The 57,671-nt window shown below is 52.1% G+C and carries 39 protein-coding genes and 1 tRNA gene (1 of these 40 running past the window's edge); 7 read left to right on the top strand and 33 right to left on the bottom strand.

Annotated features, from left to right (window positions below; genetic code table 11):
• From RDM26_RS02850 to RDM26_RS02760, 19 genes are all read right to left on the bottom strand, one after another.
• Nucleotides 1-4,475: the 5' portion of a beta-galactosidase gene (locus RDM26_RS02850; RefSeq protein WP_307737537.1), read on the bottom strand. Its footprint begins 2,377 nt before the window's first position; the window shows 4,475 of its 6,852 coding nt (coding positions 1-4,475); the start codon lies at nt 4,473-4,475; the stop codon falls past the left edge of the window.
• A gap of 75 nt (nt 4,476-4,550) precedes the next feature.
• The gene (locus tag RDM26_RS02845; RefSeq protein WP_307737536.1) at nt 4,551-8,729 is read right to left on the bottom strand and encodes a family 20 glycosylhydrolase; all 4,179 of its coding nucleotides are present in this window, start codon (nt 8,727-8,729) and stop codon (nt 4,551-4,553) included.
• 128 nt (nt 8,730-8,857) lie between these two features.
• Nucleotides 8,858-12,073 carry an alpha-L-fucosidase gene (locus RDM26_RS02840; RefSeq protein ID WP_307737535.1) on the bottom strand — a complete coding sequence of 1,072 codons (3,216 nt, stop codon included), beginning with the start codon at nt 12,071-12,073 and terminating at the stop codon, nt 8,858-8,860.
• A 244-nt stretch (nt 12,074-12,317) separates the two neighbouring features.
• Nucleotides 12,318-13,325 carry a hypothetical protein gene (locus RDM26_RS02835; protein WP_307737534.1) on the bottom strand — a complete coding sequence of 336 codons (1,008 nt, stop codon included), beginning with the start codon at nt 13,323-13,325 and terminating at the stop codon, nt 12,318-12,320.
• Nucleotides 13,326-13,418: 93 nt separating this feature from the next.
• Nucleotides 13,419-16,316, bottom strand: coding sequence for a class I tRNA ligase family protein (locus RDM26_RS02830; protein WP_307737533.1), 2,898 nt, complete (start codon nt 16,314-16,316; stop codon nt 13,419-13,421).
• A 143-nt stretch (nt 16,317-16,459) separates the two neighbouring features.
• Entirely contained in the window at nt 16,460-17,347 is an 888-nt protein-coding gene (locus tag RDM26_RS02825) for an FtsQ-type POTRA domain-containing protein (RefSeq protein ID WP_307737532.1), read from the bottom strand.
• Nucleotides 17,344-18,750 (bottom strand): UDP-N-acetylmuramate--L-alanine ligase, encoded by a 1,407-nt coding sequence (gene murC, locus RDM26_RS02820; protein ID WP_307737531.1) that lies wholly within the window; start codon nt 18,748-18,750, stop codon nt 17,344-17,346. Before murC ends, RDM26_RS02825 begins: the two co-directional genes overlap by 4 nt.
• Complete coding sequence (gene murG / locus RDM26_RS02815) at nt 18,747-19,868, bottom strand: undecaprenyldiphospho-muramoylpentapeptide beta-N-acetylglucosaminyltransferase (RefSeq protein WP_307737530.1); 1,122 nt, start codon at nt 19,866-19,868, stop codon at nt 18,747-18,749. Before murG ends, murC begins: the two co-directional genes overlap by 4 nt.
• Nucleotides 19,858-21,204 (bottom strand): FtsW/RodA/SpoVE family cell cycle protein, encoded by a 1,347-nt coding sequence (locus tag RDM26_RS02810; protein WP_307737529.1) that lies wholly within the window; start codon nt 21,202-21,204, stop codon nt 19,858-19,860. The genes murG and RDM26_RS02810 overlap by 11 nt, the downstream gene beginning before the upstream one ends.
• Nucleotides 21,205-21,206: 2 nt before the next feature.
• On the bottom strand, nt 21,207-22,646 hold the full coding sequence (gene murD, locus RDM26_RS02805) for a UDP-N-acetylmuramoyl-L-alanine--D-glutamate ligase (protein ID WP_307737528.1): 1,440 nt from the start codon (nt 22,644-22,646) through the stop codon (nt 21,207-21,209).
• Nucleotides 22,643-23,755 carry a phospho-N-acetylmuramoyl-pentapeptide-transferase gene (mraY, locus tag RDM26_RS02800; RefSeq protein ID WP_307737527.1) on the bottom strand — a complete coding sequence of 371 codons (1,113 nt, stop codon included), beginning with the start codon at nt 23,753-23,755 and terminating at the stop codon, nt 22,643-22,645. Before mraY ends, murD begins: the two co-directional genes overlap by 4 nt.
• Nucleotides 23,755-25,284 carry a Mur ligase family protein gene (gene murF, locus RDM26_RS02795; protein ID WP_307737526.1) on the bottom strand — a complete coding sequence of 510 codons (1,530 nt, stop codon included), beginning with the start codon at nt 25,282-25,284 and terminating at the stop codon, nt 23,755-23,757. The genes mraY and murF overlap by 1 nt, the downstream gene beginning before the upstream one ends.
• Before the next feature lie 39 nt (nt 25,285-25,323).
• The gene (locus RDM26_RS02790; RefSeq protein ID WP_307737525.1) at nt 25,324-27,267 is read right to left on the bottom strand and encodes a penicillin-binding transpeptidase domain-containing protein; all 1,944 of its coding nucleotides are present in this window, start codon (nt 27,265-27,267) and stop codon (nt 25,324-25,326) included.
• A gap of 12 nt (nt 27,268-27,279) precedes the next feature.
• A complete protein-coding gene (locus tag RDM26_RS02785) occupies nt 27,280-27,702 on the bottom strand; it encodes a hypothetical protein (protein ID WP_307737524.1) in 423 nt (140 codons plus the stop codon).
• Nucleotides 27,695-28,690 carry a 16S rRNA (cytosine(1402)-N(4))-methyltransferase RsmH gene (gene rsmH / locus RDM26_RS02780; protein ID WP_307737523.1) on the bottom strand — a complete coding sequence of 332 codons (996 nt, stop codon included), beginning with the start codon at nt 28,688-28,690 and terminating at the stop codon, nt 27,695-27,697. The genes RDM26_RS02785 and rsmH overlap by 8 nt, the downstream gene beginning before the upstream one ends.
• Before the next feature lie 120 nt (nt 28,691-28,810).
• Nucleotides 28,811-29,242: a division/cell wall cluster transcriptional repressor MraZ gene (gene mraZ / locus RDM26_RS02775; RefSeq protein WP_307737522.1), complete on the bottom strand. Its 432-nt coding sequence runs from the start codon at nt 29,240-29,242 to the stop codon at nt 28,811-28,813.
• A gap of 361 nt (nt 29,243-29,603) precedes the next feature.
• Nucleotides 29,604-30,026 (bottom strand): DUF3040 domain-containing protein, encoded by a 423-nt coding sequence (locus RDM26_RS02770; RefSeq protein WP_307737521.1) that lies wholly within the window; start codon nt 30,024-30,026, stop codon nt 29,604-29,606.
• Between the two features lie 56 nt (nt 30,027-30,082).
• Nucleotides 30,083-31,336 (bottom strand): DNA polymerase IV, encoded by a 1,254-nt coding sequence (gene dinB / locus RDM26_RS02765; protein WP_307737520.1) that lies wholly within the window; start codon nt 31,334-31,336, stop codon nt 30,083-30,085.
• A 3-nt stretch (nt 31,337-31,339) separates the two neighbouring features.
• Nucleotides 31,340-32,677 carry a PAC2 family protein gene (locus RDM26_RS02760; protein ID WP_307737519.1) on the bottom strand — a complete coding sequence of 446 codons (1,338 nt, stop codon included), beginning with the start codon at nt 32,675-32,677 and terminating at the stop codon, nt 31,340-31,342.
• Nucleotides 32,678-32,807: 130 nt separating this feature from the next.
• On the opposite strand from RDM26_RS02760, the gene RDM26_RS02755 reads away from it, so the two are divergent.
• Together RDM26_RS02755 and serA are read left to right on the top strand one after the other, a co-directional pair.
• Complete coding sequence (locus RDM26_RS02755) at nt 32,808-35,090, top strand: AAA family ATPase (RefSeq protein ID WP_307737518.1); 2,283 nt, start codon at nt 32,808-32,810, stop codon at nt 35,088-35,090.
• Between the two features lie 75 nt (nt 35,091-35,165).
• Nucleotides 35,166-36,374, top strand: a complete 1,209-nt coding sequence (gene serA, locus RDM26_RS02750) for a phosphoglycerate dehydrogenase (protein WP_307737517.1) — start codon at nt 35,166-35,168, stop codon at nt 36,372-36,374.
• On the opposite strand, the gene nrdR is transcribed toward serA, so the two are convergent.
• A complete protein-coding gene (nrdR, locus tag RDM26_RS02745; protein WP_307737516.1) occupies nt 36,343-36,837 on the bottom strand; it encodes a transcriptional regulator NrdR in 495 nt (164 codons plus the stop codon). The genes serA and nrdR overlap by 32 nt on opposite strands.
• A gap of 218 nt (nt 36,838-37,055) precedes the next feature.
• Nucleotides 37,056-37,643, bottom strand: a complete 588-nt coding sequence (locus RDM26_RS02740) for a hypothetical protein (RefSeq protein ID WP_307737515.1) — start codon at nt 37,641-37,643, stop codon at nt 37,056-37,058.
• A 156-nt stretch (nt 37,644-37,799) separates the two neighbouring features.
• Here RDM26_RS02740 and lexA point away from each other — a divergent pair, with 156 nt between their 5' ends.
• The 3 genes from lexA (at nt 37,800) to RDM26_RS02725 (ending at nt 39,252) form a co-directional block, all read left to right on the top strand.
• Entirely contained in the window at nt 37,800-38,489 is a 690-nt protein-coding gene (lexA, locus tag RDM26_RS02735; RefSeq protein WP_307737514.1) for a transcriptional repressor LexA, read from the top strand.
• Nucleotides 38,490-38,693: 204 nt separating this feature from the next.
• Nucleotides 38,694-38,767 (top strand) — tRNA-Met (locus tag RDM26_RS02730).
• An 80-nt stretch (nt 38,768-38,847) separates the two neighbouring features.
• On the top strand, nt 38,848-39,252 hold the full coding sequence (locus RDM26_RS02725) for an OsmC family protein (protein WP_307737513.1): 405 nt from the start codon (nt 38,848-38,850) through the stop codon (nt 39,250-39,252).
• Between the two features lie 98 nt (nt 39,253-39,350).
• On the opposite strand, the gene RDM26_RS02720 is transcribed toward RDM26_RS02725, so the two are convergent.
• Together RDM26_RS02720 and RDM26_RS02715 are read right to left on the bottom strand one after the other, a co-directional pair.
• The gene (locus RDM26_RS02720) at nt 39,351-40,931 is read right to left on the bottom strand and encodes a UDP-N-acetylmuramyl-tripeptide synthetase (protein WP_307737512.1); all 1,581 of its coding nucleotides are present in this window, start codon (nt 40,929-40,931) and stop codon (nt 39,351-39,353) included.
• Between the two features lie 66 nt (nt 40,932-40,997).
• Entirely contained in the window at nt 40,998-41,849 is an 852-nt protein-coding gene (locus RDM26_RS02715; RefSeq protein ID WP_307737511.1) for a PHP domain-containing protein, read from the bottom strand.
• Between the two features lie 35 nt (nt 41,850-41,884).
• Between RDM26_RS02715 and RDM26_RS02710 the strand changes: the two genes are divergently transcribed.
• Nucleotides 41,885-43,459 (top strand): aminopeptidase P N-terminal domain-containing protein, encoded by a 1,575-nt coding sequence (locus tag RDM26_RS02710; protein WP_307737510.1) that lies wholly within the window; start codon nt 41,885-41,887, stop codon nt 43,457-43,459.
• Nucleotides 43,460-43,470: 11 nt separating this feature from the next.
• Here RDM26_RS02710 and RDM26_RS02705 read toward each other — a convergent pair whose 3' ends face one another.
• The 10 genes from RDM26_RS02705 to RDM26_RS02660 form a co-directional block, all read right to left on the bottom strand.
• Nucleotides 43,471-44,241: an ATP-binding cassette domain-containing protein gene (locus RDM26_RS02705; protein WP_307737509.1), complete on the bottom strand. Its 771-nt coding sequence runs from the start codon at nt 44,239-44,241 to the stop codon at nt 43,471-43,473.
• A gap of 5 nt (nt 44,242-44,246) precedes the next feature.
• The gene (locus RDM26_RS02700; RefSeq protein WP_027723666.1) at nt 44,247-44,900 is read right to left on the bottom strand and encodes an amino acid ABC transporter permease; all 654 of its coding nucleotides are present in this window, start codon (nt 44,898-44,900) and stop codon (nt 44,247-44,249) included.
• 45 nt (nt 44,901-44,945) lie between these two features.
• Complete coding sequence (locus tag RDM26_RS02695; RefSeq protein WP_307737508.1) at nt 44,946-45,752, bottom strand: transporter substrate-binding domain-containing protein; 807 nt, start codon at nt 45,750-45,752, stop codon at nt 44,946-44,948.
• 188 nt (nt 45,753-45,940) lie between these two features.
• Complete coding sequence (locus RDM26_RS02690; RefSeq protein ID WP_374041809.1) at nt 45,941-47,776, bottom strand: dipeptide ABC transporter ATP-binding protein; 1,836 nt, start codon at nt 47,774-47,776, stop codon at nt 45,941-45,943.
• 32 nt (nt 47,777-47,808) lie between these two features.
• Entirely contained in the window at nt 47,809-48,756 is a 948-nt protein-coding gene (locus RDM26_RS02685; RefSeq protein WP_307737506.1) for an ABC transporter permease subunit, read from the bottom strand.
• On the bottom strand, nt 48,749-49,675 hold the full coding sequence (locus RDM26_RS02680) for an ABC transporter permease subunit (protein ID WP_307737505.1): 927 nt from the start codon (nt 49,673-49,675) through the stop codon (nt 48,749-48,751). Before RDM26_RS02680 ends, RDM26_RS02685 begins: the two co-directional genes overlap by 8 nt.
• Nucleotides 49,676-49,824: 149 nt before the next feature.
• A complete protein-coding gene (locus RDM26_RS02675; protein WP_307737504.1) occupies nt 49,825-51,465 on the bottom strand; it encodes an ABC transporter substrate-binding protein in 1,641 nt (546 codons plus the stop codon).
• A gap of 276 nt (nt 51,466-51,741) precedes the next feature.
• Nucleotides 51,742-53,166: an amino acid permease gene (locus RDM26_RS02670; RefSeq protein WP_307737540.1), complete on the bottom strand. Its 1,425-nt coding sequence runs from the start codon at nt 53,164-53,166 to the stop codon at nt 51,742-51,744.
• A 110-nt stretch (nt 53,167-53,276) separates the two neighbouring features.
• Nucleotides 53,277-54,878, bottom strand: coding sequence for an ABC transporter substrate-binding protein (locus RDM26_RS02665; protein WP_307737503.1), 1,602 nt, complete (start codon nt 54,876-54,878; stop codon nt 53,277-53,279).
• 212 nt (nt 54,879-55,090) lie between these two features.
• Entirely contained in the window at nt 55,091-56,785 is a 1,695-nt protein-coding gene (locus RDM26_RS02660; protein ID WP_307737502.1) for a DUF885 family protein, read from the bottom strand.
• A gap of 129 nt (nt 56,786-56,914) precedes the next feature.
• Between RDM26_RS02660 and RDM26_RS02655 the strand changes: the two genes are divergently transcribed.
• Entirely contained in the window at nt 56,915-57,520 is a 606-nt protein-coding gene (locus tag RDM26_RS02655; protein WP_307737501.1) for a methyltransferase, read from the top strand.
• Nucleotides 57,521-57,671: the final 151 nt, after the last annotated feature.

Genomic DNA, 57,671 nt, shown 5'->3' with positions numbered 1-57,671 from the left:
GTCCCAACCGCGGGATTATATTTAATCGCCGGGTCATTATTGTTCACCACTACCCAGGGCGTGGCGCTGGCTCCTAGGACGTTAAGCGCATCTAGCTGGACTTTTGTGCCTCCAGTAGTAGATCCCTCGGCGCTTTGCCCCAGCACCCGCACCTTCAGGGTATGTTTACCGGCAGGAAGATTACTCTTAGAGAACACGACTTTTTGGGTAGGTTTATTCTGTTCGGTTCCCACCCAACCAGTTACTACCTGTTCCGCCTGGTCATCGAGCTTTACCGCGAATTTCCCATGATCGGTTCCGGTGGCTACCGCAATCTCGATTCCCGTGCCGGTAAACTCGAATGCGACTTCCTCGCCCGCTTTACTAGCCTCGTGAATACTTCCTTTCCAAGCCGAATCGTCCTTAACTGACTTCCAACCCGTCGAATACTTTAGTTCGCTGTCACTATCATCGTGATTAAACCTTGCCCCCACACCGGAGGTGTTGGCTAAATCCAAAGCAAAAGTAAACTTATTAGTGCTGGTGTCATTGGTGTTATTCAAAATAAACCCCAGAGTGCGCCCGCCGTTACCGGTAGCTGAAAGCTCCGCTGCGCCCTCGGAAGAAATCCGTTGATACCCTCTAATCTGGGCGTCGCCGCTAACCCTCTTAATATCGGGTTTAGCTACCGGATTAGAGGTTACATATTGGGGATTAGCTTGCAAATAGTAGGCAATCTCTTTTTGCGCCCCAAATTTGTCTTTCCGAATCGTTCGATCTTCGTCTATACCAGCGCCATAGTCATAACTGGTAAAACCAGAGGAGGGAGAACCGGTATAACCCCAGTTAGTGCCGCCAAAAATCATGTAGTAGGTATAGGCTTTCACCCCGTTACCGGCCAGGACAGTCCCCCACTGGCGCACAAAGTTTCCATCGGTGAAACTGGCACATTTTTCGGGGGTAAAGTTTGCTCCCCAAGGGGTGAAAGCACCCCCTTGACCTTCGGCGATAAAATGCGGACCTACCGGTTCATGGCTACGGAAAGTCTGTTCAACATCATCTAGGTTCCCGCGTCCTGCCCCGCAGTTGAAGCCCAGGGGATAACGATCATAGGTGTAAAAATCAGTGCTGCCATATTTACCCGCCGGGTTTCCGGCTTTATTCGGAGCAAAACGTCCTGCCAATCCCCAGTCATTTTCAAACAGGGGAACATTTATCCCATCAGCGCGTACAAAGTTGCTTAGCTCTTTTAGGAATGCGGTCGTGCTGGGATTTTCTGCCAGCAGCTCATTTTCCACCTGATACATAATGATGGAGCCGCCACCTTCGGTAATCAGGTGTTTCTTCGCGATATTGTTAAAGGCTTTCAACCAGCTCTTAGAGGCTGCCAAGGCTTTCGGATCAGTCGAACGCAAAGAGGACGCCGCATAGTTAGTCATATATGCGGGCATGCCTCCCATTGAAATCTCGGCATTGACGTAGGGGCCGGGACGAGCAATCACATATAGCCCTTCTTCCTCAGCCATCGTCAGCAAAAGGTCAATATCGCGGCGAGTGCCTTTATCGAAATTGAAGGGACCGCCCTCTTCGCTTTGATGATCGCCCCAGAAGAAATAGAAAGATACCGCATTAAATCCGGCGGCTTTTATCTTTTGGAGGACGTCGCGCCAAGCCTGCGGGGAAGGGATTCGCCAAGGATGGAACTCACCAGCCCAAACCTGTAGACGCTCGCCATCTATTTTCAAAGAATGATTATCCCAGGTTACTTTATGAGGTTTACCGTCATTTCCGGGAAAACTATAGCTGCTCTTCGGGAAAGAACGCTCAGTACTTTCCCAGGTGGTATCGCTTTGGCTGGTTTGAGTTCCTGGCTCTGAGGGCGTTTGACCGCTAAGGGATGGAACCTGAATAACCGCGCTGGCCAGACCGGTATCACTCTTACCGTCTAGGGACTTTAATCCGCTGGCTTTTGCGCTCAGTTGTGCCTGGTAGCTACCTTTGGGAACTTTTGTCAGGTCGGCATAAACCTTAAAGACCGAGTTCATCTGTTTGCCGGTTTGATAGGAACCATTTACCGGTATGTATTCTTTATCCAAAGTGGTACTTACCGGCACATTTATCGCATTTTGGGATTCTTTCGGCGTCAGGGTCAAAGACAAATCCAGGTCATCGTTACCTTTGCCGGGAGCCGAAACATATCCGATTAACTGCCGATTAGCTTTACCGATTCCCTTTCCTTGGGAATCGGTAGCTAGCGGAGATAATGCGGGGGAAATCCGCCAGGCGACCTGAGAGCCGTTAAAGAAACTGGCGTCCGTAGCGTTTAGGGCAGTTGCCTGTTGGGCAACCCCGCCCCGGAAGCGTTCCCAGTTCTTATTAGCCTGGTTTGTCCAGCCCATCTCCGCGTGAGATAGTAACCGCGGGAACGCAAGATACTCAATATCTGCCAAGTTGCGCACGCCCTCGCTCCAGACTGCGCCCTCGACCCCCAGGATCCCTTTATCATCACTGAGCCCCATGACCTGTTGGGGCTGGGCATCATAGGCGTGTTTCAAAGTACATTCCCCACCGGGGCAAGCCCAACTGGGTGCCACATGGGAGCGGTCTTCGCGTTGGGGATAATAGAAGTAGCTGGCGTTAGAGACAATAAATTTGCCGCCTTTAGCTACGAAATCATTGCGTAGCTGGGCGCGATTACCAGCCGCAGAGTCGGTGTTCCACCACTGGACTACCCCATCATTGTCGGCAATCCCGGCGGCCCCCACACTCTTTAAAGCTTCATCCCAAACGATGGGGGTTTGCTTCATGGCTTTTACTTTGGGCAGAATCTGCTGCATATATTGCAGGTAATGCTGGTGATCCATACTGTTAGCTTCATCGCCGCCAATATGCAGATAAGTGTTATTAGAGTTTTGCGCCAAAATCTTCAAAACGTGCTGCATAAAGGTGTAGGTGTGGGGATTTAAAGCATCCAGATTCACTTTCATATTGTTTTTCGAGTAATTTGGCTGCTCAATCGTGTCTTGGCCGGCCTCTGGCTTGGGATTAGAGTTTTCCGAGTTCAGCTGCGGTATGGAATATAGCGCTGCCTCTGTGTGACCGGGAGTATCGATCTCGGGAACAATCGCTATGCCTAATTTATTGACAGTTGCCACCATTTCTCGGTAATCATCCAAGGTGTAGTAGCCGGTGCGTCCCGCCTGGGGTGCGCGACCAATATCTCCGGCTCGTAAACCGGCACTGCCTCCCCGTTTAGCCAGCTGGCTATAGTCAATCGGGTCAGCAGCGTCTTTGCCCTCATTCGGGATATCAATCCGCCAGCCCTCATCACTTAGATGCAGATGCAAAGTGTTCATCTTGAAGCGGCTCATAGAATGCATCAGCTTGATGACTTCATTCTTGGGAATGAAGGAGCGCGCCGGGTCAAGCATTAGCCCGCGCCAAGAATAGCGAGGACCGTCTTGAATAGTCATCGCCGGTATCGGCATTAAAGAACCCACGGTAACTTTGGGAAATACTGCCCAAGGTCCTAGCAATTGCAGCAGCGATTGGGTTGCCCATAGCGCCCCGCTGGCAGTGCGCGCGGTTATGGTTACCCGGTTTGGCGCAATCTGTAAGGTGTAGGCTTCATTCATTTGTTCCTTGCCTACCCCACTGACGGTTAAGCTGGGATTGATAACGTAATTAATCTGGGTTTTAGCACTAGAAGTGGCGGATACCGGTAGTTTGTATCCGGTGGATTTCGCTAGCGTCTCGGCAAGATATTTAGCGGGCTCCCCTGCTAAGCCACTGGCAGTGATCTCGCTATCTTTGGTGAGGGTGAACCGAGAATTATTTCCGGCAAGTTCAGCTTTTTGCGGGTAGGGAATCAATTGATTGAGCTGAGCCAGATTTTCGTTATCTGTCGGGGTGGGCTCTGAAGCTAAACTCCCACAAGCGGCTATTTCCCACAGCGATAGTCCCCACTGCTGTGATTTGCCAGAAATCTGCATTTTCAGGTAGCGCATTTTTTCGCTGCCGTTAAAGGTGTGCTCGGTGCTTCCAGCTTTTTTACCGTTCTGGTTGGTTACTAAATCTCGCCAGGTGTTGCCATCATTACTGGCTTGTAACTTGTAGGGTTTACCGAAAGTGTTTCCCCAATAAAGTTGCACCTTATTGATACTGGCGGTTCCGGCAAAATCGATGGTCAGGGCAGCGTTATTGTCACTTCCGGCGGCAGACCAACGACTGGCAGATTTAACGTTGTGTACTGCCGGAGTAGCTTTGTCATCGGGACCAATATTGCCATCGACTGCCAGTTCTGGCCCTTTTTCTCCCGCTACTTCCCGGCTGGTGGCGTTTACCGTTTTCCCGGCTGCCAAGTTGTCTGCGCACAGAGCAACATCCCCGCTAGCGAGCGCCTGGGCACTGCTTACTGGGATTAGCACCGACATTAAAGCTACTGCCGCTGTAACCACCGTGGCATTTGCCCGGCGTTTCCAACTAACCTTACTCATTTATTTACCTTTCCCAGCCTCATTGCTCAGATTCTTATATGTCTTTCGGAAATGGCTCGCCGCTCCGTTCCACTTTTACTTGCGAGTTCGGTGTCGGCTCAGCAGCAAAACTCCCCCAAATCCGATACTTAGCGCTGCTAGAAGCAGCGATAGCTCGCTGGAAGCACCGGTGGAGGGCATCGCAGAAGTATTGTTTTGCTGGCGGGGTTTAGCGCTAGGCTTCGACCCGGTGCTGCCCGGTTTTACCGCCCCACTATCGCTACCGATTCCTGGTTTAGTATCTGGTTGCCCGTCAGGCTTTCCAGGTTTATCAGGGTTCGGGTTATCGGGATTGGGCTCCTCCGGCGAGGGCGCGCATTTTTCTTTTTCCGCTGCGCTCATATCGCGAGCGCCCTTCTCGGTAGTCACCTGGGCATTAGCAGTATCAAGCACCCATTTAGCCCCAGCTACATCCCAAATATATTCGGTAGTGGTAACGCTGCGGGTCTGCATAACTTTGAAGGTCTTACAATTGCTGGCTTCTTGCCCTGGGGAGTCAGTCCAATCGCCTTTTACCACCTGCGGAGCAGGTTTTTCGGGTTTTTCCGGCTGCGGCGGATCAACTTGCCCTGGGTCGTCGCCCATATCTAGGGTCCATTCGCTCTTTGTGCCCTCTTTAAACCTAAATAGGTCGCTCGCGGGCCGAGCTACAATTTTGGTTTTTCCATAGGGCAGCGGAACTGCCTGCTGCGGGGTTAGCAGCTCATCACCTAAGTAATAATTAACCCCCGTAACTGCCGGCACTAGGAAATATCCGGGATATTCTTTTCCTTGCTCCGTTAGGGGTTGCTTTTCAGCTACGGGAGCAACCGGGGTTACTTCCGTTCCGTTTTGAGCGCACAAAGCTCCGAAACGAATCTCAGCTGCACCCCCAAAATCATTTCCTGCCTGGGAATTTAGCTGAACCATCCGCACGTATTTGCCGCTTAGCTGTTTGTCAGCTGCAAAGTTAAATACTTGTGGGTCGGCATGATTCTTCAAAGAACCACTAATGGCGCTCGTCCAGTCGCTGCCATTTTCGGATACTTCAATCCGGAAATCTTTAACCCGCGAGTTTTCTTGCCCGCTGCGTGCCGTATATTCAAACCCGGTAATCACGCATTTTTGCTCTGGCGCAGCTTTGAGCTGCGCGGTAACGGTGTGCGGGAAAGTACCAGCAGGAGCAGCCCAACGGGTATGCCAATAGGTATTGGGATCGCCGTCAAATGCGGCGCTCACCGGCCCCGAGGGTTTTGGTTCATTATCTGCCTGCGAGGAGGCAGTAATGCTTTCATATCCGCAATTCGGGTCATCCATCGTGGGGCATTGCGCAACTGGGTTTAGCAGTTCCTCGCGATCAGACACAATGGTGGCGGTGACTTCGGCACTTCTATTAGCCCCAATCTGGGTGGCACGAAGCTGATGAGTACCGGTGTCTTGGGGGCGTAACACTTTTTCTGCCTTGTCAAAGAACGGCAGATAGTATTCGGCGCTTCCATCCGCCCCGGGCATAGCCAAGAACTGATCTTTGTCATTCCAGGCGAGTTTTACATATTTGCCAGGTTCAAATCCGCTGAGCTTTACTTTTACCCGCTCATAGGGGCGGATGAGATTCTTTTCAATGGTGATAGTCGGTTTTTTACTTCCGTCCCAGGAGCTATTTTCACTGGGATCGGGGGCGCCATTTGCCACATTTACCGTAAAGGTGGCTTTTTGTCCGTTTGAGCCCGTAATAGTACCGGTATAGGTTCCGGGATTCGCATAGGGGTGTTTTCCGCTCACTTTGTATAGTGGGCTGCTATGTAAGGCATCTCGGGAATGACTTTGGGTGAATATTGCCGGTGAGGGCGCGGAGCCGTCCCCCCAATCGATAGTGGCGCTAAAGGGAGTGTCCCCGAGGGCGGAAGCGGCGTTACCTGCTTTCGTGATTTGCGTTCCCTCAGAGTTTTTCACAGTGCCGGGAGCCGCAAACTCGCCTACTGCAAGATTCATGGAGCGGTTGGGTGCTACTTTTTGGTCTACCCCGGCTAACGCGGTTTGCCAATTGGCTTTGGGACCGTCAAAGAAGTTCACTGCCGAAACAGTGAGCCTATCTCCCATAGCCGCCATGCGCTGTTTGAACTGGTTTACGTTTCTCTTCACTTGTGGAGTCCAGGCTACTTCCGCGTGAGAGATTGAGCGCGGCCACATTAACCATTCTGCCTGGTATGCCCCGCGAATAGTTTCTGACCATTGCACGGCTACTGTCCCTACAATGCTGCTTTCGGGGATCCCTTTGATTACTTGTGCCGGGTCCCAGTTATAGTATTTATCGAAATCTCCAGTTCCGCTCCAGGTTAAACCAATACTGTTGCCACCGGGAACTCCATATTTCATATCTATATAGGCGGTCGAGGCGTTCGATACCGCGACTTTAACGCCCTCGTTTTGGATTGCTCGTTTCGTGTTAGCGGTATTACCGGTCCAATACTGTACCAAGTCCCCAGGCTGTAGCGTGTTTGAGGCTATTTCATTCCATCCGATTGGAGATTTGCCTTGATCACGAACTGCTTGCGCGGACATGTCTAGAAACTCATTGAATTTGTCTTTCCCAAGTTTGGCAACCATATCGTGGGATTCGTCCCCTCCAATATGAATAGTTTTACCGGGAGTCAGCGCAGCCAGTTGTTTAAATACGTGGCGAACAAAATACTGGGTGTGCTTTGAGTCTGGATCCAGGTAGGAATAACCCACATCTCCCGTTCCATTAGCGGGGGCAACCTGCCATTTAGCAGGATCGGTGATGGCGTTGCCATCGGCATCTACAGTGCCATTGTGAGAGGAGTTGGCAGAGTTTAATTGCGGGATGGCGGCTAGCGCTGCATTGGTGTGTCCGGGCATATCAAACTCGGGCTGAATCGTTACGAAACGCTCGGCCGCATATTTAACTAGTTCTTTATATTCTTCCTGAGTGTAGAAACCGTGATGGCCCAATTCGACTACATTATCGTCGGCCTGCTGACTAGAGCCGGTTAAATCCTTTAACGAATAGGCTTCCGAGTTCCAGTTCATTGCGGTTTTGCCGGAAACCTCGGTGAGCTTGGTGTAGTCGATAGTGTCCCCAGCTTTGCGTCCCTCATTGGTTATTTGCAGCCGCCAACCCTGATCATCTGAAAGGTGTAGATGTAAACGGGAGCCTTTCACATTGGCAAAAGTGTCAATCATTTGTTTTAAGTCAGCGATTGTGAGGAACGAGCGGGCGACATCGGCTTGTATCGCGCGGTGTGCAAACCGGGGCGCGTCCTTGACCGTAATCGCGGGGGCTAGCCACTGGCTGTTTACCTGATGTGGAGAATAGATAAAGGCGGGGAATAGTTGCAGCAGGGTACGGGTAGCGTTCCAAACGCCTTGCGCAGATTTTCCTACAATCTCTATCCCGTTTTCACTGACCTTTAAGCTATAGGCTTCCTCGATATTTCCACTGGTTAAACCGGTGGTGTCTAGAGCGGTGTCTACCCGTAAACTGATTTGTCCGTCTTTGCCCACTGGCAGGGGAAATCCGGTGGAGGCACGCATAGTTTTGGCGGTCATCTCCGCTACCGTTTTAGAAGCGGAATCGGCTTTGATTTTAGTATCTGTACCTAATTCGAAACCGCCTTCCCCGGGGGTCATTTCCGCAGGCAATGGAATCAAATTAGGTTGGGCTGGAGCTACCGGTTCCGCCGCGTCCCATACTTCAAATTCGTATAGGGAGACCCCGTATTTAATTCCTTGGAAAGGGGTGCGGCTCTCGGCCTGCATTTTCACGTATTTCCAAGTTCCATTAGCGGTAGCCGCATTGAGTTTTTGGGTATCTGTGCTGGAACACTGAGGGCGGATAGTGTCGCTGGCTTTTTCCCAAGTGGTTCCGTCATTTGAAACCTCTAAATGATAGGAGGCGGCACAGGCAGCTTCCCATTTAATAGTTATGTGGTCGATTTTGATGGCTTCTTTTAGGTGTACCGCAATCCAGGCTTGGTCACTGTGATTGGATGACCAGCGAGAATCGCCGCTGTCGTTACCATCGATAGCGGCTGCTGCCTGCCATTTATCAGCAACTTCATTCCCGGAAGCACTAACGCTGCCTCCTTTTGCTACTAATGCGTGATTAGTCGGCTCTGCAGCCTCTGCTGTCCCGATGCCGGCTGGCAATAATGCCGCTAGCGCCAGAGCGCCTGCCCCTAAAAGGCTAAAAACCTTTTTAGACCGGTTAAACATTTCCTGCACCTTCCTGTTTCGCAATCCCACAATCGCGCTACCACTGCCCAATCAAACCTATTTAAGGAGGTACTTTAGGGGAAGTATCCCCCCAAAAGTACCTGTTATTTTTGCCGCTCTAGGCACCATCAACGCTGCTTAGAGCGGAAGTTGTTCACCAGAACCAAAGTTAGCCCCAAAGGCATCCCTAGCAGAGTTAATAGCAATAATTCGCCCGCGGAAGTCCCGGTATTTACCAAATCCGGATTCCGTACCTGCTGATTCGCCTCTTTTTGCTGAGCATTGGATTTTTGTTTGCTATTGGACGTATTCGTCACCCCAGACGGGGCGGTTGTCCCCGGTTTGCTTGCTGTTCCTGGTTTTTCTCCAGGAGGATTCGTTCCTGGTTTGTCTGATTCTCCGCCGCTTTCTCCCGGTTTATTTCCGGGGCAGGCGCTCTTTTCGGCTGCGGTCATCTCTCGCAATCTGGTCTCGGTCTTTTCCACAGCATTTGCGTCATCGAGAATCCATTTAGTGGTATCCCAACGGTAATCAGTGGTGGTGACGGTGCGGGACTGACTGACTGTTCCTTGTTCGCAATCGCTACTATCCGGAACATCTTGCCACCCACTAGCCGCAATTTTGGCATCCGGTTTTTGTGGCTTAGGTAGATTGAGCTGCCAGCCAGCTGGTATCTTAGGAGCGAACTCGTCCCAAGCGGTTCCTTCACCTACTTTAGGAAGCTGATTGCCTCCATAAACATCCACTATTATGGGCTCTTCTTCCGTGCCAAAACCGTAATAGCGTAGATCCGATTGCCCGAAGACGGCACCTGACTTCAAATGAATTTTCGCGCCTTTAGGTAAACGCAATCCTCTTAACTGTTCTAAGGAGTTAAAGGGACTAGCTAAAGTACCTAGTCCGGCTTCCTTAGCGGCAGGATCGATATAATAATCCAGTTGCACTTCCGGATCTTGATTTGCACTTCCAAAAAGCCGCAAATCTGAAAGAGCAAATGGTCCGCGATTGTCCGTTACCCGAACCCGGAATTTTTGTGCCGTCTCAGGCGCAGCCAGTTGCACAATCCGGCGAACCCCCACAGTGCCGGTAGCGGAATTACGGTTGATCTTCACCGGCTGCCATCCGTCAGCAGTTTCTTTCTCAATCACAAAACTTTGAATGTTTTGGCCGTGATTTAAAGTATCTTCCGCCAAGGAAACATAGTTAACAGTTTTTTCTGCTCCTAAATCAACCTCAAAGCTGGTTTCCCCAGTGAAAGCTTGTCCACCCGTGCGCAGATTATTATCGGTGTAAACCCTAGTGTTTTCCCCGCCTACGTTAACCGGTCGCCCTAAAGCATGGTCGAGTGCGAAAGCCTTTCGCCGTTCAACCGCAAAATCTTGTAAAGCTTTTATCTCGTTAGCGGAAAATTTCCCAGTCTTATTCGGAGGTACATTCAAAAGCATTACCGAGTTACGAGCCACGTTTTCTAGGTATTTGTTCCATAACGCTGTGCCAGATTTAACGGTTGAATTATCTTCATCCGCATCAATCTGCCAGAACCAATCCCTGGTAAGCTTCATATCTGCTTCTGCTGGCCACCAGCGTAGATATTGCGCTCCCCCGCTGCGAACCGCATTAACTATTTGATCATCGCTGCCCAAGTTTTGGTTAAAGTGCCCCGCTTGTCCGCTAATATCAATTTTCCCGGACTCAAGCTGTTTGACCGGAATAACTGAGGGCTCATTTGCGCGTCCGCGACCCTCCTCATTACCGATCCAACGTACGTCGGGGCCGCCCACAGCGATAACCGCATTCGGCTGCAATTGGCGAATCAAATCGTAGTAGGCAGAATAATCAAAAAGCTCATGTTTATCGGTGTTACCGGCAGCGCCATCAAACCAAACTTCGTCAACGTCGCCATATTGAGTCAACACTTCGTAGAGTTGATTCAGGAAATACTCCCCATAATCAGTTGCCGGGTATTTATAGAACTTATCTATTTTTCCAGAACGGTCATCCCCGTCTATTAGGGTGGGAATCGTGCGCTCGGTTTTTGCCGATCCGTTTCCAAAGAGCCCCTTAATTTCTGCACTCGAATCAGCAGGTGACAGATAGAATCCTACCCGCATCCCATATTTTTTCGCGGCCTTGGCTACATCTCGGGGAATATCGGCGTTTGGTACTGCCGAAGAGCCGATATCGTGATCAGTGTAGCGCGAATCGTATAGCAAGAATCCATCATGGTGCTTGACAGTTAAAATGACTGTCCCAAAACCTGCCTCTGCCAGATTCTTTACCCATTGGTCAACATCTAAATCCGTGGGCGCGAAACGCTGAGGATCTTCGGTACCATGCCCCCAACCTTGATTGTAGAAAGTGTTAACCCCGTAATGAATAAACGCCGTTAATTCTTGTTCTTGCCAGCGTAACTGCTCCTTAGTAGGCCTGACTAAGGATGCTTTTTTCAAAATATGTTCGCGACAGTCAGCGGGACTTACCGCAATTTGAGTTGCTGGTTCGATTTCTTCCCAGGCGGCACAGGGAACGTCATCGGGATTTCCCTCCTGACTTTCGGCGGGCTGAAATTCAAATCCGTCCTGGTAATTGTAACTATTTGCTGGGGTAAAACGTAACGCCTGCAAACTACCTTTCAGCCCTCTATTTTGGGCATTGGGAGCCGTATGCACTTCCGCCCCGAACCCGAACTTTGACTCTAAACCGTTTGAAACCGCCGCCGGCGCAGGGCTTACAATCTCTGGATACTCGTTTCCGTCTACGGCAACCCTTACCGCGGTGCCCCCGTTTTTAGGCCAAACAGTCACCGATAGCGCATGTTCTTTCCCAGCTGGTGGAGCCAAAATAGTTTGTTTGGTGTCTGTCCAACGTCCTCCTTGTTGATACGACAGACCATATTCCAAGTGACCGGCATCAACATACCGCACAAAAAGGTTGCCGCCGGCAGAAAAAATAGTAGCAAGATTATTTTGGTTCGCCTGCGGAGTATATTTCACCTCAGCGGTAAAGCCGTTAGTAGCAACCCCCTCGCCTAGAGTAAAAAACACCGTACCCGTGCCCGAAGTGCGAGCACTGGTATAGAAAAGACCCTGGTTACCCCCAGCTAAAACAATCTTGCCGGTTTCTTGAGTTTCTCCCCCATCTTTGCGGGTCACTGCTCCTTTGAGGATTTCATCCGCCTGGGTGGTCAACCCTCCGCTCTCTAAAGATCCCCCGAATGCAACATTTAATAAATCCGTGTCCGCAGCGTGAGCTAGGGAAATACTCCCCAGAGCCCCTATAGATAACGAGGCAGAAAATAGGAAAACGGCACAAGAACGCAGCAAACGTTTTAAACTTTTCTTCACTTCTTCGTGTCTTTCTGAGTACTGATCAAAGGACAGCGACATTACTGCCCGGGGGACATACCCTTTTAGTTCCAAGGGTGCTGTCAGTTTAACAAAAGGAAATACTCAGGAACGAATCTTTCTTTGAAAATGAGACTAAGCTTTCAGCGGGGCTCGGTTTGCGCAATCCTTATCGAGGTCAGCGACACCGGTGGCTAAATCCGGGCTAAGGATTCGCCACCAAGAAAACTACTTAAGTGAGAGTCTACTGCCGGTTAAGGGGACTGCGATGCTCCAGGGCAGCGTGAAACTCTTGCACTTGTCCCGGTGCCACCGTAATTACGCCTTCGCATTCTGGACGGTTAAAAGCATCCGTCATCGCTAACAGAGGTTCTACCGCTACCGCGATGCCCCGCCGATATGCCAAATCCTGACCGGTATAGATCTGGAAAGATCCTAAGCCCAGCCCCTGGCGAGCCCCAATCAACTCTACGGCAGTTTGAGAACCATCCACATGGTCAACTAAGGCGGTAGCCACCCCATCTTCAGCCACTAGGGAAGTCATTCCCCAGTCAATGTCGCGGCGGTGCACCAAAGTAACTGGATAAGCTTGGGTGGAAAATCCTTTTATTCCCGGTTTAGGAATCAGATTCTTATCAGTTTGGATACGAACTTGGGAAGGCACCGTGATTTTAGTAGTTTCCGCGCTGCCTGCTTGACACACCAGGTAGGGATGCCACCCCAAGGTAATCGGCGCGTCTGCCTCACCATTATTTCTGGCCATTATATCTAGGGAGAGTCGATGGGGATCAGCGCATATCCGATAGGCAACTTCCACTTCCACTTCAAAGGGATAGGCTTCGAGCTTTGGGACTTGAACCTTTGCTCGCAGGAAGTCTTCCCCCGCCTCAACTAACTCAAAAGGTTGATCTGCAACCAAACCATGTAACGCCAGCGAACCGCCCACGGTTTTCCCTGCGAAATCATACTCGCGTCCTTGGAAACTATATTTGCCATCACGTAAACGATTTGACCAAGGAGCCATAACCGCATTCCGGAAACCATTCATTTCCCGCGCCTCTTGCGCGTCACGATACCCGTCTAGTACGTGTACCTTACGCTGCTTTAGAGGGTAAGCACCATCGGGAGGCAAAGGAAAATCGGAAATGTCTTGAAAATGGTCTTCTACCTGCCAATCCAGGACAGTTGCCCCGATTTTGGCGATTGATACCGAGTCTTCGCCCGCTTTCAGCGTCCAGGTTTCGAAACTCAAGTTTGCTCCTTAAAATTAAAACAAGGTAATACCAAAGAGCCCTTACCTATTAGTCTATAGCTCACGCAGATTATTCAGGGCACTTATTTCTATTTATTTCTTTTTCCTTATTACTACGTTCACCAATTTTGGTTCTCGCACTATCACCTTCAAAGGTTCGCTTCCTGCAAGGGTGCGCTGCACCACTTCGGTTTCCAGTGCCTGTTTTTCTAGCTCCTCGCCTGATATAGATTGCGGTACTTGCAAGCGGTACTTCACCTTGCCGTTAATCTGTACCACCGCCGTGATTTCCTCTTCTACCAGTAGAGATTCATCGGTTACTACCGGGAAAGGTTCACGTGCCAACGAGGAAGAGTGCCCCAGCCGATTCCAAAGTTCTTCGGCAATATGGGGAGCCAGCGGAGAAATCATTAGCACCAATGCCTCTACGGCTTCCCGAGGAACCGCTTTCAGCCCAGTCAAGTGATTATTGAGCACGATCAGATCCGAAACCACCAGGTTAAGACGCATTTCCCGGTAGTCTTCGGTTACCGCCGCAATCGCCTTGGCCAGGGCACGTTGGGTTTCCAAATCGGGCGCGTCCTCGCTAACGGTTACCTCTCCAGTGTTCTCATCAACCACATTGCGCCATAGTCGCTGTAAGAAACGCTGGGAACCGACCACTGCCCGAGTTTCCCAAGGCCGCGACATATCCAGCGGCCCCATCGACATTTCATAGACCCGGAAAGTGTCCGCCCCGTATTCGTCGCAAATATCGTCGGGAGTAACGATATTCTTCAAGGATTTACCCATCTTGCCGTATTCGCGTTTCACCGGCTGTCCCTCGTAGCTGAAACCACTGGCTTCATCACCTGCTACTTCGGCAGCGGGAACGTACGCCCCCCGCTTGTCTGTATAGGCATAAGCCTGGATATAGCCTTGGTTAAACAGCTTATGGAAAGGTTCACTGCTAGAAAGATGACCCAAATCGTAAAGAACTTTGTGCCAAAAACGCGCATAAAGCAGATGAAGAACCGCGTGTTCTACACCGCCTACATATAGATCGGTACCTCCCGAGGATGCGCCCTCGCGCGGTCCCATCCAGTAACGCTCATTTTCCGCCTTAGCCAGGAAATCCTTCTCCCCTGGATCGAGGTAGCGTAGCTCGTAGCAGCAAGAACCCGCCCAGTTAGGCATCACGTTAGTGTCCCGATAATAGGTTTGTTTGCCCTGCCCCAAATCCAGTTCCACTTTTACCCAGTCGGTGGCGCGCCCCAGAGGAGCTTCCGGCTGCGAATCCGCATCGTCAGGCGCAAAAGTGCGTGGAGAGAAATTATCTACCTCCGGCAAGTCCAGGGGCAGCATGGATTCCGGAAGGGCGTGCACCACGCCGTCCTCGTCATAAACCACAGGGAAAGGCTCTCCCCAGTAGCGCTGACGGGAGAATAGCCAATCACGCAGCCGATAAGTGGTGGCAGCTTCCCCCAATCCGGCAGTTTCTAGCCAGGAAGTAATTTTCTTAATTGCTTCCGTTTTACCTAATCCGTTAAGGCTAATCTGGTCATTAGCCGAATTCTGGATCACCCCATCCCCGATCCAAGCAGCATCTTTATCTGCATCTGGCGCGGGAGTAATCGTGTAAATAATGTCCAGGTCAAACTTCTTCGCAAAATCCCAGTCACGCTGATCATGAGCCGGAACTGCCATAATCGCGCCAGTACCGTAGCCCATCATCACGTAGTCGGCGGTGAAAATCGGAATCGGACGATTATTGACCGGGTTAGTAGCAAACAAACCGGTAAATACCCCGGTCTTCTCGTGGGCATCTTCGCCGCGTTCGCGCTCGCTGCGGGCAGCTGCCTGTTGTTGGTAGGCGCGTACTGCCTGCTGCGGATTTTCATATCCGCCCGTCCAAGCCTTGCGAGTATCTGCAGGCCACTGGGCGGGAATTGGGAGTGCGCCCGTGGGAAGTTCACTTTGTGCCAAACCGGAAAGAATTGGGTGCTCGGGAGCTACCACCATGAAGGTGGCTCCAAACAAGGTATCGGGACGGGTGGTATAGACCTGCAGTTTTTCCGTATCTACCTGGAAAGTTACCGTCGCGCCTTGGGAGCGGCCAATCCAGTTTTCCTGCATTGTGCGCACTTTTTCCGGCCAATCCAAAGTGGCCAGATCTTGAATCAGACGGTCGCCATAGGCAGTAATCCGCATCATCCATTGCCGCAGATGTGAACGGAACACTGGGAAGTTACCGCGTTCAGAACGTCCCTCGGAGGTTACTTCCTCGTCCGCTAACACCGTCCCCAGACCTGGACACCAGTTAACAGGTGCGTAAGAAAGGTATGCCAGGCGGTAATCCTCGAGGATATCCTCGCGCTGCTTGGCGCTGAGGTCTTTCCATTGCTTACCGCGCGGCAGCGGTTTTTCCCCGCTGGCAAACTTTTCAATTAGCTCTTTAATAGGACGAGCCGCGCCTTTGCCTCCATCTGGGCGGGTAGCCTCCACGTCGTACCAAGAGTTGAAAATCTGTAGGAAAATCCACTGTGTCCAGCGGTAATAATCCTGATCAATAGTAGCGAAAGAGCGTCGTTGATCATGGGAGAGCCCAATGCGCGCCAACTGGCGATGCATAGTCGCGATATTCTCGCGGGTAGTCTTGCGCGGATGTTGCCCGGTAGTTACCGCGTACTGCTCCGCGGGCAAACCAAACGCGTCATACCCCATGGTGTAGAGGACGTTTTTCCCTTGCATCCGCTGGAACCGTCCCGTGACATCGGTGGAGATATAGCCTAGCGGGTGTCCCACATGCAGGCCTTTGCCTGATGGATAAGGGAACATATCCATTACGAAGAAAGGATCCTTGTCTGCCAGGGGACCGGCTAGGGAACCCACTGGGTTATCGGCATTGAAAGTGCCGTGGTCTAACCAGTGTTTTTGCCATTTTTCCTCGATTTGCCCTGCCATCTGGGCGGTGTATCGATATGCCGGTATATCGCTAGCGCTCTTGCTCATGGACTATTTTCTCCCTTCATTTCTCCCTCAAAGCCTACCCCATAGTGGGCGCTGACCGATTTTTACGCTAAGACCATAGAATCGGTAGCAAAAACTCTATTTACCACTGGTGAACTTGCTTTCCCGTTACTGCGCAGCAATCCTTACCCGATTATCGTAGGGTGAGCGTAATCGGTCACGTTATAGACACTGCCTCCGCGTTGCATAAGCACCGACAGCACCTGTGCTTTCTTTTGATTATCTTTACTGGCACCCCAAATAACCTTTTGCCCCGATACCAATTGCAGCTCTATATTTTCTGGCCGTACCGCCTGTGACTGTTTAGTTTTCTTTTTGATTTCCGGTGGCAATGATTCCACCACGCTGGCTGCCGATTTCAAACAATCCCGATTATCGCTGGCGGGGCAAGAACTAGCTACCGTCACCAGATTGGCTACAGCGAATCCCTTAGCTGGAAATACTTTCCCTTCTAGATCAACCACTGCTCCCTGCGCGGTTTTAGCCACCGGTTTTCGCAGCGTCAAATACACCACCATCCCCCGGGGAAACTCCCGGTTAACCTCTATCTGTTTAATCCACGGATTGTCTTTTTTAAGCGTTGCGCCCACCTGACCCGTAGGTACCCGCATTAAAGGTCTTCCCGCATAGGTCGACAGTTCTTCTTTGACCTGTCCCGCGGAAACTTGTTCGCTGGCACCTACAACTCGCGTTTTGCCCGGATCATAGGCAAAAACCGGGGAAAACCAGAACAGGTAGCCTAAGGCCACTATGATTATCACGATTAGCGCCCCGATACCGCCCCGGCGCAGTCGCTTGCGCCGCTTGATCTGCGCAATTTCTGCGCGCCGCTGCTCCAGCCCGCTGGATACCACTGCTCGATCTTTGGAAGCTAAAGTCACTTGCGAAGAACGCGAGCGGGACACCGCTTTTTTTCCTGCGCTTGCCGGGTGGCGATTAGTACGTACCCGAGTATTTTTTGATACTTCGGTGGCTTTAGAGCGGCGCGAAAAAGAAGATTTGCGGGAAGTCACTGCGCGAACCTCGAGGCTAAAATCTCTAAAACCAGCCCACCGGCCGCGGTCACGTCTCCCGCTCCCACGGTTAAGATCAAATCCCCGGGCTCAGCCGTATTAGCGAGGACGCGCGCCGCCTCATCCCGATCCCCCAAGTAGGAGCCGTGCTGCATCTTGTCTGTGATTAAGCGGGAAGTGACCCCCGCGATCGGATCTTCCCGTGCCCGGAAAATATCGCACACAACTACTTGATCAGCCATATCAAGCGCCTGGGCAAAGCGGGAAGCAAAATTGCGGGTGCGCGAATACAGGTGCGGCTGAAAGAGCACCAGAACGCGTCCTTCCCCGGCGGCCTCGCGCGCCTGGTGCATGAGGGCTTCCACCTCAGTGGGGTGATGAGCGTAGTCATCGATTACCCGGATCCGTTCAACCTCACCTTTGGTTTCAAACCGGCGCGCGGTTCCCTCGAAATCCCCTAAAGCCTGTGCAATTTCTGGCGCAGAAAAACCGGCAATTTGAGCTCCGAGGAACACTGCTGCCGCATTTAATAAATTATGTTGCCCCGGCATTGGTAGGCGCACAGTACTAGTTTTCCCCGCCACTATAAACTTTGCAGACACTGAGCTGGGATCTTCCGCCAGCGGTTTAATCAGGCAAAACTCATCCAAGTTGAGGGAGGGATCCTCTAACCCGTATCCGAGGATCCGGATCCCAGGCGCAGCGCATTCGCTTCGCGAGGATTCTCGGCGCTCAACCAGATGTCGACAGCCGGGATCATCAGTACAAACAATCAGGGTTCCACCTGGTTTAATACAGTTACTAAAATCAAAAAATGCCTCCGCAAACTTTTCCGGCGATCCATAGTTATCGAGGTGATCGGGCTCGATATTGGTAATAATCGCCACCTGGGGGCGGTAGTTCAGGAAAGAACCATCAGATTCATCGGCTTCGGCAATAAAATACTCTCCTTTACCCAGATGGGCTCCCGTTTGGTAGTGACGGACTATCCCTCCAACAGCAAAAGAAGGATCTGCCCCAAGTTGGGAAAGAGTTTGTGCCAACATGCCAGAAGTAGTGGTTTTACCATGCGCCCCCGCCACGGCCACGAACTTACGGTCAGCAGCCGCGAGCGCTAGCGCCTGGGATCGATGCATAAACCTACAACCGGCAGCTTTACCGGCAGCAAATTCGGGATTACTAGGGCGAATCGCACTGGAATAAACAATAGTCATCTCGGAAGTAATCAGCTCCGGCTGGGTACCCACCCAACATTTGACTCCCAGATTACGAAGTTTGTCTAAGTTATCGGATTCGTTTTGATCTGAACCGGTCAGTTCCCAGCCGCGTGCCACAAAAAGCTGCGCGACCACTGACATTCCAGCTCCCCCAACCCCGATAAAATGATATTTTGTCTCGCTCATCGACATACTTCCTCAGCAATTTGCGCCAGTTTCTTCGCGGCGTCGACTCCCTCTTCCGGCAGTGCCCGCGACATTTGTTGCAAACGTTCCGATGACAAGAGCAAAGGCACTACCTGTGTGGTAACGAAATCTGCATTGAAGCGGGCATTATCAACTAACAGAGCACCGCCACTTTTTACCGCGTCTTCGGCGTTAAGGCGCTGCTCGCCGTTGCCGATCGGCAGGGGCACATAGACCGCCGGCAGTGCTAAGGCGGTCATCTCCGCTACGGTACCGGCACCTGAACGGCAAACCACCAAGTCGGCGGCAGCTAGCGCCCTTTCCATATCCACCAGGTAATCAATAACCCGGTAACGCGACTTTAAGGATTCGGGAAGAGCACGCAGTACCGGTTGATCTTTATCTTTACCGGTTAAGTGAATTACCTGCATATTTTCCGGTAGCTGTACCGCTGCCTCCTGCAGGGCTTCGTTAAGGGAAAGCGCCCCCAAAGACCCCCCGGTAACCAGTAAAGTTGGCAGCTGCGCATCCAGATTAAAGGACTTAAGCGCCGCCTCCCGCTGTCGTTGTTGTTCTTGCGGATTCTGACGTTTTTGCGCTAACTGCGCTATTTCGGGACGCAGTGGCAAACCAATACAGGTGGTTCGCCCCTTCTTCGCCTCAAGTTTCGTGGAGGGAAAAGTTAAAGCAACTGCTTTTGCCCACCGTGCTCCTAGCCGGTTAGCCAAACCGGGACGCGCATTTTGTTCATGGATTACCAGCGGAACCTGCGCGCGCCGCGCCGCGAAATAAGCGGGAGTGGAAACATATCCCCCGAACCCGATGACTACCCCCACTTGTTTCTGACGGATCAGAGACTCTATTTTCCGCACCGTCGCCCGCATCCGAGTGGGGATGGTGAACAGCTGTAAAGAGGGGCGTCGCGGCAAGGGAATCCGCGGAATATAGTGCAAATCGAAGCCGGCAGCGGGCACTAGCTCACTCTCTTTGCCTTCCCTCGTACCAATAATCGTGACCTTCCAGCCTTGATCTCGCAGGCAGCGAGCCGCAGCCAGCAGCGGGTTAACATGACCGGAGGTTCCCCCTCCGGCTAAAAGTACCGATTTATTATTTTCCATCGCGTTTTTCCAATCTGACGGCTCTACTGGTACGCAAATATTTTGGCCGATGAGCTACCGCTGCAGCTACTCCTGGTTCTGCTCGCAAATAACTTAACAGCACCCCCATTTGTATCAGGGTGGCTAGCGCCGTGGAACCTCCCGAAGACACCAGCGGGAGTGGCACCCCTACTACCGGTAGGAATCCAATCACTACCATGATATTCATCAGCGCCTGTACCACTAGCCACCCCAGGGTTCCTGCAGCACACAAGCGGGTGGTCTGGTGGGTAGCATTGATGATTAACCGGCACAGTACCCAGGCGAGCAGCCCGAAAATTACCAGCACTAAAAGGGTACCGAAAAGCCCGAATTCTTCACCTAAAATTGCATAGATAAAGTCAGTATGAGCCTCCGGTAAATAATTCCATTTCTGGCGAGAGGCACCCGGTCCCACCCCGGTAAGTCCCCCGGTGCCCAATCCCCATTTTGCGCGCAGGGGCTGCAGACCAGAACCGGTAGGATTCGCCTGGGAGGGATGTAAAAAAGAAAGCACGCGAGCCCTGCGGGAAGCGGAACTAAGTACCGCTCCGACTGCGGCTAGGGAGAGCAGACCTATCCCGATCCCTAACCAGCGCAGAGAAATCCCGGCGATTAGCAATACGCACAGCAAAATAGAAACGAAAATCAGCAGGGTTCCCATATCGTGACCTGCCATCACCGTAGCCACAATAATTATGAATGGCAGCCCTACCCATTTGCACAGGTCTCCAAGGGAGTCTATGCGGCATCTGCCGGTAGCAAATACCGTAACTAACAGTAAAATAAATGCGACTTTTAGGAACTCGGACGGCTGTAATACCTGGTTGATACCGGGAATATAAACCCAGTTGCGATTGCCGCCTTGACCGCGGCCGAGCGAGGTAAAAACCGCTAACTGAGCGGCAATAGCCAGTGGGAATATTACCGGTAAGGCTATTTTTTCAAAGATATCTGCGGGGAGCCGTGATATGAACACCATGGCTGCAAAACCCACCGCCATAATCAGCAGGGGACGCGCCACTCCCCAATAGGGATTGGTACCGGCAGAAAGCTCCAGAATTACCGAGGCAGAAAACTGCATCATTAAACCGATCACCGCTAAGGCGATGATCAAGAACCACAGCATTTGGTAGTTAAATAAAGGGGTATGGGTGACAGAACGCCACAGGTTAAGCAGTTTGCGTTTGCCTTCTGGGTTATCCGATCGGAAAGATTCTGCTCGCTTTACTTCAATCCGCGGAATTCTTCCCCTAAATTTTTTGGTCTTAGGCTCACGAGGATGCATATGATCTGCAGTTTTTGTCCGCGTCGCCATCCCTATCCCTCCAAACGGGACACGGCATTTGCGAAAGCCTCCCCACGCTGCGAATAGTTTGCGAACTGGTCCCAGGAGGCACAGGCAGGCGCCAAAATAACTTTGTCTCCCGGCCGGGAAAGTGCGACTGCTTCGTTTACCACCGAGAACATCATGTCTTCATGGGCGGTAACTTCGACTACTGGAACATTAGGAGCGTGCTGTGCCAATGCCTGACGCAAAGCGGAGCGATCTTCCCCGATAAGCACTACTCCACGTAAAGTAGCAGCGATATCGGTAACTAACTGATTAAAAGATTGTCCCTTGGCATCCCCGCCAGCTATCCAAACCACTGAGGCAGGGGGCATTCCCGACAAAGAAGCAGCCGCGGCATGGGTGTTGGTGGCTTTGGAATCATCAATCCAAGTGACCTGCGCCGCCTGACCTACGATGGCTCTTCGATGCGCCTGCGGGATGAAGCTGCGGATTCCGTCACGCACGGCCTCGGGATCAACCCCTAAGGCTCTGGTGAGACCTGCTGCAGCTAATGCATCTTGCAGCACCGTAATCCCCGGCTCGGCGTGGTAATAGTGAAAATCGCCCATCCCCACAAGTGCCACTGCCTCTTTATAGGGATTTGCGCTATAGGCACGATCGATCAGCATATTTTCTACTATGCCCAACTGAAAAATATCGGGGGTACCAGTAGTAAAACCGATCGCCCGACAGCCTGCGGTGACCTCGGCAGCTAATGCTAAATCTAAGGTGCGGGAATCTTGCTGATTGTAGAGGACGGCTTTTTGAGCCCGTTCATAGACTCGAGCTTTTGCCGCAACATATGCTGCTTCGCTCCCATGCCAATCCAGATGATCTGCATCAATATTTAAACAGACTGCAGCCAGTGGCGATACTGTTTTAGTGGTGTAAAGCTGGAAGCTGGAGAGCTCTACCGCTAACACTTGGGCTTTAGCCTGGGCAGCTGCCAACACTACCGGGGAACCTACGTTTCCGACCGCTAGTGCCTGATAACCGGCAGCCTGCAAAATCGACTGGGTCATCGAAACCGTGGTGGTTTTCCCGTTGGTACCGGTAATTGCAAGCCACGGGGTATCCGGGCGGGAAGTAGCGGTTTTTTGGATCTGCCAAGCTAGTTCTACCTCTCCCCACAGTTCTACCTGGTGTTTTTGCGCCCAAGCGAACGCGCTATGTCGCGGAGGCACCCCGGGACTAACCACCAGCAGGGAGGGATCGATCTGGTCGAGAATATCTTCCCAGCTGTCCCCCTGTCCCTGGAAGAACTGCGCATGCGGGTAGTCCTTACCGCAGGCGGCAACTGCTTCCTCTTGGCCATCAATCCCAGATACTTTAGCGCCCAGGGTAGAAAGCACTTCACAACAGGCTCTGCCCGATGATCCCAAACCGATAATGCAGATAGATCGGCCTGCCCAGTTTTGGTTTGTCACTTGATTGCAACCACCCATTCTGCGTAGAACAAGGCAACGCCTATGATCGCGAACAGTCCGGCAATAATCCAGAACCTAACCACAATCGTTACTTCTTTCCACCCTTTTAACTCGAAGTGGTGATGCAAGGGCGCCATTTTAAAGACCCGTTTTCGAGTAAGTTTAAATACCCCCACCTGGATCACATCTGACATCACGATTAGAACAAATAATCCGCCGATGATTACGGCCAGGAATTCGGTACGAGTCAGAATTGATAGCCCTGCGAAAGCTCCCCCCAAAGCTAATGAACCGGTATCCCCCATGAAAATCTGAGCAGGCGAAGTGTTCCACCAAAGGAAACCAAAGCAGGCACCTACAATCGCCAGCGAGATGATCGCCAAATCTGCCGGATCCCGCACCTCATAACAGGCGGAAGCAACTTGGGGTGCCACATCCTGCAGCGGGCAGCGTTGATAATACTGCCAAGTAGCCACCCCGGTGTAGGCTCCGAAAGCAAATAGGCAAGCCCCTGCGGCTAAACCATCTAATCCATCGGTGAGATTTACCCCGTTTGACCAGGCCGCAATCAAAAAGTTAGACCACAGCGCAAATAGAATAAACGCCACTACGGTTCCGGCGAACGCTAAATCTAATCCACTAACGTCGCGTACCACTGAAATCTTGGTAGAGGCCGGGGTGATAGCAATCCCGGTTTCATCTCGGCGGGGAAACAGCAGTGCCAAGACTCCGAAAGTGGTTCCCACTGCCAGTTGCCCGACAATCTTTGCCCAGGGAGTTAGCCCTAAGGAGCGTTGACGCGAGATTTTAATGTAGTCATCTAAGAACCCGATGAGTCCTAGTCCCACTATCAGTAGCATCAACAGCCAACCCGAGGGCGAGGGAAATGTCCATGAAGCAATGTGCGCTACTACCCAACCGCAAACAGTCGCCAAAATGATGACCAGTCCCCCCATAGTGGGAGTACCGCGCTTAGTGTAATGTGCCGTGGGACCATCTTTCCGAATGAACTGGCCATACTGGTGTTTGCGCAATACCCGAATCAGTACCGGCGTTCCTGCCAGTGATATTACTAGGGAGGTTAATAGCGCTATTCCTAAAGGCACCATTAGCTGTCGCTACCTCCTGTTAAGGCTTCTGCAATTTTCCAGACCCCAGATCCGTTTGAGCCCTTAACTAATACCGTATCGCCGGGAGCTAGAACCTGCCTAACCACTCTAAGTGCCTCCTCGGCGTTTTCGCAGTGTTGAGCTTCGGCGTGGTCTAAAACAGTCTGGTAAATCGGGGTTGCTTGTTGACCCACGGTAACAACTACCTCTATTCCCGCTTCGATACAGGCCTTACCCACCAGGCGGTGGTGATTCTCGGAATCTGCTCCCAGCTCTAGCATTTCCCCCAAGATGGCCACCGCTCTCCCTTTTCCTTTAGCTTGCGTCAGGGTCTTTAAGGTGTTGATCCCCGAGCGCATAGAATCCAAATTGGCGTTATAGGAATCATCGATCACCGTAATATCAGATCCAATTTCCTGCACGTCAAGGCGGTGCTGCGACAAGGGACGGGCATTTTCGAGGACGCGCGCAGCCTCGTCAAGGGAAACCCCCAACTCGGTGGCGGCGGTAACTGCTGCCAAGGCGTTAGCCACGTTATGGCGCCCTACCAGCCCTAACTTCACTTTGAGAGTTTCTATCCCGCGGGTCATCCAGAATGTGGGTCGCCCATCGCCACCTACTGTAACTTGGGAGGCATAAACTCCCTTGGCCTCAGTTTCTCGCCCGGTTCTCTCTGGTTTAAGTTCTCCGAAGTAACGAATCTGCGCTCCGGAAGCCATTTGCCGTACCTTTTCATCCCCACAGTTCAAGATGGCTAGCGAGGGCGGCGTATCCCCGACCGGCGGATCCTTAGGGTAACCATCTTGCTCAAAAACTAGGCGAGCTTGCTGTGCTGGCGTACTTAATGGCCAATAGCGATTGCCCTCATAGTTTCTTAAGCCCCAAAGAAGTTCTGCTTTGGCTTGAGCCAGTCCCTCAACACTGCCAAATCCCCCCAAATGCGCATGTCCTACCATGAGCTCAATCGCCATATCTAAAGGGGCAATTTCGGTTAGCAGCGCCAGATGTCCCGGTCCGGAAGCACCCATTTCCAGAACCAAAAAATCTGTAGCTTCATCGGCGCGCAAAATGGTTAACGGCACCCCGACCTCATTGTTATAGGACTTCTCAGGCGCTATTACCTGACCTTTTAGCTGCAACAAGCTGGCCAGTAAATCTTTGGTGGTAGTTTTACCGGCTGAGCCGGTGATCCCGATACAAACTGGTCTTCTTCCGTGGCCTTTGCGCCGCAAAGCCGCTAAATGACAGTGTGCTAACCATCCGAGAGCGCGGGTGGCTTCCGGAACTTGCACATAGGGAATACCTACCTGTTCAGCCGGTTCTTTCCGTTCCACTAGGGCAGCAGCTGCCCCTGCCCGCAAGGCGTTTTCCAGGTAGTCATGTCCATCAGAGTTTTCCCCGACGCGGGCTACATATAAATCTCCTGGCGTAACCTCACGAGAATCAGTAACTACCCGCCCGGCGATAATAGTGTCTGATTTTTTGCACGTCCGGTTGAGGGCTTCAGCAATCCAACCTAGTGTCCACATTTGTCTGCTCCTATTAAAAAGTTCTCTTTCTAAGGATATCTAGTGAGCTTCAATCGGATAAAGCTGCGGCTTGGTGCTGGAAGGCGGAACATCCAGCAAGGTTAACGCCTGCGCCGCTACCTGCGAAAATACTGGCCCGGCTACTACCCCGCCATAAATTCCTGATTTTGGCTGGTAGATAATTACTGACACTGCGATCTCCGGATTCTCCGCGGGTGCTAAACCAATAAAAGAGGCAACTACCCCCCGCGAACCTCCCCCGCCAGAAATAATTTCACTGGTACCAGTTTTACCAGCGCTTCGATAACCAGGAATCTGTGCTTTCTTTGCAGTTCCTTCATCACTGGTTACCGACTCCATCATCCGCACCAGCGTGGCAGCTGCGTTCTGATCTAACTTTTGCGCAGCTGCCGGAACTTTTGCCTTTTCGGGAATTCCCTGGGAATCTTCATATTCGGAAATCATCCGCGGGGCAACATACACCCCATGGTTAGCGATAGTAGAAATCAGCGCCGACATTTGTAGCGGCGTACAAGCCATCCCCTGACCAAACATAGTGGTCATCCGCTGACGGGCATCCCAACTCTTCGGGCTACCAATTATTCCTGCTGACTCACCCGGCATTTCAATGCCCGTTTTTTGCCCCAATCCCAAAGATTTCATCATTTGATATCGCTGCTGATCAGTAACCATTTGTCCAATTTGAACTGTTCCGGTGTTAGAAGATTCGGCCAATACCCCGGAGGCAGTTAATCTCTTGGTGGAGTGGGAATGGGAATCTCTAAACGACTGACCGGCGATAGTAATCTTATCTGACGAGTTCACCGGGGTTAATGGGGTGATTTTCTTTTGTTCCAAGGCAGTAGCAAAAGTTACCAGTTTGCCGCTAGATCCCGGTTCGTAAGTGTATTGCACCGCCCGCGATCCCGTGGTTCCCGAGGTTCGCTTGCGGACTTGCTCGGGAGGTTCGTTACCAGAGTCTGCCAAAGCTAAAATCTGACCGGTGCCTACCCGCTGCACGATCGCGGTTCCCCAAGCTGCCCCAAAATCTGCAACCTGTTTATTTACCAAACTTTCCGCAGTGTTCTGCAGATCCGCATCAATCGTTAAGCGGACAGTTTTGCCTGGTGTAGCTGCCTTTAGAACATCGGCTCCCCCCGGGATTACCTGCCCGGAAGGAGATATCTCTGCCACCCGCTTGCCCGGAACTCCCGCCAGCTGTTTATTTTGCGTGGCCTCAATACCGGCCCGCCCAACTTGCTCAAAATCGGTGAAACCTAAAATCGAGGAGGCAGTGGCACCATTAGGGTATTGCCGCTGGTAACGTAGTTCCCCATCGATACCATCGATTTTTAGTTTTCGGATCTTCCGCCATTTCTCGGCGCTAACATTCTTAGCCAGGTAGACGAAGCCTCTGCTTCCCACCATTTTCCCCCCGAGCACAGCCGGGTTCATCTCCAGAATTGGCGCCAATTGCCGGGCAGCTTCGGCGGCTCCGGTTCCGATTACTTTCTTTTGATTACGAGGGTCGCGAAGTTTACTTTTATCAGTAACTATCTTGCCGTCAGGGGAAACGATCTCATGATGCACATAATCTTTGACCAATATCTGGTTAACAGACACGTTATAAACCTCGATCGAGGTGGCGAGCACTGTCCCTTTCCTATCTACAATGTCTCCTCGCTTGGAAACGATCTCGGCGGAAACAGTTCGTGCCTGCCTGGCCTCGTCAGCAAGAGCGGGGGCTTGCACTACCTGTAGATCGAATAACCTAGCGCTACACAGCACCAGTAGAAAAACGACTATCACCAGTAGCAGCCTGCCGCGTTTGCCTGCTACCTTACTTGCTCCTCGGCTGTTTACGCTCCCCTTAGAAATGAAATCTCTCCCCGCACGCTTTCGCGAATCTCCCTGGTCAGAAAGAGTTTTCTGTTTTACCAAAGAAGCGCCCTTCGCCGGCGATTCCCTTCGCTTCTTTCCCACCATAGACGCCTATTATTCCTTAGCTACCGGAACTGGAGGAGTTCCCCCTTCGATCTTGCTTGTTTTTAGGGTAACGTATCCGGTCTCTCCTGCCGGGACATACCCGGCATCCAGGGCAGCTTTACGTACTTTCTCGGGACTAGACTTTAAATTGACCTGGGACTGCACCCGTTGGTTATCTTCTTGTACTTGCGCTAATTCCACCTGGTCGTCATGAATCTGGTAAGAAATTACCGCCAATTGGGTATTGATCAGCATCGGGGAAACAATCAGGGCGACTAAAAGTAGAGCAGCAGCCACAATTTTCGCCATCAGGGGAGAGCGTTTTTTAAGTGTCTGCTCGTCGCCCACAACTCGTAAGCGAGCCGCATTTCCGGCGCGAACCGGCCGACGCCGAGTGGGCGATGTCTGTCTGAGGGCGGCGGAATTAGACATGGTATTCCCGGATCCTTTCTGCGGGCTCACTTAACTTGGTAATCGCCCGTAACCGCACCGATGCGGCACGAGGATTATTGGATATTTCGGTTTCTCCGGCCTTTTCGGCTCCATTGATGAGCAACTGGAAAGCTTTTGGCTCATCTATAGGGATCCCCTCTAGATTCGTCGAGGTCGATACCTGCGAAAATGCCTGTTTAACTATCCGGTCTTCTAGGGATTGGTAAGCTTCCACCACCATCACTCCACCAGGTGCCAGACTTTCCAGGGCGGCAGGGATCGCTCGTTTGAGGATGCTTAACTCTTGATTTACTGCTATCCGTAATGCCTGGAAGGTTCTCTTGGCAGGGTTACCCCCGGCCCGACGCGCCGGAGCGGGGATGGCGTCCCGCACGATCTCTACTAACTGCGCAGAGGAAGTAAGCGGAGTTTTCTCTCGGGTTTTTACTATTTTCCGGGCAATGCGAGAAGCGAACTTCTCTTCTCCTGCCTCCCGCAATATTTTTGTAAGCTCGCTGGCAGAAAGTTCTTTCAACAAGTCTGCCGCAGTTTTACCGCCACTTTGATCCATGCGCATATCTAGATCGGTATCGCGGGCATAGCTAAAACCACGCGCTGCGTCATCGAGCTGTAGGGAAGAAACTCCCAGATCCATCAATATGCCACTTAAGGGATAATCCTCGTCATGATATGCCGCCGCCACTTGCCCAATCGCATCGTAGGTTGCATGTATCGCCCTAAACCGAGAAGAGTATTCACCCAGACGCCTACTGGCTTTCGCGAGCGCCTGTTTGTCCCGGTCAATGCCGATCAAATGCACCTCGGGGTAGGTCTGCAAAATAAGCTCGCTATGTCCTCCTAGCCCCAAAGTGCCATCGATTACCAGGGCGCGTCCTTGTTTTCCGGCTTGCTCAATCCCCTGCCCCAAAAGCTCGATGCAGCGTGCAGCTAGCACCGGCTGATGAGTAAAAACAGTGTTTGGGAACATGGTTTCCTTTTGGAAGTTGGGACAGGTGGGAGAATTTTGTGGAAAACCAGGGCTCTCCCCGACGATCTGCTACCGGGGAAGAGGCATCAGAGCATTCGGGAAGAGGCCAGGCTCTCCAAGCTAGAACATTCCGGGAATCACTTCCTCTCCGGTTTGAGCGAAGGCTTCTTCCTGCTCGGTTAAATATTGGTTCCAAGCCTGGCCGTTCCAGATCTCCACTCGGGATCCGGCGCCGATTACCGCGAGCTGCTTACCGAGATCTGCATAGGCGCGAAGTTGGGGTGGAATCACGATCCGACCTTGTTTATCCGGGATTTCATCAGAAGCACCGGAAAGCATGACTCGGACGTAGTCGCGACCTTGACGGGAGGAAAGTGGAGCCCGGCGTAGTTCCTGGTACATCCGTTCAAACTCGGCTGCAGGAAAAACATAGAGACAACGATCTTGACCTCGAGTGATTACTAATCCACCCGCCAGTTGATCCCGGAATTTGGCTGGAAGAATCAAGCGTCCTTTATCGTCCATTTTGGGTTCATAGGAACCTAAAAACATGGGCGCCACCTCCTTTCCAACCAGATAGCTCCACTTTACCCCATTTTTCTCCACTTTGGCGCGTAATATTGGGGTTTCTAGAAATACAATTGCGGAAATTACTAGTTTTACCTGCGTGGATTAATTCCAATCAAAGTGGAGTGAAAAATCTGATTCTGCTTATTCGTAACCGGAATTACGAGAGCTGATCCTTAAAAACCGGAAAAGAGTAAAAACCTACCGATCGCTGCAAGGGCGGCGACCTTCCACTGCCCAAAGGGGCGCAAAAACATCAATAAGCGTCTCAGATGTTTTTGAGCAACATAATTGCGAGATTTAATATGAATGAAAGCTTAACCTATACGAATGGAAACTTAGCTAGTTAACGCTCGCCGTTGCGGCGATCCCATTTATCTTCCTGACGCTGCTTAAACGAGCGCTTCGAGCCCGCCCTATTTGCCGCAGACCGGTTACTAGTTGCAGTTTTGTTGGGATTTACTCCGAAGCTTGAAAACCGTGAATTCATCGGTAAAGTCACTGCAAAAAGTACCACTATAAACCCGGCGACCGCTACGGCTATCGCTAAAAACTTAGAGATTGTCCATACCGATATCCCCACGATCAGCAGCGCAATCCCCAGCAGGACTAGGAGCGTCATGGTAGCGACCAGCTTGGGAGAAAAGTTCAATTTTTGCGACTTTTCTGCCCCAGCGCTTTTAGCAGTCGGAGCTTCAGCCACGCGGACATCAGAGAATTGGCGTTCCATATCTGCGAGAATCTGTTTTTCTTTTTCAGATAGTCCCACGTTAGTTCTCTCCTTTCCGCGTCAATGCTTCTTCCAGCATAAAACAAAAACCTAGTTCAGTCAGACTCAGTTTCATAACTTGACGCCCTCGAGTTCTTCTCGGGCGTAACTAGCGTAGCCGGACGCAGGGAAGAAGCACCAAATTTCTGGTGAATCCTATCCATCGCTATTTCCGTGGCGCGTCCGCGAGTATCACTCCCCCACGCCAGCTGCACCCCCGAAGTGGCAGAGATTAGTTCTTTGGTAGTGACTCCTACCAGACGGATTCCTCCCTTTGGCACATGCTCTTTCGCGAATAAGTCCAAGGCTTGACGCGCAATCTCGCGCGCAACATCGGTGGGCTGGCGCAGAGTGTGGGAACGAGTCCAGGTACGAAAATCGGCGGCTCGTATTTTAATGGTGACATTGCCGGCTAAAAGATCATTGGCGCGTAGCCGTGCCGCGCATTGGTGCGCTTGATCCAGTAAAGTTGCCGCAATAGTTTCTCGCGAATGGACGTCGAGCGCGAAAGTAATCTCGGTTCCGATGGATTTTTCTTTGCTGCCTGCATCTACTCGGCGCGAATCTTGCCCCCGACATAGCTGGTAAAGACGCACTCCTAAGGCTTTCCCAAATAGGGAATTCAATTGGGAAATACTTAAAGTGGTCAGTTGCCCCACGGTTTCGATTCCTTTTCGCTCAAGTTTGGCGCCTGCTGCAGCTCCGATCCCCGGGATGGCGCCCACCGGCAAAATCTGCAAAAAATCCTTAGTTTTGTCCGCAGGTACCAGTAGCACCCCATCTGGTTTGGCATGGGCAGAGGCAATTTTTGCAACTAATTTATTGCCCCCGATTCCTACCGAGGCCGGTAAAAAAAGTTCTTCCCGGATCCGTTTACGCAGCAGGTGAGCTATCTCTAAAGGGGTTCCTAGTCTCCGGCGCGCTCCAGAGACCTCTAAGAAAGCCTCGTCAATCGATATTTGTTCCATTACCGGGGTGATTTCCCCCAGAATTCTCATGACTTTCTTAGACAGCTGCGAATAGTATCCATGCCCGGAGGCGACCACTATCGCTTGGGGACACAGTCGCTTGGCCTGAGAAACTGGCATCGCCGCATGTACACCGTGCGCCCTGGCTTCATAGGAAGCCGAAGAAACCACTCCGCGATTGCTTTTGCCTCCTACGATTACCGGTTTGCCCCGTAAGGTAGGATTGCGCAGAATCTCGGCCTCCACGAAAAAAGCATCCATGTCGACATGCAGAATATTGGTTCCGCTATCATCGGTGCCCCAATCTTTTTTGGCGGCGGCAGACTGTGGAGCTTTACTCACCGGTCAGTTCTTTCCGCTATCCCCGTTATCTTCTAATCTGCGCTGCTGATCTGTTAGAGATTCTCCCTGACTACGGGGAGGAGGCGGCGGAGCTGGGGTAGCTGAACCGGAGCCCCTGGAATTTCTTTCTGCCTGTTTAGGCCGCAGATGGGAGCGGCGCGGCGGAAAATGCCTACCCTGCGGAGCGCTACCTGGTGCAGCCGCCTGGCCAATAGCTGCGGCTTTGGAGGGGTTAACTTCCCCTTCTTTGCTACGATCAGGTTCCTTCATATGGGACACGTACTGTCCTGATCGGCTCCCAACGGCTTTAAATACCTGTTCCGGAGGCTGAATATTGGTATTTCCCAGCTGGCGGGAGGCAACTTTTCGTGCCAGGTGCGCCAGCAAATCATCCCTTCCCGCAAGGAGTCCCTCCGCGGCTTCTTCGGGAGCGTCTTGAGGATTTACTTGCGCCAAGAACTTTTCAATGCGTTCTGCAATTGCCTCTCCCGACCGGGAATCCACTGACTCGGCTAAAGACTTCGGATGCAGCTCTCCCCAGGGTTGGGTTAGCGCCTCGTCATAGTGCTGCTCCATTTTTTCAATCAGTTCCTTAGCTTCGGGATTTTCCTCGAGCTGCGCACTGATCTCTTTGATCATTTGGGTGCTGGCTGCTTCCAAATCTCCCATCGGCAAATCCAGATTGAGAGTCTCAGAAAGATATTGAATCGCGCTAACTGCCCCCGGCGGATACTGTCCGTCTGCCAAGTAATAAGGAACCCCCACTACGATTCCTCGTGCCTGCACGGAAATCATTTGGAATAGCATCTGCAGGTACTGCCCAAAAGAGGCAGTGATAATGAAAGTACCCGGCATCTCAGTTTGCGGAGGCAAAATATCCGGATTGGGAGAAGTCTGGTTAATGAAGGGGATCCGGGTGTGGGGAATATTGGCAGCTATCCCCATCAGATCAACTGCCTGTTTTACCCCCATCTTTTGACAAACCTCGAAAATTGCCAGGGAAAAATCTTCCCAGTTAATGTCGGGTTCTAGTCCGCGCAGCAACAGTATTTGGCGTCCGGAATAATCAGTAATCCGCTCCAGGGTGCAACTGGGGTAACGCATATCGGTCATCATCCAGTTTTCAATGGTTATTCGAGGACGTCGCGCCCGGTAATCCAGTACCGTCTCTAGGGAAAAACGCGCAACTTCTTCATGCGGAAGGGCATGCAAGAGCTGCTCGATAATCATTCCGCCAATATCACCGGAATCAATCGCCCCCGAAAAGGCGTAGAGCAGCACCTCTGCCTGGGTATCCTCGTAGGCAGGACCGGGAATTATAAAACGGGCACTATCTGTCATCTACCCTCCATTCTTTAGTCCAGCCTACCCGGCCAGCGCCGCGCGCGCATCGCCCCTCGCCCGAGCTATGCGGTTTTAGCGATAGCGGGTAGAATAGACGCCTACTTTTTCTTAAGGGAAGGGGCTCTTCTTGAATGATCCCGAGCAGCTAGCGGCGGAGCAGCAGGCCGTAGATCGCATTTACCAGGTTTTAGATGATGCCCGTACTCGTTACCGCCAGCGCCAGCGCCAGGTTCAGGCACTTGGCGCCACCGGTTCTCCCCAAAACCGCTCGGAACGCGACGTAATGGCAGCTCATTTGGGAGACCAAGCCGCCCGCTTGGAACGGGTAGAAGAACGCTTAGTATTTGGAAAACTGACTCCTCTGACTGGGAAAGATTTCTATATCGGGCGGGTAGGACTGCAAGATAGCGATCACGCTCAGGTGTTAATGGATTGGAGAGCCAACGCCGCCACTGCCTTTTACCAAGCGACTGCCCGCCACCCTCTGGGAATGGCTAGGCGGCGCCATATTGGCCTGCATCGCCGGGAGGTAATTTCGCTAGAGGACGAAGCCTTCGATCTATCTCACAGCGCTAAAGAAGGGATCCAGCTCCAGGGCGAGGGCGCACTATTGGCAGCGCTCCAAGCAGAACGCTCTGGCCATATGGGCGATATTGTGGCCACCATCCAAGGTGAGCAGGATCGAATAATCCGTGCGAACACTTCTCAGATCCTGGTAATCCAGGGCGGACCGGGCACTGGTAAAACCGCTGTGGCATTGCACCGCGCGGCCTATTTACTATATGAACAGGCCGAACGCTTAGAAAAATCCGGGGTGCTGATAGTAGGCCCCTCACCCGCTTTTTTACGTTATATCGAGCAGGTATTACCTGCGCTAGGAGAAACCGGGGTGGTCTCCACCACCATGGGAAATCTATTGCCGGGAACTAGAGCCCCGGGTAAAGAACACCCGAAAGTCTCGGCTTTGAAGGGAGATTTACGTTGGGTAAACCTAATTGAGCAGGCAGTACGATCGCTGCAACGGGTTCCCGATTCTGATCAGTCATTAACAGTAGGCGCTACTAAACTGCTCTTGCGACCGCGAATAGTAAAAGAGGCGATTCGCCGCGCCCGTCTTAGCGGAAAACCGCATAACCAGGCACGGGAAATCTTCGTTGCCCACGTTTTAGATTCTTTAACTGACCAGTATTTAGATAGTGAAACCCGCCGGGAGCAAGCAGAATTAACTGCTGCCGCGCAAGAGGCCGGCTTAGGGGAAATAGAAACTAGTCGCGACGTACTTTCTGAACGCGCCCTAGTGCGCGAAGATCTGCGTTCCAACCTTAATGTGCGCCGGGCAATCAACCTTTGCTGGATGCCTTATTCGGCGCAAGATCTATTACGCCGCATTTACGCCTACCCAGCATTTCTTGCCCGTTTTGCCAGTGAATTCAGCTCCGAAGAGCAAGAGATACTTTATCGCCCCAAGCAGGAACCATTTACGCCTGCTGACGTGCCGTTACTCGATGAGCTCGCGGAACTGCTGGGAGAGGTACCAAATACTACCTCTCCTACTTCTCGTCGCTCCCGATCTGCTGCCCGCGAACGAGAGTTATCGCGGGCGCAAGCCGCGATCGAGGGACAAGGACTGGGAGACGGAATTGTCTCCGCTAAGATGCTGGCCACAAACGCCGCTGGAAACATTGAACAGTCCTCTCTAGCGGAGAAAGCATATAAGGATCGCACGTGGACCTATGGGCACGTAGTGGTGGATGAAGCTCAGGAACTATCCCCGATGGATTGGCGCTGCCTGTTGCGGCGCTGCCCTTCGCGTTCTTTTACCGTAGTGGGTGACTTAGCCCAGCGGATTTCCGCCGGGGGATCTTCTTGGAGCGAGCTGCTAGGCCCTGCCGGAGATGCTCTGGAGGAAGAAGCCTATTTAACGGTTTGTTACCGTACCCCGAAAGAAATTATGGATTTAGCGGAGGCGGTTACCACTGCCGCTGGGCGCCCCTCCCCTTATCCGGTTCAAGCGGTTAGACAAGATCCGAACTCGCTAATAACCCGCCAGGTAGCAGAGCTTGATATTTCTGCTGTGCAGGAAGCAATTTCCAACGAGATCAGCTATTTAGACAGGGTTTTAGGCGCTGGACGAGGACGCATTGCCCTGATCTGCGCGCAGCGCGATTATTCTACGGTTTTACAGCTTGCCAGCCAGCTGCCCGTCCCGGTAGGGAACGATCCGATTAGTGATCGAGTCTGCGTATTAGATGCGGTCACTTCGAAGGGCTTAGAGTTCGATAGTGTAATTTTGCTAGAGCCAGTCAATATATCTGCCCAAAGCGTCGGTAATCTTTTTGTGGCCATGACTCGCCCCACCCGTCGCCTAGTTACTCTGTATACCCAGCAGCTACCAGCCGGGTGGCAATAACAGTTCCATAGCGAGTATTAATACCGCAGAGCGGACGATTTTGCTAAGCATAGCCCACGTTGAAAAGATAGAGGCATGACGAAGGCAGTTTTACTTGAAGATCCGCACCAGGTGGCGGATGAAGTCTTTACCGGTAACGACATTGAAGTAGAGCGCGTAAAAGGCGCCCTGGAAGAGGATGCGTTGATCGAACGCCTCCAGGATGCCGATATTGTGGGGATTCGCTCAAAAACCCAGGTAACTTCGCGAGTGATTTCTGCTTGTCCCCGCCTGAGAGTGGTAGGTTGTTTTTGCATAGGTACTAACCAGGTAGATTTGTCAGCCGCCACCCAAGCGGGAGTGACGGTGTTTAATGCCCCTTACTCCAATACTCGCTCGGTGGTAGAGCTGGCCGTCGGACACATTATCAGCCTGGCGCGCCACGTGGAAACTCGCAACCAGGATTTACAACGCGGAATCTGGAATAAGAGTGCATCAGGTTCTCATGAGGTTCGCGGGAAAACTCTGGGGATTATAGGCTATGGAAATATTGGCACCCAGCTTTCAGTATTAGCTGAAGCCTTGGGAATGAATGTGGTCTTTTATGACTCATCCCAGCGCCTGGCAATGGGTAATGCCCGGGCTTTGCCCTCCATGGATGAAGTGCTAAAAACTGCTGATTTTATTTCCCTGCACGTGGACGGCCGTAAATCCAATGAGGGCTTGATCGGCAAGCGGGAGTTCGAACAGATGAAAGAGGGCGCGATTTTCATTAACCTTTCGCGTGGCATAGTGGTAGATGTTGAGGCTTTAGCTGAAAACATTCGTTCCGGAAAAATCTCAGGCGCTGCGGTAGATGTGTATCCCGAGGAACCGCAGAAGAACGGAAACGAGTTTCATTCCCCGCTACTAGGGCTACCCAACACGATTTTGACTCCGCATATCGGCGGCTCTACTTTGGAGGCTCAGTTCGATATCGGTCAGTTTGTAGCGCATAAAATTGCGGACTACTGGCACCGAGGTAGTACCGAGATGAGCGTTAATATGCCCAACTTGAAACTTAATTCTCACCCGGATTCTTGTTACCGCCTAGCATTCTTGCACACTAATACCCCAGGGGTGTTGGGGCGTATCAACCAGGTTTTTGCCAACCAAGATGTGAACATCAATGGTCAGATTTTAGGTACCGAAGGTCAGGTAGGGTATGCCCTAACCGATATTGCTTCGGAGCTTCCAGTATCGGCAGTTGCCGAAATCCGCTCTATGCCCGAAACTATTGGTCTACGAGTATTGTCGCTGCGTTAACAGCATTTTGTTGCGATCGGATCTCGTCGATGGCAGTTTGGAAGTCATCTAAATCGTCAAAACTGGAATACACAGACGCAAATCGCAGGTAGGCTACCACGTCGAGTTCCCGGAGCGGCTCCAGGATTGACCTGCCAATGCAGTGGGAGTCAATTTGCGATTTTCCGCTCGCCCGTAGATTCTCTTCTACCTGTTGCGCCAATTTTGCGAGGTCATCACTACTGACGGGACGCCCCTGGCAGGCTTTTCTAACTCCACTGATCACTTTTTCCCGTGAGAACGGCTCCAAAGTACCGGAACGTTTTTTGACGGATAAAGCTGCAGTTTCAATAGTGGTAAAACGCTTATTACATTTGGTACATTCGCGTCGCCGCCGGATAGCATTTCCCTCTTCGGCGGTCCGCGAATCGATTACCCGCGAATCATCATTATGGCAAAACGGACAGTGCAACTTTTCCCCCATCAATAAGCATCCTGGAGGTCTAGCTTATCGCAACATTTGACACTCTTGCATCAACGCCCTCAAAGAGAATCGGACTACAAGAAAGAATGGGTGATCTGCAGTCTGGATCCCTAATCATAGCTAGGAATCTTCGACGTAGCTAAAAGCGGTAGCAACCGATCTAGCCGCGCCCTTAGAGACAAGGACGCTTCCTTGCTTATCGCCCGATGCCGTTAGGATTACCGTCCTAACAGTAGATCCGCCGAGGAAGCTTGGCTGTTTTCTGCCGTCACCTCGCTTGAAATCTGGCTTGTTTGCCCGGCGCCATCAGCGGACGCATCCCAATAACTACCAAGACCTACCCCGGAGATTAACGCTGCCGCCACCAGCACTAGCCCTGCGGACACTCGGAATAATTTATGGCTAACCCGGGGAACTGGCAGCTTCTTAGGCAATGGTTTTTGGGGAGCCGGGCGCCGCGCACCGTCTAGGTTTTCAGCCTTGGCAGCGGGAGGAACCGCTGCCAAAGGTGTTGGTTTTACCTGCTGGGTGCGAGGCGCTCGGCGCGCCCATTGAGGAAGCGAGTCAAAAGCTGCTGCCGGCCCCTCCGTGCGGTTCTCCCTACCGACGGCGGGCGGGCATGGCAATTTTGAGCCCGCAGTATGACGGGACTTAGCCCGCGCACGTTCTATATAGGTGGCGTCGACCAACTGTAGGTGAGGACGCTTAGGCTTTGGCGTAGAAAGCTTCGCCAACTGGTAGCTCCCCAAACCCACTACCCGTTTTTGGGCTAGTTCTTCCAGATTGAAAGAAAGTTGTGTGGACATGACTGCACCTTTCTCGAACAAATGTTCTTCGAACATCTGTTTGATATAGTAGCGAGCAGGCACTGCAAAAGCAAGTGAAATATGCAGATTTATCGAACAAATGTTTGCATAATGAGTCACAATTTCTTATGATCAAGGTGACAGCGGGAGGGAACCATGAACAAAGACCAAGACGATGCCTTGGATATAGAAACACTACGTCCACGCGCACGCTCTATTTTCGAGGCAGTTTGCGCTGGGATTCGCTCCCGGGGATACCCGCCCTCGGTTAGGGAAATTGCCGCAGCCGTAGGACTGTCTTCCTCATCTACTGTCAAACACCACCTAGACAATCTGGTCAGTCAAGGTTTCTTGGTACGCGCCGCGGGACGCAGCCGTGCCCTCGAGGTAAACCCGCAATTCACCTCGCGTGCGAGCGATGAGCCGGCTGTCGAAACCGCAACTTCCCAGCTTGGGGAAGTAACCCCCTTAAACCATCATGCGATTCCCTTAGTGGGACAAATCGCTGCGGGCACCCCCATCGAAGCCCAGCAAGATATAGAGGACGTCTTCACTATCCCTACCCGCTTCACCGGCGATGGCGAACTCTTTATGCTCAAGGTACATGGCGACTCGATGATTGAAGCGGCGATCTGCGATGGTGACTGGGTGGTAGTTCGGCGCCAAAATGTTGCCGAACTCGGCGAAATCGTGGCTGCCATGATCGAGGGGGAAGCTACCGTTAAAACCCTCGCGCGGCGGGAAGGTCACATCTGGCTGCTCCCCCACAACCCGGCATTTGAACCGATTCCCGGCGATAATGCCACCATTTTAGGAAAAGTCGTTACCGTCCTGCGGGCGCTATAAACTGGTCACTTCCGGACTCTAAGCGGCTTTTAGTTCACTATCTAACGCCTGCGCTGTCATCTTTACGGTTCAAAATCCCCCCTGCTCTCCCCTTAAATTCTCTTTTTAACTGCTCTTTCAGGCTCTAAAGCTCTTAACGTGACTTCTTCTACAGTGAATTTTTTTGCCTTTAGCTACCCTGCCTGCTTAACATAGACAAGTCGACGCGGGGTGGAGCAGTTCGGTAGCTCGCCGGGCTCATAACCCGGAGGTCGTTGGTTCAAATCCAGCCCCCGCTACTAGCAAAAATCCTGCAGCCTTTGGTTGCGGGATTTTTTGTTTTTCTACACGCACCTCGTTTTCCTGCCACAATAAGAGCATGAGTAACATTTTGTGGGCATACCGCCGAGGCAAGAAGCACTACGTAGGACAAAATGAGCGCGGCGCAAAAGTAGAAATCGGGATGGGTGAAAACCAATTCACTCCCGGGGAGCTACTGCAACTAGCGCTGGCTACTTGCCATACTTTTTCCGCCGATCACGTATTGTCTGCTGCTCTAGGAAAGGATTTTGCCGCTTCCGTAGGGGTAGCAGCGCAAAAAGATGAGCGCCGTGATTCCTATGCGCATTTGACGGTAGAAATGGTGGCTGACCTCACCGAACTAAGCGAGGAGCAAGTAAAGCAGTTACGAGAAAAATCCCAGGCAGCAATCGATAAATACTGCACCGTCGGCCATACCCTAGACGATGGCGCCAGCTACGACTTTGAGCTAGTTTCAGAATAGCCACGCCATTACGGATTAACTCTCAGCGGCAGGAGCAATCTGCCCCCGTCCTCGTCAGATACTCCGCGCAGGAAATAGGGTTGCAATCCTAGCAGGCATTACCCCTGAATATGCGCGCGATTCTTATAGGCAACCAAACAATCCTGAGCCACCGGGGTGTCATTAAAGGCGTGGAAAACCCCTTCAATTTCTTGATAGGGCTCCGCGCCTTTGCCGGTGATGATTACCGTGTCGTCCAAGCCGGCCGCCAAAATCGCTTTACGAATTGCGTCCCGCCGGCAGGTGGTAACCTCGCATACCTTCTCCATTCCCGGGCGCACTTCTTTAATCCCCGAGAGCAGCTGGGCGCGAATACTTTCTGCGTTTTCGGTGCGCGGATTCTCGTCAGTCACCCAGAGCATATCTGCCTCTTTAGCTGCCACCTTGGCTAGGGGCACCCGTTTAGTCGCGTCGCGATCTCCATCGGTACCAAATACCAAGTGTAGTTTTCCGGGGGTGAACTCTTGCATAGTGCGCAGAATCGAAGCTAAAGCCTCCGGGGTGTGGGCGTAATCATTGATAACCAGTGGGGTACCTTCATTACGCCGGCTGACAATTTCCAGGCGTCCGGGAACCGCTAGCCTCGCTAAGCCCGCTTTCGCCGCCTCGGCAGGAATCCCGATTCCGGTGACCATTAGATAGGCAATCGCGGCGTCTTGCACATTAACCTCTCCGGGCAGGGCAACGGTGATTTTTTCCTCGCACCCCACCCGCGGTTCCCTCTTCCCGGTTAAAGTAAAATCACAGGCAGCGTGGGCTATATTGTTAACTTTTTGGGTCACTACCCAATCGGCTGAGGCATCCGGATCATAGGCAGATACCGTCACGCTTTGGGTGTCACAACTGGCTGCTAACTGCTGCCCCCACTTATCATCGGTGCAGATCACGCTATAATCGGTAAATTCTTTGGAACATAGTCGCGCTTTAGCTGCCAGATAGTTTTCCATAGTGTGGAAATAATCCAGGTGATCATGCTGCAGATTGGTAAAAGCGGTGGCATCGAACTTCATTCCGGCTATGCGAGCCAACACCAGGGCATGTGCAGATACTTCCACCACTGCGGCTTGCATCCCCTGCTCTACCCCATAAGCCAAAATCCGCTGCAGCATCGGGCCTTCAAAAGTGGTACGCGAAGATTGAATCCGCAAATCACCCACCTGCGTTTCCGCAGTGGAAAGAATCATAGTGGGAAGCCCCGCCGCCTCAAAAGCGACTTTGGCAGCAAAACAAGTGGTGGTCTTACCATTAGTTCCGGTTACCGCCACGGTTTTCATTTTTCCGGCCGGATTATCGAAGGCTCTGATCGCCAGAGGCGAGGCCGCTTCTCGTGGATCCGGCACCGTTACCACCGGGATTTTCACCCCTTGGGAGCGAGCGAGCTCCGCCCCCTTGGCATCAGTAATCACCGCTGCTGCCCCCAGGGATTCCACTTCGCTGGCAAACTTGGCGGCATGCACATTGGCTCCTCCCACACCGATAAAGGCCTCTCCGGCCAAAATCTCATCGGAAGCCATCGAAACTCCCCGCACCTGAACCTTTTCCCAGGCAGGATCAATTTCGGTTGCAAACCCCTCCACTAGGCGTGCTAGCGAAACCGGGGCAACATTTTGGGGACGAAAATCTCGAAAAGTTACGGTCATAGCCTCTACTCTAGTGGCAATCTCCGCGAGGCGATAAAGTGAGCATCCGCAGCCTCCCACCCGGTCTCAAGGCTGCACTACTTCTCCCGCTCCCCTGCTGCAGATTTCCGCAAATACTTCGGGAGCAGTCAGGCATTGTCCCAGCTGATTAGGCTTTCCGATGCCGTGATAATCCGAAGATCCGGTAACCGCCAAACCCAGCAGCTTCGCTATTTTCCTAACTTCTGCCTGTTCAAGCTGGTTTTGCTCGGGATGAAAAGCCTCCAGGGCAAACAATCCTGCCTCTTTTAGCTGGGCAATAGTGTCTACCGATAAGAATCGGCGCTGCCGGCTGCCAGATCGCGGGTGCGCCAGTACCGGGATTCCCCCCGCTTTTATTACCTGTTCCACTGCGTAGACGGTATCGGGAGCCTGATAATGCACATAGTATTTACTGGAAGTAGCCAGTACCTGTTCAAACGCGGCGGAGCGATTCGGAAAATACCCCGCTTTCACCAAAACATCAGCCACATGCGGCCGCCCTATGGGGCTCGAACCTGCCTGTTCGGCAACTGTCTGATAAGAAATATTGAAATCTTGGGATAAACGCTGCACCATTTGTCGCATTCGCAGCTGACGTGCCTGCACAGTTTTTTTAAATAAATCCGGCAAGACCTGGCTTTTCAGGTCAGGTAAATACGCTAGCAGATGAGCGGTGATTCCCTGATGCGAGGTCGAAATCTCTACCCCCGGAACCAGACTAACCCCGCATTTCGGCACCATTTTACTGGCCTCAGCTAGCCCCGTGAAGGTGTCGTGATCGGTGAGGGCGATTACGTCTAGACCTGTTTGCGCGGCCAGAACCATTACCTGCTCTGGGGTGTCAGTACCATCTGAACAGCAAGAATGAGTATGTAAATCGATTCGCGGTCCCGCCATAGGACTATTTTAGGCCATCGTGGCATGATGGAAGCATGGAAGAAAACTTAGCAGCCGCACAAGATCAGCCCTTAAAAGACCGGGTAAATAACCGTTCTCGCCGCATTGGTAGTACCGCATTTCGCGAGTTTATTGGCAGCGGCTGGGGCGAACGCAAAGATCCCGATCCTGTTCCCAGTCATGCGCGGGATTTCTTGGCTGCTCGTTATCAAAAACTAGGCGCCCAGTTCCGGGGCGAACGCCTGGTGATCCCCGCCGGAAACTACAAGGTTCGCTCCAATGACTGCGACTATCGCTTCCGCGCCCACTCTGCCTTTGCCCATTTGACCGGGCTAGGCGGGGAACTAGAACCAGATGCCGCCCTAGTCCTGGAACCGCTAACCGATACCGAGGGCACCCCCTTAGAGAACGCCCCCGACAGTGCGGGCGCAGCCACCCATCGCGGGATGGTATTTTTCCGTCCCCAGGCTCCGCGCAGTAGCGAAGAGTTTTATGCCGACTCCACCTATGGCGAGTTCTGGGTGGGACCGCGAATGACCCTTTCCCAGATGGAGGCGGTGACTGGCCTTGAGGCGCGCCCTCTAGATACTTTACCTGATCAACTGGCTAAAGATGCCGGTCTCGTACAGCTGCGAGTTATTCGCGAGGTCGACACTTCGGTGCAAGCGGCGGTAGAGAAAGTACGTAGCGAAGCCGGGCTGCCAAGTGGAGAGGACGCGCGAGGACTGGACGAGAAACTGGAAGAGGCCGCCTCGGTGCTGCGTCTGCAAAAAGATGCCGCGGAAGTCGCGGAGCTCGAACACGCTATTGCGGTGACCAAATCGGGCTTTGAAGCCATGATTCGGGCGCTCCCACGTGCCGTACAACACCACCGCGGTGAGCGGGTGATTGAGGGAGCCTTCCAGGCGCGGGCACGCGAAGAAGGCAATGGTCTGGGGTACGACACCATCGCGGCCTCGGGAAATCACGCCAATACTTTGCATTGGATTGACAATGATGGCCCGGTCCGCGAAGGCGATCTGATTTTGATTGATGCCGGAGTAGAAGCCGATTCTCTGTATACCGCGGATATCACCCGCACCCTGCCGGTAAATGGCAAGTTCACCCCGGTACAGGCCAAGGTCTATAACGCGGTGCTCGATGCCTGTGAGGCCGGCTTAGCGCAAGCCAATAAGCCCGGATGCAAGTTCAAAGATGTCCATGACGCGGCAGTCGCCGCTCTAGTTAAGCACCTGGATGCCTGGGGGGTGCTGCCGGTGAGCGCCGAGCAGACCCTTTCCCAGGATGGCGGGGAATACCGGCGCTGGATGCCACATGGCGTCTCCCACCACTTAGGCCTAGATGTCCATGATTGTGCCTTAGCCGCTCGGGATATGTATATGGATGCCCCGCTCGAGCCGGGCATGTGTTTCACGATTGAGCCGGGACTCTATTTTCATCAGGATGATGAACTCTTACCCGAGGAACTACGAGGCATCGGGGTCAGGATCGAGGACGATGTGCTAGTGGAAACAGATGGCAGCGTACGGCGCCTGTCGGAAGATATTCCCCGCACTATTGAGGCCGTAGAAGCCTGGATGGAACGCCTTAACGAAAATCTCGCCTCATAGACCAAGGATTACTAATCTACAGAAGCGTTTTGCCCGCGGAGCTTATTGAGGAACTGGCGGGTACGATCCTGGGACGGATTACGGATTAACTGCTTGGCATCCCCGGATTCCAGTACCACTCCGTTATCAATAAAGAGGGCGCGATCAGCGACTTCGGCAGCAAAGTCCATTTCGTGAGTTACGATTACCATCGTCATATTTTCCGCTGCCAGCGAGCGAATAATCTGCAGGATTTCGCCAGTCAGCTCCGGGTCTAAGGCAGAGGTAGGCTCATCGAAATACAGCATTTTCGGCTTCAACGCCAGTGCCCGCGCAATCGCCACTCGCTGTTGTTGCCCGCCCGATAACTCTGCTGGATAGGCCTGCCCTTTATCGGCAAGGTTCATCCTTGCGAGCAGCTGCAGCGCTGTTTCTTCGGCTTCTTCCCGTCCTCTCCCCTGCACTTTTATCGGGGCATCAATGAGATTTCTGAGCACTGTCCAATGGGGAAACAGGTTAAAGTCTTGAAAAACCAACCCAAAGTCGCGCCGAAACTCGCGCTCGTCCTCAGTAGAAACCTTAACGCCGTCCTCTTTCTTTAGTGCCTGCTTCCCGAAATAGCAGATTTCCCCGCTATCCATTTCTTCCAAGAAAGTGCAGCAGCGCAAAAGCGTAGACTTACCAGAACCCGAAGGGCCAAGAACCGCAAGTACTTCACCGGTATTGACGCTTAGAGACACTCCTTTTAGCACTCGGTTAGTGCCGAAGCTTTTTTCCATGCCGGTAATCCGTAGCGCTTCCATCTTCCTCACCTAATCTTGTAGCTTCCCATACGTTTTTCAATCCGTTCCATCACTACCGCTACCACCAGGTTGAACACCCAATAGAAGATCCCCGCTGCCACAAAGGGAAGCATAGAAGCACTAGCAGCTGCCTGCTGCTTGGCGATCGTGAACATTTCCGCATAGGCAATCGCAAAAGCCAGAGAAGTATCTTTTACCAGGGTGATTACCTCGTTAGTAATCGAAGGTAAGACCGTACGGAACATTTGCGGCAACTTGATGGTCAAGAAAGTGCGCGCCGGAGAATACCCCAGTACAAACGCAGCCTCCGACTGCCCCACCGGAATTGCCTGGAAACCGCCGCGGTAGATTTCCGCAAAATAGGCAGCATAGTTAATTGCGAAAGCAATAATCACGGCGCTGAAACGGTAGGCAGCTCCGATCTGCATTCCAAAAAGGAAGAAGGGCCCGAAATACACCACCAATAGTTGCAGCATTAAGGGGGTACCTCGCATCACCGAGATATAAAACTGGATAAGCCAGGCTAAGGGTTTAAAGCGGCTAACCCGCCCGCCATAGACCACCAACCCTAGAGGCAGTGATAGTACCAAGGTGAGGGCGAAGATGATGAAGGTCTGCAGCATGCCGCCGGCTAGTTCCGGCAAAAACGATAAATCCATTACCCATAGCTCCCTGCGTTAGTGGCAAACATTCCGCGCAGTGAACTAATCAGTAACAATTGATTTCTCTAGCTGGTACTTCTTCGCGATTTTCAGGAAAGTACCGTCTTTCTTCATCTCATCCAGAGTCTTTTGTACCTGGTCACGCAAAGCTTGGTTACCCTTCTTAAAGCCGATACCGTACTGCTCGGTGTGGAAAGGTGGATCCATAATTTCGAACTTGTCTTTGCCGCGCTGAGCCAGCTGATAGTCAGCTACCCCGATATCGACCGCAACCGCATCTGCCGCTCCGGCCTGCAGGGTCATAAACGCGTTATTGTAGTCCGGTACCTGGGTCATTTCCTTGAAGCTGGCTACCAAATCTGCGTTTTTCTTATCTTGTAGCGCAGCCAGACCGGATGAATCTACCTGCACTAACACGGTCTTGTCTTTCAAATCCGCCGGGGTCTTAATCCCCGATCCGGCTTTGGTAACGAACACAATCGAGTTGTCTACGTAGGGCTTAGAGAAAGTGTATTGCTTTTCCCGCCCGTTCATGGTGAAGCCATTCCAGATACAGTCGATAGTACCTGACTTGAGCTCCATATCTTTGGAGTCCCAATCAATAGCCCGCTTTTGTAGCTTCCAACCGTTACGTTTGGCTACCTCAGCAGCAAGATCCAAGTCGAAACCGACATACTCTCCGCTTTTATCCTTATATCCGTAAGGAGGGAAGTTGGCGTCAAAACCCACTGTGAAGTCGTCACCCTTAGCTTTATCCGCATTCGCCGAACCTGAGCCACCTGCACATCCGGAAAGCGATAGTGCCAGCATCAGGCTGGTTAGCATTAGCAGTGTTTTCTTCAACTTCATTTGGAATCTTTCTCCCTACCCACCTGCAAGACATCTAGAGTTTAACAGAGCACCTAGCCGATCCTGGGAAACGCTTATTCTCATCTCAGAGTGCAAAACATTTTGGAATTCCTAGCTTTTGGGTATAAAACTCCCGGCGGTCTTCCCCATTCCTGGTTACCGCGCCCTAACGGGGAGAAAACTGCGGATTATCCAGCCTGGTAACCGGTACGCGCTTTCAGCAAGTCCCCACCGGGAACCGCATCGATCAGTTCGCGGGTGTATTCCGTTTGCGGATTGGCGAAAATATCGTCAGCCTTGCCGTACTCGACCAGTTTGCCCTGTTCCATCACCGCGATATCGTCAGCGTTTTCACGCACCACCGCCAAGTCATGCGTAATGAACAGATAGGTTAAGCCCAGCCGGCCTTGCAGCTCGTTGAGCAGATGCAGGATCTGATCTTGCACCAGCACATCCAACGCCGATACTGCTTCGTCTAGCACTACCAGTTCAGGGCGTAGCGCCAAGGCGCGCGCAATCGCTACCCTTTGCCGCTGTCCTCCCGATAACTCGTTCGGGAAACGCCGCATAGCGCTACGTGGCAGCGCCACCATATCCAACAAATCTGCGACCCGCTTTTCTCGCTTAGCCCGGTCACCAATATTATGAGTGCGCAGCGGTTCTTCAATACAGCGATATACCGAGAACATAGGATCCAAAGATCCGTAGGGGTTCTGGAAAACCACCTGCATTTTGCGGCAAAGTGCAAATAATTGCTTGCGCTGCAAAGTAGACAGGTCAATACCCTCGTAATAGACCTTGCCCGAGGTCGGATCGAGCAGATTAAGGATCATATTAGCGACTGTGGATTTTCCGGAACCCGATTCTCCCACTAAAGCCAAAGTGGAACCGCGCCGCACTTGGAAGGAAACGTCGTCAACCGCCCGGAAAGCCTTCTTCTTACCCTTTTGTCCGCGGATTTCAAACTCTTTAACCAAGTGCTCTACGCGGATAACCTCTTCACCGAGATGTTTTTCTAAAGGCTCTCCCAAAACATTGGTGCCCATAACTTTCTGCCCAGAGCCCTTGGCCGCCGCCACTGCCAGATTCACATCAGCCGAGGTTCGCGAGTCAATAGTGCCGCTGGTCGCCTCGTCCTCGGAAGGAGAATAATTGATTTCGATCCGCCGAGACGCCAGCGAAGGCGCCGCATTAACCAAGCGCTGAGTATAAGGATGGCGGGGGTCATTCAGGATTTCCCGGGCAGGACCGGACTCTACTACCCGCCCGCGGTGCATAACCACCAAATGGGAGGCACGTTCGGCCGCCAGACCTAAGTCGTGGGTGATAAACAGAGTGGAGGTACCCAGCTCTTGGGTTTCTTTTTCCAAGTGATCGAGAATCCGCCGCTGCACGGTGACATCCAGAGCGCTAGTGGGCTCATCAGCGATTAGCAGCTGCGGTCCGGCCGCTAAACCGATCGCAATCAGCGCGCGCTGACGCATGCCCCCGGAAAACTCGTGCGGATACTGTTTAGAACGCGCCTCAGCATCGGGCAGACCGGCATCCGATAAGGCCTTCATGGCCTGATCATGGATACTTCCGCCTTTAGTAGCCTCGTTATATTTCAGCGCTTCAGCTACCTGGGATCCAATTTTCCAAACTGGGTTTAGGTTTGACATTGGGTCTTGCGGAACCATTCCGATCTGGGCTCCGCGCACCTGTTGCATCTCTTTCTCAGAAAGAGTAGTTAGTTCTCGTCCCGCAAATTTAATGGAGCCGCCGGCAACTTTCCCAGTCCCTGGCAACAGGCCAATTATCGACATTGCCAGGGTGGATTTACCGGAACCGGACTCCCCTACAATCGCCACGGTCTGTCCGCGGTAGAGGGTGAGATTAGCTTTACGGACCGCTGGAACCACCCCGGTGGTGGACTGGAAAGTAACTTCTAAGTCTTTTACTTCCAGTAAGGGTTCGGGCAAACCATTATCACTGGTTGCCGCAGCCTTAGTGAAGTCAGCGTTTTGATCCGAGTCAGCAGCCATAATCTGATCCTTTTGGTTATTTTGATTCACGATTAATGTTTCCTCTGGTTCGGGTCGAGCGCGTCACGGATTACATCCCCCATCATGATGAAGCTCAATACCGTAAGCGCCAAAGCGATCGAAGGCAAGAACAACACCATCGGAGCGGTGCGCAGCTGTTGCTGGGCAGTAGAGATGTCTCCACCCCAAGAAACGATAGAGGACGGCAAGCCAATCCCCATGAAGGATAGGGTGGCTTCCGCCACGATAAAGGTTCCCAGCGCCACAGTCGCATAAACAATCACCGGAGCCGCCGCATTCGGCAGAATATGGCGCAGCAAAATCCGAATATTAGATACGCCCAGGGTACGAGCTGCGGTTACGTACTCCTCGTTCTTGATAGAAAGCACCGCGCCGCGAGTAATACGAGCAATTTGTGTCCAGCCAAAGACCCCCAGCACGATTACCACCATCCAGATGGAACGGTGTTCTTTGAACATTTGCATAATCACAATGGCAGCCAGCACCATCGGGATGGCGAAGAAAATATCCACAATCCGGGAAAGGATCGCGTCTAGAACGCCCCCAAAGTAGCCGGCCAAAGCCCCGAAAATAACGCCGATAATCGTGGCGGTTAGGGTCGAGAAAATCCCGACCGCGATTGAGGCGCGAGCACCATAGATGATCCGAGAATAGAGGTCACATCCCTGTTTATCGAAGCCGAAAACATGCCCCTTAGTGGGGCCTTGGAGGGAGTTTTCCAGGGTGCAATAGGTGGGATCTTGAGAAGTAAACAGCTGTGGCACTACGGCCATCAGTACTGACACCACGATGATTACCAATGCTACCCAAAAGAGCGGACGGCGCCGCAACTGTTTCCAAGCTTCTCCCCACACCGAGGAGGGTGCCGATTCGTCGGCTACGGCATCCACAGCGCCCAGGCCGGTTTCATCGACTTTGTTTACGAAATGATCTTGTCCGAGCAGAAGATGATTACTCATAGCGAATCCTCGGGTCTAGTACAGCGTATAACAGGTCTACTAGCAGATTAGCGACAATATAGACCAGTACCAGGACGGTGGTAACAGAAACTACCGTGGCGGCTTCACCACGTAAAATAGCCTGGTAAAGGGTGCCCCCCACACCGTTGATCGCAAAAATACCCTCGGTCACAATCGCGCCGGTCATCAAGGCTCCTAGGTCGCCGCCTAGGAAAGTCGCCACCGGGATTAGCGAGTTCCGCAAGACGTGGTGGGTCATTACCCGAGTTTCGGGAATCCCTTTCGCCCGGGCAGTGCGCACGAAGTCAGCGGTCAGATTCTCGGAAACCTCTTGGCGAGTAAGCCTAATGACATAGGCACAGGAAACTGCCCCTAGCACTATCGCCGGCATCAGTAAGGACTGGAAATTGACATTTGCCCCTACAGTCGTAGGGAGCCATCCCAGTTTTACCCCGAATAGGAACTGCAGTAAGAAGCCGATAACGAAAGTCGGCACTGCGATTACTACTAGGGAAATCACTAGCACGGTGGAATCAAAAATTTTGCCTTTTTTGAGTCCGGCGAAAAATCCGAAGAATATTCCGATGACGGCCTCGAAGATAATCGCCATAAAAGCCAGTTTTATCGTTACCGGGAAGGCAGTAGCCATCACTTCGGTAACTTCCCTACCCGAGAAGGTTTTCCCGAAATCTAGGGTGACGATTCCCTTTAGATACAGCAAATACTGCATCCACAGCGGTTTATCCAGGTTGTATTCCGCCCGAATTTGCGCGGCTACCGAGGGGGGTAGTCCCTTATCTCCGCCTAGTGCCTGCACCGGGTCACCCGGCATGGCATACACCATGGCGAAAATCAGGAACGTTGCCCCAAAGAATACCGGGATCATCTGCAGTAGACGATGCCCTATGTATCTGAGCATTGGTCTCTCCTTGACTATAAGCTGTGTTAAACCTTATCGCGTTACAGCGCCCAGCAAAAAACCGGAGGCGGGTCAAAAGGCATTTTCTACCTTGAGACCCGCCTCCGCACCTGCATTTACAGCAGGATTATCTGTTATTTTCGCTGTCTTTAAGCGTTCTTAGTGATCTCGTAGTAAACCGGTTCACTCTTCCAGTTAAAGGCCACGTTCGAAACGTTGTCTTTATTCCAGACACCCAGAACATTTTGGTACCACAGCGGGATGGCGGGTAGATCGGTGAACAGAATCGATTGCGCTTCCGCAAACTTCGCATCCTGCTCGTCACCAACCGGCAGCTTGGAGATCTCTACCATCAGTTTGTTGAACTCTTCGTTGTTGTACTTACCGTCGTTGGAGTTACCGTTCTTAGAGTATAGGGGCTCCAAGAAGTTACTCATACCCGGGTAATCAGCTTGCCACCCAGAGCGGAAAGCACCTTTGATGGTTTCCTGGGTAATAGCATCGCGCAAGCCTTTGAAGTCCGGGTAGGGATCGCCGACTGCCTCAATACCCAAGTTGGTCTTGAGCTGGTTTGCGACAGCATCTACCCAGTCTTTATGGGAAGAATCAGAGTTGTAACCGATGGTGAACTTGCCCTCGAACTTGGAAATCGCATCAGCTTTCGCCCACAGTTCCTTAGCCTTAGCTTTATCGAACTTCAATACTTCCGCGCCTTTAACCTGTTTCATAACTTTGTCGTAGTTAGGCATGGCCGGAGAAGTGAAGTCTTTCGCCGGTACGCGGGTCTTCTGGAAGATCTTCTCACAAATGCTTGCCCGGTCAAGGGCGTAAGAAATCGCTTGCCGGCGCAGGCGGCCTTCCTCATCCATCCCGAAGTGCTTTAAGCGATCCGGAATCGTGAAGGACTGGAAAACTGCTACCGGCATATTGGCGTTAGAATCCGGGAAATCAGACTGGAAGGTATTCATAGCGGCAGCGGGGACATCATCGAGTACATCCAGCTGACCAGACTGCACATCGGCATAGGCCGCATCAGACTTGGTATAAATCTTAAAAGTGACTCCACCGTTCTTAGCTTCGCGCGGACCGGCGTACTTGTCGTTCTTTACCAGTTCAATAGATTCATTGTGGTGCCATCCCTTGTCCTTCAGCATATAAGGCCCGGAGGTAACCGTAGGATTCTGGCCGTAGGCTTTCATATCCTTGAAAGCCACATCCGGCAGCGGCACATAGGCAGAGTAGCCCAAACGCAGCGCGAAGTCAGAAGTCGGCTGGTTCAAAGTTACTTCAAAAGTGTAATCGTCAATCTTCTTCAGACCGGCCAATTCCGGAACATCGGGTGCCTCGGCTCCTTCTTCTTCGGGACCGGGGGTAAAGCCCTTAATAACCTCGAAGAAAGAGGAAGACATTTGCGCGTTCTTTGGGTTTGCCCCGTAGTTCCAGGCCTTGATGTAGTTATCGGCCTTAATGGATGAACCATCGGAGAACTTGGCGTCTTTCTTGAGTTTAATCGTCCAAACTACTTGATCTTTAGACTCAATCGACTCGGCCAGTTCGTTCTTGGCCTCTCCCGTCTTAGGCTCGTAATAGACCAGGCCAGAGAAAAGCGCGTCTAGAACACGTCCACCACCGGTTTCATTGGTAGAAGTCGGAATCAGGGGATTCTGAGGTTCTACGGTGTTTACAGTAATAATCCCTTTGTCATCTGCCTTCGCCGAGGAAGAGTCGCCAGCCCCATTTGAACAGCCGGCGAGCCCGAGGGAAAGAGCAAGTGCAGATGCAAGGGCCAATGCGCCCCGTCGTTTCACTATTGCCTCCAAGCTTGTTGCTTACATTATTAAAGCTGATGTATCAGCAAAATTGTTGACACGATCACAGCCAATATAGCATTCCTAGTTATATTTTTTACAAAATCCCAAGATTTTCTCGACTTGGCTTTGAGGAACCGATAACTGGTAGGATACCGACTACTCAGGAAACTAGCAGGGAGCCTTGGGGAATCTTCAGCCCACTTACAACGCCGATGAAGCCTATTTCGCCCGGCTGTGGAGCGTTATTATATCGTTCTAGATATGACGGGATAGGTCTGCTTCTTCCGGTTTTACTGCCGGGACGCGGGTAACTAACTTATGTACGCCCCAGAGCGCCAAGAAGAACAGTAACCCAATATAGACTGCCAGGAAGTCCATAACCGAGGCTTCCCCACTTATCACATCCAAGGACTGACCAACTATCACCACCGCGCACATTATGAGCGCAATAATCGGTCCCGCCGGATAGAAACTAGCCTTGTAGGGCAGGTCGCTTACCGATTTGCCTTGGGCTTTATATGCGCGCCGGAAACAGTAATGAGACCAGGCGATTCCCATCCAGGTAATAAAGCCCGCAAGCCCGGAAGCATTCACCAACCATATATAGACCTGACCGGTACCTACGCGCGAGGTGGCGAAGCAAAGTGCACCTACCAAACTAGTAGCCACTAGTGCCATTAAAGGCACGCCGTGACCAGTCAGCCGAGCGAAAAACGCCGGTGCTTTCTTTTCTTTGGCCAGGGAATAGAGCATCCGGGTAGCCACATACATTCCGGAGTTACCGGCAGACAGGATCGAAGTTAAGATAACCGCGTTCATAACGCCCGCGGCTATCGCTACTCCGGCTCGTTCAAAAAGCAGAGTAAAGGGAGACTTGGTAACGGCCTGGGTAAAGCCTTGGGCAGTATCGGAATCGGCGCTTGCCCCCTGCAAGAGGGCGGGGTCCGAATAGGGAATCAAAAAGGCAATCACCGCGATCGCTCCGATATAGAACAGAAGAATCCGCACGAAGACCGCCCGAGTAGCGCGGGGAACATTAGTTTCCGGATCTTGGGTTTCTCCGGCCGCAATCCCGATCATCTCGGTACCTTGGAAGGAGAATCCGGCGATCATAAAGACTCCCATAATGCCCCAAAAACCATTAACGAAAGGAGCGTCTCCCCGAGTAAAATTGGTGAATCCGGGAGATTCTCCCCCCATAATCCCCAGTACCATTAAAATCCCCAGCACCAGGAAGACGATTACAGTTACGACTTTTATAGAGGCAAACCAAAACTCGGATTCGCCGAACCCACGGACTGTAAATGCATTGAGGACAAACAGGATTGCCAGGAATAGCAGTGACCATACCCAGGCGGGAACCATAGATTCTGGGAACCAGTATTGCATAACAATGGTGGCGGCAACTAGCTCCGCCGCTACGGTGATTGCCCAGTTGTACCAGTAGTTCCACCCTTGCGCGAAACCAAATGATTTAGACACATAGCGGGTAGCGAAAACTTCAAAAGCGCCCGAGGTAGGACAATAAGTGGCCATCTCTCCCAGCGATTGCATTAGGAAAAACACCATGACACCAATCGCCCCATAGGCAACTAGGGCACCGCCAGGGCCGGCACCAGTGATAGTACCGCCAGAGGCCACAAACAGTCCCGTACCAATCGCTCCCCCGATAGCGATCATATTCAGATGCCGTGCCTTTAATTTGCGATGCAACTGGGCATTGTCTGCCTGGGATGACTCGAGATTACTATCAGAAATTTCGCTATTGACCACGGCATCCTCCGAGATGGTTATTTTCTAGTAACTTTATGAAAAGCTACCTCACCTTTCCAATCTGTAGTCACCTTGCCCACATGTTGACTAAATCCAATGTTTGAGCTGGGAGACCATAGCGGTATCGAAGGTAGATCGGCTAACAGCAGAGTTTGTGCCTGTTGATAGAGTTTTCCAGCCTCTTTAGCTGTATCTGCCGCCTGCGCCCTCGACAAAAGCTCGGCATACTCGGGATTGTCATATCCCATTTTGTTACCATTACCGCCTTTTACGTAGCGTCCGGCGAGCAGGTTATTTGGGGAGGGATACCCCATTGACCATCCCATCCGGAAAGGCCCGGTAAAGGAATGCTGATCCATCATTTCTAATAGGGTCTTGAAATCCGGTTTGGGATCACCGACTGCTTTAATCCCCAGAGCATTCGACAACTGGTTACAAACTGCATCTACCCACGGTTGATTAGACTCGTTGGAGTTATAGGTGATTTTTAGTTCTCCCTGCCAGGGATGGATCTTATCGGCAGTTTCCCAGGCTTGTTTGGCAGCTGCGGCATCAAAATCCAACACCTTGTTGCTTTCGGCGCCCCGCTCGATATGCCCCAAGACTTGCGGGGGTATGAAATCAGTGGCTGCCTTGCGGGTGCCGTAGAAAATAGTTTTTATTATTTCTTCCCGATTAATAGCTTGTGATATCGCCTGGCGCCGTAGCCTTCCTTCTTCACCTGAGAAGTGTTTCGTCTGGTAGTCAATATCTAACGTCTGCATCCCGGCTTGCACCGCGCTGATCCGTCTGTTCCCCAAATCCTTTTTAGAATTAGGCAGTTCACCATCCGGGATTTGGTCAAGCACATCCAAATTCCCGGCTAAAAGATCCTGGTAGGCAGCCGATAGATCAGCATAGATTTTAACTTCCAGTCCCGCGTTTTCTGCCTCGCGTGGCCCGCGATAGGTAGTGGATTTATCAAGTAGTATCTGGCTGGAAGGCTGCCAGGTAGTAAGCGTGTAGGGACCGTTGCCCACCGGTTTTTGCCCAAACTCTTTTTTAATTTTCCCTTGTTTATCAAAAGCGCTATCCGGGAGTGGATAAAAACCATTGATTCCCAGGCGATTGGAAAAGTCAGCCACCGGACGTTTCAGCTTAATAGTTATTTTGTCGTCACCGTTAGCCATAACCCCGCCGAGGTTACCGGTTCCATCTTCTTCAGCGCCCTCGATTGCTTCATATGCAGTGGTCGCCCCCAGTTTTTGTGCAGCTGAGGCCTTCCAAGCGCGCACAAAATTCTTCGCCAGCACCGGGGTACCGTCAGAGAATTTACGATCAGTATTCAGTTGAATGGTCCAAGTTCTATGATCGGAAGAATCTGTGATTTCTCGAGCCACATCGTTTACTACTTGCCCCTGTTTGTCATAGGTGACTAAACCGGCAAAAAGTAAATCTATAATCTTAATTCCGGCTTCGTCATCGGCAGCGGCCGGGATTAGTCCGCGAGCCGGCTCTTCCCCATTAATTAGTATCCGATCAACCGAATCTGCTGGGGAGTTGTTACTACAAGCGGTCAGACCTCCAGTAGCTAGGATGGCCGCTGCTAGGACTGCTAGGGGGAGCCAACGACTGCGCATAGTCTTAGCCTTTCTAAAAACCGGAATGATTAGCTTTCATAATACTGATTTATTACTGTTAATTGATATTTTGGGCAGATTGCTTTTGATTTTCCAAAATTAATAGAAATAATCCTTATTTTTCGCTGAGAGCAACATAAACAGCTCGAACATAAGGTTTTCCGGACGCGTAATCGCTTTCCCCGACAGGGTCGAGGTGACTGCGGCAGTAACTAGTTATTCTGATCGGAAGCGGCATCCGCGAGCACCTCAAAATGAACTGCTCCGGCCGGGGCTACTTTCCGCACAAAATCCGCAAAACCGGTGCCTCCAGAGGCCAGGAATTGCTGATAAATCGCTTTCCAACGCCGCCATCCGTACCAAGGTGCCACACTCAATGCGGGAACCCCTAGGTATCGTTGCTGCAACAGCATCCGGTTCCCGGGGAGCGATACGGTATCGCTGAGGTATTCGACGGCCTCCGGCAAGCCCCAAGTTTTACCTTTCCCTTGCGCTCCGTATAACTGCAGATCCGCAAGAGCCAGCGCCGTATAGTGCATAAGTCGCTCTTGGATTTGCAAATTGACCTCCCTAGGAATATCCCAAAGTTGCGGTGCCATTTCCAGGGCGAACAGATCCCAACCTAAATTGGAGATCGGCAAACGCGCAGCTATCCGGGTAAAAAGATTAGCGCCGAAAGCTTCACGCGCTCGCGAGTAGAGATGAGAGCCGGGGATGCCCTTTTCCAGAGAAGCTACCGCAAAGTAGCGGTTATCAATCTCTAGGAAAGAGTCGAAGGCTTCCCCACTAGTAACCGTAGGGTTCTCGGTGCCTCTATAGGAGTAGGGAGCCCTACTGGCAGCGCACTTACGCGGTAAAACCCGATTGTTCTTTGTCAGGCGAATACCTGCGGAATAGTAGGGATGTACAAGGCAACCGTGGGGATCATTTTCCCATTTCAAGGGAGAGGTTTCGGGATTTACCAGCCCGGCTAGTTCCGGATCCACTCGGGAGTGGAAACCTTCCCAAGCATCTTCCATTGCCCAAGTTAATACGTTAAAGCCATCTGCAACTTCTAAATCAGAGAGCCGATAGGCTGGTTCATCCCCCAACTCGCTACGCAACTGGTCACACGAAGCACGCAAGCGTACTAAATCTTGACTAGCCGTTTCAAAAAGCTCACCCGGATTTGGGTCAGTGACTCCTATGCCCGATAAGGAAATGAAATAAGAGTGGGGATCAATCGGGCCTATTGGGGAGCATGCCGGCAGAATTTCTTGCCGCAAGTAGTCTGCCATTTCTGAAAAGACACCCTGAGCGGTAACGACTCCCCGCTCAAATGCCCGCTGACTCATTTGCGACAGGCGGGTATCGTTCATCTCCGCGCGTTTATCTTCATAAATGTCATGATCCGGATTCGCTAGGACGGTTGCCTGTTCCAAAACCATTTCCATGACTTCCTGGGGGAACACCCAACCGCGATCTCGAGATTCCTTCATCGTGGTTATTAGTCCCGTAAATGCTTGGTCAAGAGCCAAGAATCTGCGGGTAAGATTACCCACCGCTGCCTCATTACTTACATCCATAAGTTTGAGTGTTTCCGCAAACACCTGGATCGGTGAGTTGGTTCCGCTAATCTCGGAAGTCAAAAACCCAGATTCAAACTTCTCTTGTTCCGCGCCTGCCCAAAGAGTGAATCCCTTGGCTTCTCGGATCTCGCGAGCTGATCCCTTAGGGGTCTTTGCCACCCTCTCTAAAGTATCTTTTCGCAGATTGTAACGTTCAGAAATCCCCGGAGGCGAATAATCCGGCAAGAAAGCGTCACATCCGGAGATTCCCCATTCGGATGCTTTGAACGGGTCGATCCGAGCATAGGCGGTGACGTATTGATCAAGTACGCTGTCGATTTGCTTAACCTGGTTAGTCAATCGCACCTCCTATATTCTCTTCGTTTAGTGTTCGCCCCCGGTAGTCCCGGCTAGATCGCTAGGCTATCGGTTCAGCCCTATATTACGGCTTACACCCACGAGGAAACTAAAAATAATACTCTAGAAGTGATGGAACAGTATTTCACGGATCAACCCGCGGCACTTGCCGCGGAACGCACCCCTATCGAGGTGACTTTAGCTGGCAAAAAACTTAACTTAGAGGGCGCGCAGGGAGTGTTTTCTGCCCGTCACCTAGATAAAGCCACCGCGGTGCTATTAGCTGAAGCACCTCCCCCGCCTGAATCCGGTACTTTCTTGGATCTAGGTTGTGGCTGGGGACCGCTGGCAATCAGCTTGGGAATCTTCAGGCCTAAGGCAAAAGTTCTAGCGGTTGACGTTAGTGAACGCGCCCGGGATCTCACCCGCACCAACGCCCAGCGGGCAGGAGTTTGCCTGCAAGTAGGCTCTCCCAAGGAGATTCTTGCAGCCGCGGAATCGGCCGGAGGACTCGATCTGATCTGGTCTAATCCCCCGGTGCGGATCGGAAAGAAACCCCTCCAAGACTTACTGCTGACCTGGTTGCCATTATTAAAACCGGGCGGAGAAGCCATTTTAGTGATGGGGAAGAATCTGGGCGCAGATTCGATGCAAAAGTGGCTGTGCGCGCAGGGGTTCCCCACCCGCCGCCTCGCCTCGAAAAAAGGTTTTCGCCTGTTAGCGGTTTCCCCTGCCTAGTTTGGCGACTGCAGATAGCGATCGCGGGGCAATGAGAACACTCCGTTCAGGGCGCGGGGAATAACTTTTTCCTCCCGCCCAAGAATTCGGAAAACGAAGGGAAATTTTCCGAATTCTTTTGCCCATCGCACCCACACGGATAAAAGATATT

This window comes from uncultured Varibaculum sp. (assembly GCF_902489465.1).
In the GTDB taxonomy this organism is placed as follows: domain Bacteria; phylum Actinomycetota; class Actinomycetes; order Actinomycetales; family Actinomycetaceae; genus Varibaculum.
Note: the sequence above shows the minus strand (reverse complement) of the source record. Positions and strands in the feature narration are given on the sequence as shown.

What these genes read in the sequence shown, in the direction of transcription:
- RDM26_RS02845 (WP_307737536.1), bottom strand. Translation starts at nt 8,729, where the DNA reads ATGTTTAACCGGTCTAAAAAGGTTTTTAGCCTTTTAGGGGCAGGCGCT.
- RDM26_RS02830 (WP_307737533.1), bottom strand. Translation starts at nt 16,316, where the DNA reads ATGAGCAAGAGCGCTAGCGATATACCGGCATATCGATACACCGCCCAG.
- murC (WP_307737531.1), bottom strand. Translation starts at nt 18,750, where the DNA reads ATGAGCGAGACAAAATATCATTTTATCGGGGTTGGGGGAGCTGGAATG.
- murG (WP_307737530.1), bottom strand. Translation starts at nt 19,868, where the DNA reads ATGGAAAATAATAAATCGGTACTTTTAGCCGGAGGGGGAACCTCCGGT.
- RDM26_RS02810 (WP_307737529.1), bottom strand. Translation starts at nt 21,204, where the DNA reads ATGGCGACGCGGACAAAAACTGCAGATCATATGCATCCTCGTGAGCCT.
- mraY (WP_307737527.1), bottom strand. Translation starts at nt 23,755, where the DNA reads ATGGTGCCTTTAGGAATAGCGCTATTAACCTCCCTAGTAATATCACTG.
- murF (WP_307737526.1), bottom strand. Translation starts at nt 25,284, where the DNA reads ATGTGGACACTAGGTTGGATTGCTGAAGCCCTCAACCGGACGTGCAAA.
- RDM26_RS02785 (WP_307737524.1), bottom strand. Translation starts at nt 27,702, where the DNA reads ATGTCTAATTCCGCCGCCCTCAGACAGACATCGCCCACTCGGCGTCGG.
- rsmH (WP_307737523.1), bottom strand. Translation starts at nt 28,690, where the DNA reads ATGTTCCCAAACACTGTTTTTACTCATCAGCCGGTGCTAGCTGCACGC.
- mraZ (WP_307737522.1), bottom strand. Translation starts at nt 29,242, where the DNA reads ATGTTTTTAGGTTCCTATGAACCCAAAATGGACGATAAAGGACGCTTG.
- RDM26_RS02760 (WP_307737519.1), bottom strand. Translation starts at nt 32,677, where the DNA reads ATGACAGATAGTGCCCGTTTTATAATTCCCGGTCCTGCCTACGAGGAT.
- serA (WP_307737517.1), top strand. Translation starts at nt 35,166, where the DNA reads ATGACGAAGGCAGTTTTACTTGAAGATCCGCACCAGGTGGCGGATGAA.
- nrdR (WP_307737516.1), bottom strand. Translation starts at nt 36,837, where the DNA reads ATGGGGGAAAAGTTGCACTGTCCGTTTTGCCATAATGATGATTCGCGG.
- RDM26_RS02740 (WP_307737515.1), bottom strand. Translation starts at nt 37,643, where the DNA reads ATGTCCACACAACTTTCTTTCAATCTGGAAGAACTAGCCCAAAAACGG.
- lexA (WP_307737514.1), top strand. Translation starts at nt 37,800, where the DNA reads ATGAACAAAGACCAAGACGATGCCTTGGATATAGAAACACTACGTCCA.
- RDM26_RS02725 (WP_307737513.1), top strand. Translation starts at nt 38,848, where the DNA reads ATGAGTAACATTTTGTGGGCATACCGCCGAGGCAAGAAGCACTACGTA.
- RDM26_RS02720 (WP_307737512.1), bottom strand. Translation starts at nt 40,931, where the DNA reads ATGACCGTAACTTTTCGAGATTTTCGTCCCCAAAATGTTGCCCCGGTT.
- RDM26_RS02715 (WP_307737511.1), bottom strand. Translation starts at nt 41,849, where the DNA reads ATGGCGGGACCGCGAATCGATTTACATACTCATTCTTGCTGTTCAGAT.
- RDM26_RS02710 (WP_307737510.1), top strand. Translation starts at nt 41,885, where the DNA reads ATGGAAGAAAACTTAGCAGCCGCACAAGATCAGCCCTTAAAAGACCGG.
- RDM26_RS02705 (WP_307737509.1), bottom strand. Translation starts at nt 44,241, where the DNA reads ATGGAAGCGCTACGGATTACCGGCATGGAAAAAAGCTTCGGCACTAAC.
- RDM26_RS02700 (WP_027723666.1), bottom strand. Translation starts at nt 44,900, where the DNA reads ATGGATTTATCGTTTTTGCCGGAACTAGCCGGCGGCATGCTGCAGACC.
- RDM26_RS02695 (WP_307737508.1), bottom strand. Translation starts at nt 45,752, where the DNA reads ATGAAGTTGAAGAAAACACTGCTAATGCTAACCAGCCTGATGCTGGCA.
- RDM26_RS02690 (WP_374041809.1), bottom strand. Translation starts at nt 47,776, where the DNA reads ATGGCTGCTGACTCGGATCAAAACGCTGACTTCACTAAGGCTGCGGCA.
- RDM26_RS02685 (WP_307737506.1), bottom strand. Translation starts at nt 48,756, where the DNA reads ATGAGTAATCATCTTCTGCTCGGACAAGATCATTTCGTAAACAAAGTC.
- RDM26_RS02680 (WP_307737505.1), bottom strand. Translation starts at nt 49,675, where the DNA reads ATGCTCAGATACATAGGGCATCGTCTACTGCAGATGATCCCGGTATTC.
- RDM26_RS02670 (WP_307737540.1), bottom strand. Translation starts at nt 53,166, where the DNA reads ATGATCGCTATCGGGGGAGCGATTGGTACGGGACTGTTTGTGGCCTCT.
- RDM26_RS02665 (WP_307737503.1), bottom strand. Translation starts at nt 54,878, where the DNA reads ATGCGCAGTCGTTGGCTCCCCCTAGCAGTCCTAGCAGCGGCCATCCTA.
- RDM26_RS02655 (WP_307737501.1), top strand. Translation starts at nt 56,915, where the DNA reads ATGGAACAGTATTTCACGGATCAACCCGCGGCACTTGCCGCGGAACGC.